This is a genomic window from Ensifer sp. KUDG1 (genome assembly GCF_050434285.1).
Classification (GTDB): Bacteria; Pseudomonadota; Alphaproteobacteria; order Rhizobiales; family Rhizobiaceae; genus Ensifer.
In genome coordinates, this window is record NZ_JBNDIG010000012.1 from 57672 (window position 1) to 114504 (window position 56833).

Genomic DNA, 56833 nt, shown 5'->3' on the forward strand with positions numbered 1-56833 from the left:
CGATCGGCACACTCTCATCGGTCGCCCTGAGGCCGGCCCGCGCGGCGTTCAGGTCAGGGTTGTTTGCGTAGGCTTTGGCCATTGCGCCGAAGATCGTCTCGGCCAGTACTGCTTGCGGTGCAAGCAGCAAGCTTGTCGAAACGGCGGCCATGAGGGCCGCTTTGCGGACAATCGACACCATTACTTCTCTCTCCGATCGGGGCGGCAAAGCCTGCCCTCTATTTCCGCGGCGCCGCTCTTTTTGCAAAAAGCGACCCCAACTAGACACGGCGATGAAGCGCTCACACCGCCCACTGGTGAGCAAATCACTACCACTGCACTCTTTGAAACCCGGAATCAGCATTCCGACAACTGGGCAGCCATACTCTGCGCAGCCATTTCAAAAAGAAACAAGTACCCCGTTGCGAATTGGCAACATTGTTATTTTAGCAGCGCATTTAATTGTTGATATCCCTCAATAAGTGGGACCTCAAAAAACAAATTCCTGTGCACGACGGAAGCCGGGGAGCGGCTTGACCGCGGTGTTGAAATCGGGGCGCTCGGACGTCTTTCCGTGCTCGTGCACATAGAGTTTAGCGCGAGAAGCATTGCCAAATCCTTCAACGACCACGAGCCGCCCGCCATCGCGCAGCTGCCCGAACAAAGCGGTCGGCAGGACTTCGACCGAGCCGTGAACGAAGATCACGTCGTAGGGTGCCTCGGCGGCGTATCCCTTCTCGAGTTCGCCGGTTACGACGGCGATGTTGTCGTAGCCGAGGCGGGACAGCGTTTCGGTCGCGGTGGCAGCGAGGCCTTCATCGCTTTCGAGCGCGACGACCGACCCTGCAACCTGCGACAGCAGTGCGGATGCATAGCCGGTGCCGCAGCCGATCTCCAGAACGACATCGGACTTGGCGATTTCAGCCAGCTGGAGAAGCTTGGCGAGCGGCGACGGCTCCATCAGGAAACGCGGCGCGTTGCCGTTGGCAACCTCGAGTGCGATATCCGTATCGATGTAGGCGAGCTCTTTCATCTTGGCAGGCACGAATTCCTCGCGCGGCACGCTCAGGAACGCGGACAGGATCGAGTGGGACGTGACATCCGTCGTGCGGATCTGGTTGTCCACCATCTTGGTGCGCGCTGCTTCGAAATTCATGGTAGTGCCCTCGTGGTCCGGATAGGCGCGGCGCCCGGTTTCGGGCAAGCACGCACGATCGTCTACTGGCTCCCGTCGGAAAGCCTTTGAGGTAAGCTCATAAATCGGCGACCGGCCGGTTTCAAGCGACAGCGGCAATTTGCGCCGGAAAAACGGGAGGGAATTGCACCGCGAACAGCGGAGGCGACACGATTGCCGGCCGGGATCAGCGTCCCGGCGCGCCTTCCAGCCCGACGAGGGCAATCTTGGTGTAGCCGGCGTTTTGGATGAGGTTCATCACCGTCATCAGTTCGCCGTAGTCGACAGCCTTGTCCGCCCGCAGCAGGACGCGTGTCTCGGTATTGCCTTCAGTCAGGCGCTTCAACTCGTCGGCAAAGCTCTCGCGTGCCGTTTCATCGTTGCCGATCGCCAGTGCCAGATCGGCCTTCAGCGTCACAAAGACCGGTTTGTCGTCCCGCGGGGCCGGCTTGGCGGCCGATTGCGGCAGGTCGACCTTCATGTCCACGGTGGCAAGCGGCGCCGCCACCATGAAGATGATCAGCAGCACCAGCATGACGTCGATGAAGGGGGTGACGTTGATCTCGGCGTTTTCGTCGAGATCGCCGCCGCCGTCGCTGATTTTTCCAGCCATGGGTCACCCGATCCTTGCGATGGTCGTCTCGGCGTGACCGAAGTCCTGGCGGCGCGGCTGCGCCTTGCGAGCCAGGCGATGGTCGAGGTCGCGGCTGACAAGCCGCTCAACGGCTGCAGCGGCATCGGCGAGAATCACCTTGTAGCCACCGACCGAGCGGGCAAAATAGTTGTAGATGACGACGGCCGGGATCGCCGCCACCAGCCCGATGGCGGTCGCCAGGAGCGCCTCCGCAATGCCCGGCGCCACGATCGCCAGATTGGTCGTCTGCGCCTTGCTGATGCCGATGAAGGAATTCATGATCCCCCAGACCGTGCCGAACAGACCGACGAACGGGCCGACGGAACCGATTGAGGCCAGGATGCCGGTGCCGCTTGTCATGCGCTTGCCGGCGCGAACCTCGATGCGGGTCAGAAGCGACGAAACACGCTCCTTAAGGCCGCCCGTCGGCGCGTGATCGATCACCGCCTCCGAGCGGGCCATCTCGTCGATCGCCGCGGCAACCATTTCGGGCGCCGGTCCCGACTTGCCGTCGAAGGCCCCCTTGACGTCTGCCAGGCCGTTGGCAGCCGACAGCAGGCGAACCGCGCGCGTCAGGCGCGCCTTGGCGCCAAAGAGTTCCAGCAGCTTGACCACAAAAATCGCCCAGGTGGCGACGGACGCCAACGCAAGACCAATCATCACGCTCTTCACCACCACGTCGGCGGCCATGAACATGCCGATTGGAGAAAGGTCGTGCGGCAGCACCGGGCTTGCTGCGCCCTCGCCTGTTGCAGGCGCGCTTTCAGCCGTCGTCGTGGCGCCTTCAACCGCGACCGGAGCCCCCTCGCCCGACGTGTCGGCTGGAGCTTGCAGCGTCGGCTGCGCCTGTGTCGCCGGGTCAACCGGCGGAACGGTTGCGGCCGTGCCCTGACCTTCCGCCACCGGCGCGGATGCGGACGGCGCGGTTGCGCCGCTCTGCGTGCCGTCAGCCGCGGGTGCGGACGTTGTCGCTTGTGCCAGGGCGGCCGTCGGAGAAGCTGCGGAGGACAGGACCAGCATTGCGGCTGCCAGCAAATTGATCGTCGATCGGGCTCGTCTCGGCATCTCGTTCCTCACGTACTGGTCCATTTCGTCGTGTCGGGGCGAAGGGTTTGCCGTCATCCGCCACTACCCTTGCGCGCTTCCGAGGCTGTTTACGCAAAGGAAAACCGAATGACAAGGATTTGTGGAGTTTATCAATCAAGAATAATTTCGCAACCGTCCATTGCCCAGGGTGGACCGACGTTTTCAGGGCATCGGCTGGTCTTCGACGAAGGCACCGCTGCGCCAATCATAGGTGCGATGCCGCTCCCAGGGACGGGCAAGCGTCGTGAAAGCCGGCCGGAATTGCATGACGGGTGAACTGAGCCCCTCCTGCTGTTCCGCCCGGATTTCGATTGCGCCGGAGCGGCGCAGCGTACCGACATCGACGATGCGGCCTCTGTGCCCTGCGCACGCTTCGGCATCGACCCGCGCAGCGACCACGATCAGGTCTGCCTGATCACACAGGGCGGGAAAGAGGCGTGGATTTTCGAGAGCGACCATCGTCCAGCCGACCGCGCTTCGCGCGGCGCACCATTGCTTGTCGCGGCAGACGAAACTGCCTGCCTTGCTTGCCGCGATCGCCGATGAAAAATCGGCACGGATCGCGGCAGCCTTCTCTCCCTCAATCGGCGGCGCTCTTCTGACCGCCTGTTCCATAGCCGGATAAAGACCGTCGGCCGCAGGCGGAAGCGTCGCCGGCCGCTCATGTTTCCCGACGATGAGCGCCCGTTGCCATTGCGAAAATATGAAATCCGGCGGGCGCGGCCGGTTCGTTGCGATGGCATCATCCGTGACCAAGCCGACGAGCCGGCCGTCCTCAGCGATCACAATATCGGGCCGGCTGCCGCCTTCGAATACCAGGCTGAGAAAGCCTGCGCAGATCAGCACGATGCCGGAGATTGCGAGCCAACTGCGCAGGACGCAAAGAAAGACACCGCCGATCGCGATCAGCACGAAGCCGATGGGGCCGATGCGGCCGGTCACGACCTCGCCATCGAGCGACGTCACGAACCGCGCGACGTCGAGCATCCGATCGAGACCCCACGCCATCGCCATCAAAGGCAGATGCTCGAGCCCGAACGGCATCAGCAGCATGGCGAACAGGCCGAACGGCATGATCACGATGCTGATCAGCGGCATGGTGAGAATGTTTGCGATGAGGCCATAGGCCGGCAGCCTATGGAAGTAGGCGATCGAATAGACCGACGTTGCCAGACCGCCGATGAGGGAGGTGATCAGGATGCCTGCGGCCACGCCGGTGATGAGGCGCCCCTTATTGCGACTGCCGGACGCTTCGGCCTTGCCGGCGCGCCGTTCGCGCCAGCGCCCGTAGCCGGCAACCAGCGCCAGTGTGGCGGCGAAGGACATCTGGAAGCCTGGCCCGGCCACGGCCGAGGGCATGAGCACGACGATGACGATTGCAGCGAGTGCAACGTTGCGCAGGCTGATTGACATGCGATCGAAGAACACCGCGACCAGCATGATCGAGATCATGATCCAGGCGCGCAGTGCCGATACGGCGCCGCCCGAGATGAGAATGTAGAAGCAGACCATTAGCAGCGCGCCGGCCGCTGCGACCTTCTTAATCGGCACGCGGTGCGCGAGCCCCGGCACCATGCTGAGAACGGTGCGCGCGCCGATCAGAAAGGTGCCGGCTGCCAGCGCCATGTTGAGGCCGGAGATCGCCAGCACGTGCGCCAACCCAGCCTGTCGCAGCACTTCGACGGTCTCCCGGCTGATTGCCCTTTCCTCTGCGGTGACCAGTGCCGCCGCAAGCGCGCCGGTATCGCCGCCGATCGACGAGCGGATCCTCTCGCCGACCGTTTCCCGCATCGCGGCCATCGTCTTTTTCGTCGCCGAAAGCAGCGCGGGCACAGTGCCGCCCTCTTCACTCGCGACCTTCTCGGATAGCTTCGGCGCGCCGTAGAAAAACCCGACGGCGCCGATTCCCTTGAAATAACTGTCGAAGGCGAAATCGTTCAGGCCGGGCAACGCCGGGCCTGAGGGCGGAGACAGGCGCGCCCTGCCCTCGATCAGAGCGCCGAGCGGAAACGGCTCTCCGGAGCCCCGCGTCACCAACGTCGCCTTCAACGGCTGACGGCGCAGCTTTGGCCGGCTCGTTTCCTCGATCTCCAGGCCGAAACGCCACCGGCCGCGATCATCCTGCTCGCGTGAGAAGACCGTGCCCCGCAGGTTCGTGGTGACCGGAGCGTCGAGAACAACCGTGTCGGTGCGCCATGTCTCGATCGCGACCAGCAGCATGCCAGCGATGAACAGCGTCACGGCAATGAGCGGAGGCCCCATGGGCGCCAGCTTCCACCGACAAGCCAGCGCTGCTATTCCGAAAATGCACAGCAGCACTGCAAGATTGGCAATCCGGATATCGAAGGGCAGCGCCAGCCAGGCGAGCACACCGAAGATCAAGAACACCGGGATCAACACAAAACCGTGACCGAATGCCCTTTCTTCTTCGATCGCTGCGAGGAACGCCGGCTTGACGGCAGCAGGCCGGAAACGGGCTGTACGGCCAGTAATTGCCCGCCACGACGGCCGGAGAGACAGGGGGAGCCGCCCTGTTGCAGGCACGGTCGCCGCGATTACGGCGGCGTCGGAACCGGGCAGCCCGAAGCTGCCGCGTTCGACGTCGAGCGGCGCTTGCCGCATTTCCGTTTCGCTCATTGCGCCCGCACTTTAGCCCCTGACTTCGCGGCCGATCATGCAACCAACGTCTCGCAACTGCAACCGAGGCGCTATCTGCCGAAAAAAGCGGCAAACCTATATAGAATGGTACCGCACCATCATCGGACGAGCTTATTGATCTCTTTGGACTTATTGCCGTAACATGCCATTATTGCGTCGCCATATGCACATTTTCGCATCGCACAATTTGCCTTTCGTACAGCTTGGCAGTCGAAAATAAATCATATAGCAAATTCGCAACGTTCATTGTCGTGGCACGTCTGTGTGCCACGTTGCCATAAGACGGAGGGTCCGATGACTGATAAAACCGCGGTTGTAACACTCGATGGAAAGTCGGCGGATCTTCCGGTGCGATCTGGGTCCATCGGCCCTGACGTCGTGGACATCGGCTCGCTCTACAAGCAGACGAAGATGTTCACCTACGACCCGGGCTTCACGTCGACGGCGTCGTGCGAATCCAAGATCACCTATATCGACGGCGACGAAGGCGTGCTTCTGCACCGCGGCTACCCGATCGAACAGCTTGCCGAGCACGGCGACTTCCTCGAAGTCTGCTACCTGCTGCTCTACGGCGAACTGCCGACGAAGGCGCAGAAGGCTGATTTCGACTACCGCGTCACGCACCACACCATGGTGCACGAGCAGATGTCGCGCTTCTTCACTGGCTTCCGCCGCGACGCACACCCGATGGCCGTCATGTGCGGCTGCGTCGGCGCGCTCTCGGCCTTCTACCACGACTCGACCGACATCACCGATCCGCACCAGCGCATGGTTGCCTCGCTGCGTATGATCGCCAAGATGCCGACGATCGCGGCCATGGCCTACAAGTATCACATCGGCCAGCCCTTCGTTTACCCGAAGAACGACCTCGACTACGCCTCGAACTTCCTGCGCATGTGCTTCGCCGTTCCGTGCGAAGAGTATGTCGTCAACCCGGTTCTGTCGCGCGCCATGGACCGTATCTTCATCCTGCACGCCGATCACGAACAGAACGCTTCGACCTCGACGGTTCGCCTTGCCGGTTCGTCGGGTGCCAACCCGTTCGCGTGCATCGCGGCCGGCATCGCCTGCCTCTGGGGCCCGGCGCACGGCGGCGCCAACGAAGCGGCGCTCAACATGCTTGCCGAAATCGGCACGGCTGACCGCATTCCGGAATTCATCGCCCGCGCCAAGGACAAGAACGACCCGTTCCGCCTGATGGGCTTCGGTCACCGCGTCTACAAGAACTACGACCCGCGCGCCAAGATCATGCAGAAAACCACGCATGAAGTGCTCGCCGAGCTCGGCCACAAGGACGATCCGCTCCTCGAAGTGGCGATGGAACTCGAGCGCATTGCGCTGACCGACGAGTACTTCATCGAGAAGAAGCTCTACCCGAACATCGACTTCTACTCGGGCATCACGCTGAAGGCGCTGGGCTTCCCCACCACCATGTTCACCGTTCTCTTCGCGCTCGCCCGCACCGTCGGCTGGATCGCCCAGTGGAACGAGATGATCGAAGATCCGGAACAGCGCATCGGCCGCCCGCGCCAGCTCTATGTCGGCGCTCCGCAGCGCGACTACGTGCCGGTCTCCAAGCGCTAAGACCGACAAAAGCACATGCAACAAAGGCCCGGTCAGCGATGACCGGGCCTTTGTTTTTGCAGCGCTGGACCGATGGCGACCGGTAGTGATCGGTCGCCATGAGCGGCAACGCAATACTACCCGAGCGCACGCTGCGCGCCAGGCATCGTCAGCAAAGCGTCGAGGAAAATTGCGCCTCAGGCAGCGGTAAATCTTACGACTTGCGCTTGTCGAGATAGCCAAGAACGATCCTGGCTGCCATCTCGCCCGGCGGATGGTCGGTCGCCATGCGCTGCTGCACAAGCGCGTAGCCGTCGAGCATCGAGGCCCGCTGCGCCGTTGCGCCCGAAAGCCGCTCCATCCAGCGCGTCAATGCACCGGGGCGGATCGATTCGCCGAAATATTCCGGGACGATCGGGAAATCCGCGATCAGGTTCGGCAGTGCGCCGCTCCAGATGCGGATCCGCTTGTGCAGGAACTTCACCAGGAAATCCGGCGCATAGGTGGAAACGACAGGCACGCCCGCCAAAGCGAGTTCTAGAATGACCGTACCCGAAGCTGCGATCGCCGCATCGGCCCGATCGAACGCCGCCCATTTGTCGGCTGCGCCGACGGAAATTTCCGGCTGGATGGTCCAGGATGCGGTAATTTCCCGAACCAGTTTCTCCTGGCGCGGCACCGTCGGAAGCACGAAGCGGACGCCCGGATGGCGGGCAGCGAGTTCCTCGACCGTCGCGCGAAAGATCGGCAGCAGGCGACCGACTTCGCTCGAGCGCGAGCCCGGCAGCAGAAGGCAGGTCGAAACACGCCCTTCCTTGGCGCCTGCAAGGCGCGGTTGGCGGCTTGCGCGAACGGCAAGCACATTGGCGTCGCTTGCAAGCCGATGGCCGACATAGGTGGTCGGGGGGCCTTGCAACCGCTCCATCGCCTCCGGCTCAAAGGGCAAGACGGCAAGCACGTGATCGACATATCCGCGCATGCGCGGCGCTCGCTCCGGCTTCCATGCCCAGACGCTCGGGCAGACGTAGTTGATGACGGGCAGATCCGGCAGGGCGGCACGGACTTTTCGCGCCACGCGGTGGGTGAAATCCGGGCTGTCAATGATCAGAAGCGCGTCGGGTCGGGCTGCTATGATGGCCTTTGCCGTCTGGCGGATGCGCATGATCAGCTTCGGCAGACGGGCGAGCACCTGCGTGAAACCCATGATCGACAGTTCGGAATAGTCGAACAGCGAGCGCAGGCCCTCGGCCTCCAGAGCCTCGCCGCCGACACCGACGAGTTCGACGTCGCAATGGCTTTGCGCCCGAAGCGCGCGAACGAGATCGGCGCCCAGAAGGTCGCCGGAAACTTCACCGGCGATCACAGCGAGCTTGTAACGTGGCGCGTTCATCGCCTGTTGCCTCCGGATGCGCGCTCCACTCCGGCGACGAACAGCCCCGCTTGATCGGCGACGCTGACCACATCGTTCCGTTCCAGTACCAGCGCCCGCCCGGCTTCGACGGCAACGCCAGCAAGACCAGCTCGCTCGGCAAGGGCGATGGTGGACGGGCCGATCGACGGCAGGTCGGCGCGCAGATCCTGTCCGGGCTTGCAAAGCTTGACGAGTACGCCGCGTCGGCGCGAAGAGACGCGCCCCTCCGCCTTCAACACGGCGACACGCTCCAGCATGGCGTCGGTCCCCTCGGCACCCTCGAGCGCGACGACACGCCCGCCGACCGCAACCGCCCCCTGCCCCACGTCGAGCGCGCCGAGCGCATTGGCGGCAGCAATACCCGCTTCTATGTCGCGTTGGTCGTCAGCGTCAGGGTTCACAGCACCGATGGGGCCTGAGTCGGCCAGGAGATTGGGAACCACCTCGTGCACGCCGATGACATGCGCGCCGCTTGCCTCTATCAGCTGCATCGCCATGCGCAGGACCGCATCGTCCCCGCCCGAGACCAGCGTCCTTAGAACTGAAGGTATCTTTGCGAGGGTCCGCAACGTCGGGCGGATATCGCGCCATTCCGGACGGCGCCGAACCCACCCGGACAGGACGACGCGGTCTATGCCCTCTTCCCTGAATGTCCGGCTGATATTGGCGAAATCGCCGATCGCCAGAACCGAGTGGTCGAAGTCGATCCAATCGGCTTCTTCGGCTTCACGCGTGAGTGCGATGATGTAGGGATCTTCGCCGCGCGCACGAACTGCTTCGGCGACATGGTGGGGCAGCGCGCCGCCACCAGCGATGATTGCGAGCCGGCCGCCAGTCGCCGCGCGGCTCGCAGCAGAAGACATCACGGTCAGGCCTTGCCGCGTTGCGGCGACGACAGTGCGCGGTCGCTCTCGGCACCGATGAAGTCGAGGATTTCCATGACCGGCGCGCAATCCATATAGTCTTCGCGAATCGCTGCTGCATTGGCGCGGATCGATTCCGGCCCTTCGAAAATCTGCTTGTAGGCGCGGCGAACCACATGGATCGTTGCACGATCGATGCCGGCCCGGCTCATGCCGACAACGTTCAGGCCGCTGAGCAGGCCAGGATTGCCGTTGAGCATGCCATACGGAATGACGTCGTAGCTGACAGCTGACAGACCGCCGACAAAGGCTTGGCGGCCGACGCGGGTGAACTGGTGCACTGCGCAGCCGCCGCCGAGAATGACGCGGTCCTCGACCGTGACATGGCCCGCCAACATCACATTGTTGGACAGGATAATGTTGTTGCCGAGGCGGCAATCATGCGCCACGTGCGAGTTGGCGAGAAAGAGATTGTTATCGCCAACAACCGTCTTGCCGCCATGTTCGACGGTCCCGGTGTTCATCGTCACGCCTTCGCGGATCGTGCAATTGGAACCGATCAGAAGTTCGGTATCCACAGCACTGTGATGAACGCTCTGGGAATCACCGCCGACCACGGCGTTCGGGAAAATCTTCGTTCCCTTGCCGACCGTCGTCCGGCCGATCACCACGGCATGGCTGAGAATCTCGATATCGTCGCCCAGAACGACTTTCGGCCCGATGTAGCAAAACGGGCCGATCTTGACGTTCTCGCCGATCACAGCCCCGCTCTCGACGACCGAGGACGGGTGGATCTTCGCAGATGCTGCAATCATGTTCAGGCGTCTTCCTTGCTGACGATCATCGCGCCGATATCAGCTTCTGCGACAAGTTGCCCGTCAACTTTTGCATCACAGTGAAATTTCCAGATATTGCCGCGCTGCTTCTGCTTCACGACATGGAATTCGACGCGATCGCCAGGCACAACCGGCTTGCGGAAACGGGCATTGTCGATGGTCATGAAATAGACCAGGTTCGTGCCGGTTCCGACCTTGCGGGCGCAGATCGCGCCAGCCGTCTGCGCCATGCCCTCGACGAGCAGGACGCCCGGCATGATCGGCTGCTCGGGGAAGTGACCGGTGAAATGCGGCTCGTTCGCCGAGACATTCTTGATACCGATCGCCGAATTGTCGCCGTCGATCTCGATGATGCGATCGACGAGCAGGAATGGGTAGCGATGGGGCAGCAGTTTCAGGATTTCCTGAATATCCGCCGTGCCGAGAACCGTTGCTGCTTCACTCATTCGCGCCGCCCTTCTTCTTTTTCTGTCTTTCCTCTGCCCGCATAGCCATTTCCGCGACGTCGCGCAGGAAATCGCGCATCGGGCGCGCCGGAATACCACCGTACCGTTCGCCGGCGGGAACATCGGCGGCCACGCCGCTCATAGCCGCGATCTGTACGCCGTCACCAACCGTGATGTGGCCATTGACGCCGCTGCCGCCGCCAATCATGACGCCATCGCCGATCTTCGTGCTGCCGGCAATGCCGACCCCACTGACGATGCCGCAATAACGACCGATGCGGACGTTGTGACCGATCTGAACGAGATTGTCGATCTTGGTGCCCTCGCCGATCACCGTGTCATCCATCGTGCCACGATCGATCGTCGTATTCGCGCCAATCTCGACGTGATCCTGGATGATCACCCGCCCGACCTGGACGATCTTGATCATCCCGCCTTTCGGACCCGGCGCATAGCCGAAGCCATCCTGACCGATGCGAGCACCCGGATGGATGATGACACTGTTGCCGACGAGCGCGCAGAGCACGCTGGCGCCCGCAGAAATCGTGCAATCGCGGCCGATGCGCACGCCCGGGCCGATCACCGCGCCGGCTGCAATGCGCGTGCCACAGCCGATTTCGGCGCCGGCGCCAACGACTGCCGTCGGTTCAACTTCGACATCGTCTTCAAGCCGCGCGGTCGGGTCCACGAACGCACCGGGCGCAATCCCGCTTAGGCTCGTATTGCGTGCCGGACGCATTGCAATCTCGTGCAACAACGTACCTGCAAGCGCAAAGGCCGTATGCGGCCGCGCTGTCAAAAGGACGGGAATATGGGCGGGGACGAGAGACGAAATCGTCTTGTCGCAAATGATCGCCGATGCCTCACAGGTCTCGAGTTCAGCGCGGCTCTTGCGAGACAACATATAGCAGACGTCACCGGGCTTTGCCCGATAGACCGGCGCTACGGAGCGGACAGCGCGGTCAGCGACCGCGACATCCACCAATTCCGCCCCAATTCGATCCGCCAGGTCGCCCAGGCGGATCCCATCGTGGGGCGGAAAAAACCAATTCTGTTCCATGTACACTCCAGAACGATCTTTTCTGGCAGTTCTGGACTGCTTCTTATCAGAACGACGAGGAAATGCCGAACTTCAGGTTCTGAACCTTGTCGAAATCTTCCTTGGCGATCGGCCATGCGTAGTCGACACGCAGCGGACCGAAGGGCGAAGCCCAGATCAGACCAACACCGACCGATGCACGCAGCGACGAGTTGTTGCCCTGCACGGTTTCGCCCGGGGCCATCTTGACCTGGTTGCTGTAAAGCGTGCCGGCATCAGCGAAGACTGCACCGCGGAAGCCGCTGTCACGCGGGATACCCGGAAGCGGGAACGTCGCCTCGGCCGAAGCCGTGAAGTAGGTCGTACCGCCGAGCGCATCGCCCGTTGCCTTGTCCCGCGGACCAATACCGTTGCGCTCGAAGCCACGGATGTCGCTGGTACCGAGCTGGAACTGGTCGAAGACCTGCAGATCGCTACCGGTCTCGAAGATATGGCCAGCGCTACCGCCGAGTGAAGCGATGATGTCGGCTTCGTCGTTGACAGTGTAGTACCACTTGGCCTTACCGGTCATCTTGTAGAAGTCGGAGTCGCCACCGAGGCCGGCGAATTCATGCGTGAAGGTCGCAAGAATACCGTCATGCGGCAGCTGCGCATCGTCGAGCGTATTGTAGGTGATCGACTGCGAAACCGACGAACGGACCCAGTTGCCACCCTCGACCGCACGAACGTAAGGCGACGACAGCTTCGCAACGTTACCGCTATAGTCGAACTGCGTGAAGTTGTAGCGCAGCGTCGTCGACAGGTTCTCGGTGATCGGCGCGGTCACGCGCAGGCTGAAGCCCTGATCTTCGTAGCTGTAGTTGTCGTCATCGAAGTCGTTTTCGTTCTTGAAGACGTCGAAGCCTGCGGCCAGACGATAGCCAAGGAAATACGGCTCCGTGAACGAAACGTTGTACGTGCGGCTTTCATCGCCACGACCAGCTGCAACGCGGATGTACTGGCCACGGCCGAGGAAGTTCTTTTCTTCGATCGAAGCTTCGACGAGGAAGCCACCACCGCTACCGGCAGAGTAACCTGCACCGATACCGAATGAACCGGTCGACTGATCCTGTACGTCGACGATGACGACAACACGGTCAGCGGCGCTGCCCGGAGCGGTCGAAACGTTGACGCTCGAGAAGTAGCCGAGAGCCTCAAGGCGACGCTTGGCGCGCGCAACCATTTCCTGGTTGAAGGCGTCGCCTTCACCCATGTCGAACTCGCGACGGATGACGTAGTCACGGGTACGGGTGTTGCCGCGGATTTCGATACGCTCGACATAGGCGCGCTCGCCCTGATCGACGAGGTAGTCGACCGAGATCGTGTGGTTGCCGAGATCGCGGTTGCCGCGCGGCGTGACGCGAGCGAACGGGTAACCGGCCGAAGCGACGCGCTTCGAGATTTCGGTCATCGTCGCCTGGACGTCCTTGGCCTTGTAGACCGACCCCTCACGGCTCACGACGAGCCCCTTCAGTTCTTCGGCATTGACACCCTCAACGGTCGATTCGACGTTAACCGAACCAAAGTCGTAGCGCGGACCTTCTTCGACGGTGATCGTCACCGTGTACTCGTTGGTCGCCTCATTCAGGGCCGCATCCGAGGAAACGACCTGGAAGTCGGCGTAGCCGCGGTTGTAGTAGAACTGACGCAGCAGCTCTTCGTCCGCACGCAGCTTGTCGGGATTGTAGACGTCCTTGCGCGTAATGAAGGAGAAAATGCCCGATTCCTTCGTCGCGATGACCGACTGCAGACGGCCGTCGCTGTAGGCTTCGTTGCCGACGAAGTTGATCTGGGAAATCTTGGTGCGCTCGCCTTCGTTGATGACGAACGCGAGGTTGACGCGACCTTCGGCGACAGGAACGACCTGCGTCGTCACCGTGATATCGCTTCGACCGATCGCCGCATAGGCGTCCTTGATCGACTGGATGTCCGTCTCGACCGTCGCTTCGCTGTAAGGACCGAGCGGCTGCGTGCGCACGACGCCCTGCAGCTTGTCGTCCTTGATCTTGCGGTTGCCGTTGAAGACGACCTGGTTGACGAGCTGATTCTCGCTGACGTTGACGACCAGCGTGCCGCCGGAAACGTTGATGCTGACGTCGGAGAAGTAGCCGGTCGCATACAGGCGCTTCACGGAAGCGTCGATATCGGTGTTGTTGAAGCTCTTGCCCGGGACGATCGTGATGTTCGCACGAACCGTCTCAGCGCTGACGCGCGTGGCGCCGCGAACTTCGACACGATTGATGACCGCAGCTTCTGCAACGGACGTGCCTGCGAGCAACCCAACACCAGCGCCGGAAACAACAATGCTTGTTGACAGCGCAGCCGCCGACACCGCGTTCAAAAACCTTGAACCAGCTTTCATGTTCAAATCTTACCTTTTCCAAACGTCGCGCGGCAGTTTCGTGCCGACTCCGGTCACGGTTGCCGTTTTAACCGCTTTTCCCATACAAGCAAGCCAGCTCGTTAATTTCTGTTTACTTCAATTCGAACCGTGGCTTAACGGCCACTACAGCCTCGATTTATCGTAAACAAAACCTTTCGTCGCAAGCCGTTGAAAACCAATCGTTCACAGTATCCGTCGAAATCCCCCTCGCCGTTTCCCCGGCCGAACGCTAGCCGAAGAACATCGATATGTCGTTCCAGGTGGCAAAGACCATGAGCATGAGCACCATGGCAAAGCCGATCCGATAGGCGACATCCTGCGCGGCCGGGCCCACCGGCCTTCCGCGCAAGGCCTCAACCGCATAGAACATCAAGTGGCCGCCATCAAGCACCGGAACGGGCATGAGGTTAAGCAATCCTATGGAAACAGACAGGATCGCGGCAATATTCAGCAAAAACGGAATTCCAAGGGTCGCCATCTGCCCCGAAACCTTGGCGACGCGGATCGGTCCACCGATCTGATCCGCCTTCATCCGCCCGGTCACGACATTGGAGAGATAGTCGAAGGTGCCGGTGACGACATGCCAGCTTTGCAGGACGCCCTGCCCGACGGCCTCGATCGGGCCGTAGCTGACGGTGCGGAAGTTACCGGCTTCCTGGTCGGTCAGGATACCGATGACGCCGATTTCCATCTTGTTGCCGAACTGGTCCGTGAGCTCGGTGCGCTGCGGCACCATGGACAGATCGAGCATCGCGCCGTTGCGTTCGATGCGAATCGAAATCGGCATTTCCGGACGGACGCTGACATAGCGGCGAACGTCGTCGAAGGTGACGACCGGCGTGCTGTCGATCGAAATCAGTCGGTCTCCGGGCACGACGCCGGCCTGGGCCGCCGCACTGTTCTCATTCACCCGCGCAACCACCGGATCGGCGACCTGGCGTCCGTAGACGGAAAACAGAACGGCAAAGATGGCGATGGCGAGAATGAAGTTTGCGATCGGTCCGGCAGCGACCGTTGCCGCGCGCTTCCACAATTTGGCGCCGAGGAAGGTCTGGCTGCGCTCTTCCGGCGCCAGCGCCTCCAGGCGCTTGTAGTCCGGCACGCTCGCCGCATCCTCGTCGCCGTAGAACTTGACGTAACCGCCAAGGGGAATCGCCGCCAGTTTCCACCGCGTCCCGTGCCGGTCGGTCCAACCGACGAGCTCCGGGCCAAAGCCGATCGAAAAAGCGAGGATGCGGATACCCGACCAGCGGCCGACGAGGTAGTGGCCCATCTCGTGTACGAAGACCAGCAGCGTCAGCACCAAAAGAAATGGGATGACGTAGCCGGTCAGAATCTGAAGGGCATCAAACAGATATGTCATGAACGTTCCTCAAGCACCCATGGGCCTAAGCTCAAAGGCTATACAGGACTGATCCGAAAGCGATCTGGCGCCCATCGCTGACGAAATACTGAACCATGACCAGAATCAACGCCGCGACGCACGCGAAAATCAATCCATCGACCCGATCCATAACGCCGCCATGCCCCGGAATGAGACGGCTGGAATCCTTCACCCCAAAACGGCGCTTGATGAAGGATTCGAACAAGTCTCCCACTTGGCTGGCGACAGAAAGCACCAGCGCAATGATCGGAATCCGGAGATCTTGCAGCGAAAAATAAGCCATAAAGACGGCAACGCCGGCGAGGATGCCGCAAATTGTGCCACCGATGGCGCCCGACCACGTCTTGCCGGGCGATATGCGCGGGGCGAGCTTCGGTCCTCCGATCGCGCGGCCGGTAAAATAGGCGAAGATATCGGTCGCCCAGACGACGGCAAAGACGAACAGCGTCGCCATCAGGCCGAGATCGTCGGCGCCGCGAAGCGCGGCAAGCGAAATGCCGGTCAGCCCGGCATAGGCGATGCCACCCGGCAGCCACCAACTGGTCTTCTGCAAGGATACCCAAAGGACGGTGAGCACAACAAAGGCGGCCAGGACCGGAAGGCTGTAGCCGATGTATCCGGTCACGATCAGGCCGGCGATGATGACAATGGCCAGCCAACCAACGGCGTTGCCCTGGAAATCCCCTTCCTGGAGGCCAGTGATCGTCGACCACTCGTAATACACCAGCAGCGCAATCAGCGCCGAGAGAAGCTGGAATGCCAGGCCGCCGAACCAGGTCGCCGCCAGTGTCACCGCCGCGAGGACCACGCCCGAAGCGATACGAAGCTTGAGTTCAGTCTGCATCAGGAACCAACCGCCAGCGTGGGCTCGGTGACGCCGCCGAAGCGGCGCTCGCGGCAGGCGTATTTTTCAAGAGCCGCCAGGAACGTCTCGCGGGTAAAGTCCGGCCACAGCTCCGGAACGAAGATCAATTCCGAGTAGGCGCCCTGCCAAAGAAGGAAATTCGAGAGACGCTCTTCGCCGCTGGTGCGGATGATCAGGTCCGGATCCGGGATGTCCGATGTGTCGAGCGTCGCCGAGATACGTTCAGCGGTGATGTCCTCGGGCCGCAACCGTCCTTCCGCGACTTCCGTCGCCAGGCGCCGCATGGCCCGTGTCATCTCGTCCCGGGCGCCGTAGTTGAAGGCGATGACGAGCGTGATGCCGGTATTTGTCCGCGTCGTCTCCTCCGCCTCCACCAGCAACGGTAGAATGTCGCCCCGGAGGTTGGAGCGGTCGCCGATGACGCGGATGCGGACATTCTCGCGGTGCAGGTCGGCAAGATCCCGGCGGATGAAGGTCTTGAGCAACCCCATGAGATCGCTGACTTCCGCCGCCGGCCTGCTCCAGTTTTCCGAGGAAAAGGCAAAGAGCGTGAGGTAGCGAATGCCCAGCTCGCCCGCCGTCTTGACGGCGGCGCGAACGGTCTCGACGCCCTTGCGGTGCCCCATCGTGCGCGGAAGCCCACGCGCGTTCGCCCAACGCCCGTTGCCATCCATGATGATGGCAACATGTTCCGGAACGGTCGTGGAAGTGAGGTTTTGCATAAGGCGTCCGCGAAAGGAGACTCAGATCACGAGCAGATCAGACCTGCATGATTTCCTTTTCCTTCTCGACGAGCAAGCGGTCGATATCGGAAATCGTTTCGTCGGTCATCTTTTGCACGCGCTCGGACTGAGAACGGCTGATATCCTGGCCGATGTCGCCATCCTTTTCGGCTTTTTTCAGGTCGTCCATGCCGTCGCGACGAACGTGACGCACGGCGACCTTCGCCTTTTCGGCGTAGTCATGTGCCACTTTGACGAGCGACTTGCGGCGCTCTTCGTTGAGCTCCGGCAGCGGAATGCGCAGGTTCTGGCCGTCGATGATCGGATTGAGGCCGAGGTTCGATTCGCGAATGCCGCGATCGACGGCGCCGACCATCTGCTTGTCCCAGACCGAGACGGACAGCATGCGCGGCTCGGGAACCGTGATGTTCGCCACCTGGTTGAGGGGCACGCGCGAGCCATAGGCTTCGACGGTCACCGGATCGAGAACGTTCGCCGACGCGCGGCCGGTACGGAGCGACGCGATATCGCTCTTGAATGCGGAAATGGCGCCATCCATGCGACGCTTCAGTTCCTTCAGGTCAACACCTTCACTCATGGTCGAAACTCCCGTTCTATCATGCGCCGGCCGCAAGGCCGTTCTGCAGCTTCTTAGTTGTCTGTGACGATGGTCGCGCGACCGCCGCCGGTCAATATTTCCGCAAAGCCACCCTTCTCATGAATGGAGAAGACAACGATCGGAATGGCATTTTCGCGTGCGAGCGCGACGGCGGCAACATCCATGACGGCAAGGCCCTTCTCGAGGACTTCGCTGTGCGTCAGGCGGTCGAAGCGGGTCGCAGTCGGATCCTTCTTCGGGTCGGCGGAATAGATGCCATCGACCTGCGTGCCCTTGAAGATCGCCTGCGCGCCCATTTCGGCGGCGCGAAGGGCGGCGGCAGAATCGGTCGTGAAGAAGGGGTTGCCGGTGCCGCCGGCAAAGATCACGACGCGGCCGACGGAAAGATGGTAGAGCGTTGCACGCTGCGAGAAGCTCTCGCAGATCTCCGGCATCGCGATTGCCGAGAGCACCACCGTGTCGATGTCGAGCTTGCGCAGCGACGTTGCGAGCGCCAGCGCGTTGATCACGGTTGCCAGCATGCCCATGTGGTCGCCGGTCACCCGGTCGCCACCCTTGGAAGCGACGGCCACGCCGCGGAAGATGTTGCCGCCACCGACAACCACGCCCACTTCGACGCCCATGGCACGGGCCTCAGCGATATCTGCGGCGATCCGGTCGGCGACCGCGACATCGATGCCGAAGCCCTGGCTGCCCATCAGGGCTTCGCCGGAGGCTTTGAGTAGAACGCGTTTGTAGAGTGGCTCGGCCGGCATCATCGCTCCTGAACAGATCGGCGCGCGTGCGCACGAAGGCGGCGCACAGCGCATAAGGACACATTGCGCTCCATGGTTTCAACCGCAACGGCGTATTTTCCGGCGGGTCCAGCGCATTGACGAAGCCGGATACACGAAGGGCACCGCGTTGTCACGCGATGCCCCAAGGTTTTCCCAATATGGGTGAAGAAATCAGCCCTTGGCGACGGCTGCAACTTCTGCAGCGAAGTCGGACTCTTCCTTCTCGACGCCTTCGCCGAGCAGCAGGCGAGCCATACCGGTGACTTCGATCGGTGCGCCAGCGAGCTTTTCAGCGTCCTTGACGGCCTGACCGACGGTGATTTCCGGGTTCATGACGAAGGCCTGCGACAGCAGAGCGACTTCTTCGAAGAACTTGCGCATGCGGCCTTCAACCATCTTTTCGATGATGTTGTCCGGCTTGCCCGAGGCGCGCGACTGTTCGATGAAGACGTTGCGCTCGCGCTCGGCGACAGCGGCGTCGACTTCGTCGGCGCGGATCGCGAGCGGGTTGGTCGCAGCGATGTGCATGGCGACCTGACGGCCGACCGAGTACAGCACTTCCTTGTCGCCGACCGACTTCAGCGCGACGAGAACGCCGAGCTTGCCGATGCCGTCGCCAGCAGCGTTGTGGATGTAGGTTGCAACAACGCCGTCTTCGACCTTGAGCAGAGCTGCGCGGCGCAGCGTCATGTTCTCGCCGATGGTGGCAATCGCATCCTTGATGGTCTCATCGACCGACTTGCCGGTTGCCGGGTAGTTTGCAGCCGCAATGGCTTCAACCGAGCCGTCGGTGGTCAGCGCTACATTGGCAACGCCGCGGACGAGTTCCTGGAACGCTTCGTTGCGGGCAACGAAGTCGGTTTCGGAGTTGATTTCGACGACGACGGCCTTGACGCCACCGCTGACAATACCGATGAGGCCTTCAGCAGCCGTGCGGCCCGACTTCTTGTCGGCCTTGGCGATGCCCTTGGCGCGCAGCCAGTCGATCGCAGCTTCCATGTCGCCGTTGGTTTCGGCGAGCGCCTTCTTGCAGTCCATCATGCCTGCGCCGGTCTTTTCGCGCAATTCCTTCACCATTGCTGCAGTTACACTCATCTTATTGCCTCTTTGTCTGTTGGTTGGCGCGCTGCCCTTGAGGGCGCGGTACCAGGAGGTGTGGCAGGGAATGGCTTTTCATTGTGACACCGTGATGACTGCATCATCGCGGGCATTGTCCGGATCCAAGGATCCGAACGGATCGGCGCCACCCCTGGCTGAAAAGAACAAGGCCGTTTTGACTTTCATCACAAACGGCCTTGTCCCGACATTTCATTGGGGGCGGCAGAATTTATCTGCCGCCAAGGCCCGATCAGGCGTCGGAGGCCTCGTCGAGCGCCGGCTCAACCGGAGCTTCGGCGGATGCGCCGAGGTCACGGCCCGATGCGCCCTGCTGGCGTGCGATGCCGTCGATGGCAGCGCGTGCGATGAGGTCACAGTAGAGAGCGATGGCGCGCGAAGCGTCGTCGTTGCCCGGGATCGGATAGTCGATCTGGTCCGGATCGCAGTTCGAGTCGATGACTGCGACAACCGGGATGCCGAGGCGCTTGGCTTCGTCGATCGCGATCGATTCCTTGTTGGTGTCGATGATGAACATCAGGTCCGGTGTGCCGCCCATGTCGCGGATACCGCCGAGAGCGCGGTTCAGCTTTTCGCGTTCGCGCTCGAGGTTCAGGCGTTCCTTCTTGGTGAAGCCCGAAGCTTCCGAAGCGAGGATTTCGTCGAGCTTGCGCAGGCGCTGGATCGAGTTCGAAATCGTCTTCCAGTTGGTCATCATGCCGCCGAGCCAGCGAGCGTTGACGTAGTACTGGGCCGAACGCTTGGCAGCGTCAGCGATGATTTCGGACGCCTGGCGCTTGGTGCCGACGAACAGAACGCGGCCGCCGTTGGCAACGGTGTCGCTGACGATCTGCAGGGCGCGCGACAGCATCGGCACGGTCTGTGCGAGGTCGATGATGTGAACGTTGTTGCGATCGCCGAAAATGTACGGCTTCATCTTCGGGTTCCAGCGGTGCGTCTGGTGGCCGAAGTGAACGCCAGCTTCCAGAAGCTGACGCATGCTAAAATCAGGCAATGCCATGCCTTTTCTCCTTTTCCGGTTTAACCTCCGCGAAGCGTCGAGCATGTCTTTCGACCGGCCCACCGGCGGAACGATCCGGATTTCTCCCGGAACATCCCAAGCTTCACGTGTGGAATGGGCAGCCCCTTAACGGCAACCGCCCGATAAATCAAGCCGCAAACGCCGCTTTTTACCGCAATCGGCTATTTGCAGTCCTCGGATTTGAACACTTCGAGGTCCGCAAGCTTGCCGCTCAGGACGAAATCGCCGTAGTCCATCGTCAGATCGCGGGTAATCCCGTTCTCGTAGAGTTTGAACGACATGCGGTAGATCGGCAGCGCGTCGCCGCTCTTGTCGTCGTTGAAGTAGGAGATGGTCACCGGCCAGTAATTGTCGCCGCTGAGCTTGCCCGCCTTGCCGGCATCCGGTTCGTCCGCCGAGGGCTTGCGCGACTTGCCGACGAAGGTCGAGGTGATCAGGGTCTTGTCGCCCGAATCGGAGCCGTCGAAGATGCGCGCCTCAAAGAGGCTCTCGCCCTTCTTCGCCCGCGAGATCACTTCCATCATGTGCGCGGTCGGAAACCGGCTCGCCGCGAGTTCTATTTCGCGCTTGTCGGGCGCGGTCAGTTCGACCTTGACACCCGCCTTATCCTCATGCGCCGTCCCGCGCACTTCCTTGTCCAACTTCTCGTCGGTGAAGGAGCGAGTCAGGAAGCGGAAGTTGCCATTCTTCAGGTCCTCGTAGGTGGTCGTCTGCTGGTCGGTCAGACGCACTTCCTCGCCGGTATCGACCTGGGTGACGAAACGGAAGCTGACGGTATAGCCCGCGCAGGCCGAGCCATTGAACTCGTAGACCATGCGACCATACATGCCGGCGATACCGGAACGATCCGACGCATCCTTGAGTTCGAGATCATAGACGGCACGGTGCGGCACAAGGGCGTTTGCGTACGCCGCCGTGGCGCCCGATAGTGTCATGACGGCGAAACAGGCGCTGCCCAAAGTGACGAGACCGAAGCCTTTATGAAACATCCGTTTCCTCCTGTTGGACTCGCCGGCAATGCTATAAACAAGCGTTCGGCAGAAGCGAGGCGGCGTTCGCAGGAAAAAGCCGGCGCCCGCCGCGATCCGGCCTGAATGCAGGATTTTAACACAAAAGACAACAATGGAGCTTTCCATGTCGGCAGAGATCGAAGCGCGCCTCAAGGACCTCGGAGTGACCCTTCCCCAGGCTGCGACCCCGGTTGCAAACTACGTGCCCTACGTCATCAGCGGCTCGATGCTCTACATCTCCGGACAGCTTCCGATGGAAGACGGCAAGGTCGCCGTGACCGGCATCGTCGGCAAGGATGTGGACGTTGCCCGCGCACAGCGCGCCGCCGAACTCTGCTCGATCAACATCCTCGCTCAGGCCAAGGCTGCACTCGGCGGCGATCTCGGGCGCATCCGCCGCCTGGTGAAGATCAATGGCTTCGTCGCCTCGACCCCGGAATTCGTCGAGCAGCACCTCGTCATCAACGGCGCGTCCAACCTGCTCGCCACCGTGCTCGGTGAGGCCGGCAAGCATGCGCGCGCCGCCGTCGGCATGGCTTCCCTGCCCTTCAACGCCGCCGTCGAGATCGACGCCGTCATCGAAATCGCCTGACAGAGTGCCCGACATGGCTGACATTTCCTGGCTGAAAGCCCAACCGATTGCCCATCGCGGCTATCACGACATGAACAAACAGGTGTGGGAGAACACACTTTCGGCTTTCTCCCGCGCCGTCGACGCCGGCTTCGCGATCGAATGCGACCTGCAATATACCGCAGACAGCATTCCGGTCGTCTTCCACGATGACGACACGCAGCGCCTTTGCGGCATCAAGGGCGACGTGCGCGCCCGCACCGCCGGCGAACTCGGTCTGATGGCGATCGGCGGCACGAAGGACAAGGTGCCGACGCTGACGCAAATGCTGCGCCTGGTTGCCGGCAAAGTACCGCTCGTCATCGAGCTCAAGGGCCGCAAGGGGGATGACGAGGGCTTTGCCGCCGCCGTGCTCGAAACGCTCGAAGGCTACAAGGGTCACGTTGCGCTGATGAGCTTCGACCACTGGCTGCTCAAGGATCTGAAGGCGCTCGACGCGCCCTACCCGCTGGGCCTCACCGCGGAAGGCGCCAATCCGGAGACTTTCTTTGTGCATGAGGAGGCGATGCAGCTCGGGCTCGACTTCATCTCCTACCACTACGGCCACCTGCCGAACTCGTTCATCACCAAGGAACGGACGCTCGGCAAGACGATCATCACCTGGACCGTGCGCGACCGGCAGGCCGAAGCCTACACGTTCGCCCATGCGGATCAGATGACCTTCGAGGGTTTCGACCCGCGGGAGGCCCTGGTTTCCTAACGTAATGTCAGACGCCGTCACCCTCCGCATCGCGCAATCCTTCACCGATATACCGGCGGCACGCTGGAACGTGCTGTCCGGTGCATCGAAGGCGTTTCCCGGCGGCGTCTACAATCCCTTCCTCTCGCATGCCTATCTTTCGGCGCTCGAGGAGTCCGGGTCGGCGACGGCCAAGACCGGTTGGCTCGGCCAGCATCTGTTGCTTGAAGGCGGCGACGGCCAATTGCGCGGCGGCCTTGTCTGCTACCTGAAGAGCCACAGCCAGGGCGAATACGTTTTCGACCATGGCTGGGCAGACGCCTTCGAGCGCGCCGGCGGCCGCTACTATCCGAAACTGCAAAGTTCCATCCCCTTCACGCCTGCGACCGGACCACGGCTGCTCTCGGCGCCGAATGAAAACACGAGCGCCGTTCAGGATGCGCTTGCCGCGGGCCTGAAAGAGCTTGCCCGCAGACACGATGTCTCGTCCGCACACGTGACTTTCGTGCCCGAAGCCGAGATCCCTGCGCTTGAGCGCGCCGGGTTCCTGCACCGCACGGACCAGCAATTCCACTTCACCAATGAAGGCTATGGCTCCCACGCCGATTTTCTGGAGACCCTTGCCTCACGCAAGCGCAAGGCGCTGAAGAAGGAGCGCAGGGCTGCGCTCGAAAACGGCATTTCGATCGACTGGCTGACCGGCAGCGACCTGACGGAAGCGATCTGGGACGAGTTCTTCGCCTTCTACATGGACACCGGCGGGCGCAAGTGGGGCCGCCCCTATCTGACGCGCGCGTTCTATTCGCTGATCGGCGAACGCATGGCCGACGATATCCTGCTGGTGATGGCGCGCCGCAACGGCCGCTACATCGCAGGCGCGATCAACTTCATCGGCGGCGATGCGCTCTACGGTCGCCACTGGGGCTGCATCGAGGATCACCCGTTCCTGCATTTCGAAGTCTGCTATCACCAGGCGATCGATTTCGCGATTGCCAAGGGGCTGAAGCGCGTTGAGGCCGGCGCCCAGGGCGAACACAAGCTTGCGCGCGGCTACATGCCCGTCACCACCCATTCCGCCCATTTCATCACACATCCGGGACTTGCCCGCGCCGTCGGGGACTATCTTCAGCGCGAGCGCAGGGATGTGGAGGAAACCGGCGAAATTCTTGCAGAGCATGGACCTTTCCGCAAAGGTGACCGGCAGGACGACTAAACCGCTTTTCGTGAAGCCGGTTTCATTAGACGAGGAAGAACAATGAGCTACGACGACAACAACATCTTCGCCAAGATCCTGCGCGGCGAAATTCCCTCGCATCGCGTCTATGAAGACGACGCGACGATCGCCTTCATGGATGTCATGCCGCAGGCCGAAGGCCATCTCCTCGTGGTGCCGAAATCCCCCTCGCGCAACCTGCTCGACGCCGATGCCGCAACGCTTCCGGCGCTGATTGCTACCGTGCAGAAACTGGCCGTTGCCGCCAAGGAAGCTTTCGACGCCGATGGCGTTACGATCATGCAGTTCAACGAAGCGCCGGCCGGACAGTCGGTCTTCCATCTGCATTTCCACGTCATTCCGCGGCAAGCAGGCGTGCCGCTGAAGCCGCATTCCGGCACGATGGAAGACGGCGCCATCCTCGCGGCCAATGCCGAAAAGGTAAGGCAGGCGCTCTAATCGCGCTCATATCATCCACTCGGGGAACCAGGAGCCGGCGAAGCCGGCTCTTTAACAGACGGTCAGTTGAAAGACCTCGCCTCGGCCTAAAAGCCCAACCACCACAGGCCCAGCGCCAATGCGGCAATCGCTGAGGCGATCCCGGTTGCCGGCTTTCGTCCAAACAGGAAGAAGGCGGCAGCCCCAAATGCGACGGCGCCGGCGCGCAGCCATAGCGGGGATTGTTCGAGTACGCCCGTGGGATAGAGAATGAGCTTTGCGATGACCGCTGCGACCAGCGCGGTAGCCACTGCCCTCACCCAGTTCAGTGCCTCGGAATCATCGCGCAGCTTGTTGCCGGTGATGACACCAAGCCAGCGCCAGATGTCGGTCGCCAGCCAGCCGGCAATCGCGATGAAGACATAGGCCCACCACCCATCCTGCCAGGTCATGCTCCCACCTCCTTGCGTTGGCGCCAGAGGCGTTCGACCAGCCAGGCAAGCGTGCCGCCGACAAGGCCGGCCAGCAGAATGTCGAACTCCGGAAACAGCCAGTAGAACAGCGGCCCGCCGGCAAGACCGAAGAGCAACGCCACGTAGACGACGGGGTGGCGCGCCGAATGCCAGATCGAGGCGAGGAAGTAGACCGGCGTCAGGAAGAAGAGGCAGCCGGCGACGATTGGTGGGAAATCGGCGACGAAGTGGTAGACGACGGCGACAAGCAACATGTTTGCCGCCACCAGAGTGATACCGAAGCCCGCGAAAAAGGCGACGCGCCGCTCTCGCGGCACCTGCGGCACCTTCTCCATTGCGAACACCCAGGCGGTGATCGCGACGAAATGCGAGAGGAAGAGCAGAAGCCAAGTCGGCGTGCGCGACCCGCGCAATTCCGGTATCAGCGCGGCGACCATCGGCATCAGCCGGACGGACGACAGCGAGACCGCGAGGAAGGCGGTCGCAAGTCCCGCGCCACTCATCATCGAGCTCACGAGAATGACCTTGGCCGGGAGCGCCCAGACCATGCCGACCATGAAGACCACTTGCTCGACGGGGATGCCGGCCTGGGCCGTCAGCGAACAGAAGCCGACAAAGGACAGCATCAGAATGAAGGCCGGCAGGCTGAAGATGCCGCGCATGCCTTTCCCGAACCAGGCGAGCGAAGATTGCTCGTCTTCTTCTCTCTTCATCGGCGATTCCGGATTGTTTCCAACTCGACCACGACGACCCCGGATCGAATCGTCCGGGATCAGCAAGGCCGAATATAGGCTATCGGACCGGCCCGCGGGCGAAAAACCGCGCTGGGGTTTCTATTTCGTCCTCAAAGAAAAACGGCGCCGGATGGTTTGCATCCGGCGCCGTCGAACGTGTCTTGCGGGGTTACTTCTTGCGCGGCACCTTCGGCACCGTGCGGCCCTTTCTGGGAGCCGCGTCGCCTCCCCCGGCTTCGTCATCCGTTGACGCCTTGGCGGCAGCCTTCTTCGGCTTGGACTTCGGCGCGGGCTCGGCGCCCACCTCTTCCTTGTCTTCGGCCTTCTTCGGCTTCGTCGCCTTCATTGCCGGGCGGGATACTTCCGCCTTCGGCTTGATCGGCGTTGTCTCCGGAACTGCATCGAGCAGCAGGCCCTTGGTGCCATCGGCCTTGGTACCGATCGTCACCTTGACGACGCCGCCCTTCTTCAGCTTGCCGAAGAGGATTTCATCGGCGAGCGGCTTCTTGATATTTTCCTGGATGACGCGGGCGAGCGGCCGCGCGCCCATCTTCTCGTCGTAGCCCTTCTCGGCCAGCCAGGCGATCGCCTCCGGCGCGAGGTCGAAGGTGACGTTGCGCTCGGCGAGCTGGGTTTCCAGCTGCATGACGAACTTCTGCACCACCTGGTGGATGACCGGGGTCGGCAGCGAAGCAAACGGAATGACCGCGTCCAGACGGTTGCGGAATTCCGGCGTGAACAGGCGGTTCAGCGCCTCTTCATCTTCGCCCGTACGCTTGGAAGAACCGAAACCGATCGCGGCCCGGGCCATTTCCGATGCGCCGGCATTGGTCGTCATGATCAGGATGACGTTGCGGAAGTCGATCTTCTTGCCGTTGTGATCCGTCAGCGAACCATGGTCCATGACCTGCAACAGGATGTTGAACAGGTCCGGATGCGCCTTCTCGATCTCGTCGAGCAGAAGCACGCAATGCGGATGCTGGTCGACGCCATCGGTCAGGAGGCCGCCCTGGTCGAAGCCGACATAGCCGGGAGGTGCGCCGAGCAGACGCGAAACCGTGTGCCGCTCCATGTACTCCGACATGTCGAAGCGCAGGAGCTCTACCCCAAGCGAGGTCGCAAGCTGCTTGGCGACTTCCGTCTTGCCGACGCCGGTCGGGCCGGAAAAGACGTAGCAGCCGATCGGCTTGTTCGGTTCGCGCAGGCCGGCACGGGCCAGCTTGATCGACGAGGCGAGCGCCTCGATCGCCAGGTCCTGGCCGTAGACGACCGAGCGCAATTCGCGCTCGAGGTTGGCAAGCACAGCTTCGTCGTCCTTGGAGACCGTCTTCGGCGGAATGCGCGCCATCGTCGCGATCGTCGCCTCGATCTCCTTCTCGGTGATCAGCTTGCGGCGCTTGCTGGCGGGAAGCAGCATCTGTGCGGCACCGGATTCGTCGATCACGTCGATCGCCTTGTCCGGCAGCTTGCGGTCGTTGATGTAGCGGGCCGACAGCTCGACGGCCGCCTTGATCGCCTCGTTCGAGTATTTCAGGTGGTGATACTCTTCGAAGTAAGGCTTCAGGCCCTTCATGATTTCGATCGCGTCGGCAATCGTCGGCTCGTTCACATCGATCTTCTGGAAGCGGCGGACAAGCGCCCGGTCCTTCTCGAAGAACTGACGATATTCCTTGTAGGTCGTCGAACCGATGCAGCGGATCGCACCGGAAGACAGTGCCGGCTTCAACAGGTTCGACGCATCCATGGCGCCGCCGGAGGTGGCACCGGCGCCGATCACCGTATGGATCTCGTCGATGAACAGCACGGCGCCCGGATAGTCCTCGAGCTCCTTGACCACCTGCTTCAGGCGCTCTTCGAAATCACCACGATAGCGCGTACCGGCAAGCAGCGTGCCCATGTCGAGCGAGAAGATCGTCGCATCCTGCAACGCTTCCGGCACCTTCTTTTCAATGATGCGCTTGGCAAGGCCTTCGGCGATCGCCGTCTTGCCGACGCCGGGGTCACCGACATAGAGCGGATTGTTCTTCGATCGGCGGCACAGCACCTGGATGGTGCGGTTCACCTCGGCGTGACGGCCGATCAGCGGATCGATCTTGCCGGACTTCGCCTTCTCATTGAGGTTGACGCAATAGGCGGTCAGCGCGTCCTGCTGCTTCTTGGCGCTTGCCTCTTCGTTGTCGCGCGCGGGCTTCTGCTCGCTCTCGTGATCGTCGGAGCCGCGCACCGGGCGGGCTTCGGAGCTGCCGGGCCGCTTGCCGATGCCGTGCGAGATGAAGTTGACCGCGTCGTAACGGGTCATCTCCTGCTCCTGCAGGAAATAGGCAGCGTGGCTTTCGCGCTCGGCGAAGATCGCGACCAGCACGTTGGCGCCGGTCACTTCCTCGCGGCCGGACGATTGGACGTGAATGACCGCCCGCTGGATCACGCGCTGGAACCCGGCCGTCGGCTTGGAATCTTCGTCGTAGCCGGTCACCAGGTTCGAAAGTTCGTTATCGACGTAATCGGTTACGGTCTTGCGCAGCGTCTCAAGATTGACATTGCAGGCGCCCATCACGGCCGCCGCGTCGGCATCGTCGATCAATGCCAGAAGCAGATGCTCGAGCGTAGCGTATTCGTGGTGGCGCTCGTTGGCAAAAGTCAGTGCCTGGTGCAGCGCCTTTTCGAGGCTGGGCGAAAATGTTGGCACGTTAGTTCCTCATTTCTTTTCCATGACGCATTGCAACGGATGCTGATGCTGCCGGGCGAAATCCATCACTTGCGTCACCTTGGTTTCGGCGACCTCATAGGTGAAGACGCCGCACTCTCCCACGCCGTGATTGTGGACGTGAAGCATGATGCGGGTCGCCTCTTCCGGGTTCTTTTGAAAGAAGCGCTCCAGAATATGGATGACAAATTCCATCGGCGTGTAATCGTCATTCAAAAGCAGAACACGATACAAACTCGGCTTTTTGGTCTTCGGCTTGGTACGCGTGATGACGGACGTGCTGCGGTTGTTGCCGTTCCCCTCATCATCGCTACCTTGCTGCATCCGGACCGGCATGGCGATCATTCTTGTCAGTTCCTTGTCCAGCAGCGACCCATCGAACTCGGCCGCAGCCTGCTTGCCCTTTATCTAATGGTTCGTTTTCAGATTTTAAGACCGAACCAACACACTGCAATCATAATCGCACGTTGACCGGCAAGATTGATCAACTTTCTTTGGGCTGCGCACAGCTTATGCGAAAAACAAAAAGGCCGGTCGCAGCGCTGCGACCGGCCTTTTTATTGGGAAATTGTTCTAGCCGGTGATCAGGCTGCTGCAGCGGCTGCCTTGACTGCTGCCGTAGCCTTGGCAACCGGCGCTTCGTAGGGCTTGTAGGCGTCCTTGGCGAGGTCGGCATACATTTCACCGATCTTCGTTGCTTCGGCGACGAAGCCTTCGTAGCTCGACTTCACGAAGTTGGTCTGCAGTTCGAACGCAGCCTCGACGCTTTTGACGCTGGTCAGCTTTTCGACATGCGCGACGCTGTCCTCGAACGACTTCTTCGAAAAGTCAGCGGCTTCGGTCGCGATAGCCTGAAGACCCTTGGTCCAGGCGGAATAGCTCTTCACAGCCACGTCAATGGCTTCCTTGCTCTTCTTGTTTGCATCGTCGAAGTTGAACATCCGGTGTCTCCTTGGTGACGGCCTGATCTGGAGGCTTCAGTTTATGTGCACTGCACAAAAAGTCAAGACGAGTGTGCGATGCAATAAAATACAACAGATGCAACAACTTGATGAAATATCGCGGTCCGGCATGAAATTTCTTGCCGCATTCACTAAAGCCCCAAGGTGAGCAATGGCGAGCAATTGCCCAGCGAGACATCAACCTCCCGCACAAAACAATAAACCCCAAAAATCCCAGGGATTTTCGGGGTTTATACTGAAAGCGTCCGACGTTGGACCTTAGAGGTCGATGTCGAGGATCGCCATGGAGAAGTTGTAGGAAAGCTCGCCGTCTTCCTCGTCGCGGAAGACCACACCGAGGAACTCGTCACCGAGATAGACTTCAGCGGACTCGTCCTTCTTCGGGCGAGCCTTGACGACCATCTGCTGATTGAAGGTGCGCTTGAAATAGGCTTCAAGCTTGCGGATTTCTTCGGGCTTCAAAACACGTCTCCGTAGCCGTTTAAACTGTGCGGCGCTTCTCGCACGCTGCATCGGCGGGTGTAAACCCCTCGAAAGAGGCTACGCACCGGTTCCCGCATGTCAGATATCGAAGCTGGCAAGGATCTGGTCCATTTGGCGCGACGGTTCGGAACAACCGGCCTCGCCCACGACCTTTGCCGGCACGCCGGCCACGGTCGATTTCGGCGGCACCGGTTTCAGCACGACCGAACCGGCAGCAACGCGCGAGCAGTGCCCGATATGGATATTGCCGAGGATTTTCGCTCCGGCGCCGATCAGGACGCCATCTGCGATCTTCGGATGGCGATCGCTGCCCTCCTTGCCCGTGCCGCCAAGCGTCACGCCGTGCAGGATCGAGACATTGTCGCCGATGACGGCCGTCTCGCCGACAACGAGGCCCGTCGCATGATCAAGGAAGATGCCGCGGCCGATGCGGGCGGCGGGGTTGATGTCCGTCTGAAAGACGCTGGACGCGCGGCTCTGCAGGTAGAAGGCGAAATCCTTGCGGCCGCGCTTCAACAGCCAATGGGCCAGGCGATGCGTCTGTATCGCGTGGAAGCCTTTGAAATAGAGCACCGGCTCGAGGAATCGGGTGCAGGCGGGGTCGCGGTCGTAGACGGCCTGGATATCGACACGCAGGATGGTGCCCCATTCCGGCCAGTCCTCGAGCATTTCAGAAAAGGTCTGGCGCAAAAGGTTCGCTTGCAGATCCGGGTGATCCAGCCTTTCGCAGATGCGGTAGATCACGCTTTCTTCGAGGGAATGCTGGTTGACCACGGTGGAATAGAGGAAGGCCGCGAGCATGGGGTCGTGCTCGGCGGCGACCCGGGCTTCTTCGCGCAGGCTATTCCAGATCGGGTCCATAACTTTCAGCGCTTCTGCCTGGCGAAGTTCGGTCTTGGCGACCATCGTCGCTCTCCTTCCTTGTCCGTGCCTGCCATCACTATAGGGGAAATCAGGCGTGACTTAAATGGCGTCTGGCGGCGACAACGATACGCTAGGCGCGATCGATCTCCGCCAGAAATTCGAGCACCGCTTTCTTGAAAACCCGGTCGCCGACGGCGAGCATATGGTCGCGGCCGGGAATGTCGAGCGCCCGCGCATGCGGCATCAACGCGGCAAGTTCTTCGGCCGATCCGGCGATATCATCGGTCGTCCCGACGCCGATCAGCGTCGGCTGCTCGATGCGCGCCATGTCCTGCGGCGTCAGCAGATCCCGCGAGGTCGAGATACATGCCGCAAGCGCCTGCCGGTCGCTCTTGGTCTGGTCGGCAAAGGCGCGGAACATGCGCCCGCGCGCATGGGTCACGTCGTCGAGCGACGGCGCCACCAAAGCGTCGGCAATCGGATCCCAATCCCCTACCCCCGACACCATGCCGATGCCGAGGCCGCCGAAGACCAGCGAGCGCACGCGGTCGGGATGCGCGAGCGCCAGGAAGGCCGAAATGCGCGCCCCCATCGAATAGCCCATGACATGGGCCTCGGCGATCCCGAGATGCCCGAGCAATGCAGCGGCGTCACCCGCCATCTGCTGCGGGCGATAGAGTTCCGGGTCATAGGGCTTGCTGCTCTTGCCGTGGCCGCGATTGTCGAGCGCGATGACGCGGTATCCGGCATCGCCCAGCGTCTTCAACCAGCCCGGAAACACCCAGTTGACGTTGGCGCTTGAGGCAAAGCCATGGATGAGCAGAATGGGCGCGCCGGACGGGTCGCCTTCATCGAAGAAGGCGATCTCCAGACCGTCATGATTGAAACGGGAAAACGGCGGCGGGGTGAGATCCATCTATTCATCCTCGGGCATATCGATCCGGCGCAACCTAGTTCGTCGCTTTGGCGGGCGAAACCCCGCACCGGCAAAAACCACAACTGCGGCAGCTTTGCCGCTACACATTTCCGGCAAAGCTGACTATGGTGCCGCCAAATTTGACCTTCAGACTTGCATTCATCGGAGCATGACATGGCCGGCCACAGCATCCCGCATTTCCAGAATGACGGCGGACATCAGGCAATCGAAATCGGCGTCAAGGAATTCATGTGCACCGGCGCATCCGTTCCCTACGATCACCCGCACATCTTCATCGACATGGGTGACGACAGCGAGAAGGTCTGCTCCTACTGCTCCACGCTCTACCGCTACAATCCGAAACTGAAGGCGACCGAAACCAATCCCCCCGGCTGCCTCTTCGCCCATAAAGCCGCCTGATAAGCGGCGATGTCGCGCCCCGTCGCGATCATCGGCGCCGGCATCGGCGGCCTCACGGCTGCCCTGTGCCTCGCCCGGCGCGGCTTCGAAGTCGACATCATCGAGCGGGCAACGGCGCTGACCGAAGTCGGCGCCGGCCTGCAGCTCTCGCCGAACGCCTCCCGTATCCTCATCGAACTCGGCCTGCTTGCGCAGCTTGAGAGCGTATGGACGGAGCCCGAACGCATCGGGCTCGTTGATGGCCGCTCCTTGCGCGCGCTTGCCAACGTATCGGCCGGAACCTTCGCGCGCCGCCGCTGGCATGCGCCCTATGGCGTTCTTCACCGCGCCAGCCTTCAGAAAATCCTGCTGCAGGCCGTTCAATCCGAACCGCGCTGCCGGCTCCACCTCGGGTGCCAGATCGACAAGCCCGGGGAACAGGCGATCGCGGACGTGACCGGGCGCAAGCCGGACGTCGTCATCGGCGCCGACGGCATCTGGTCGCGGCTGCGCGAGAGCGTGCCCGGCGCCGGCCGCGTCCGGTTTTCCGGCAATGTCGCCTGGCGAATGACGCTTGCAGCCGACATCGCCGCGGGCGTGCTGAAGCGCGACGACGTCACCGCCTTCCTCGGCCCGCACGCCCATCTCGTCGCCTACCCCCTGCGGGAAGTCGGCGGCTTCAACCTCGTCGCCATCATCGAGGGCAAGGAGACCGACGCGGTCTGGGTCGGCAAGGATTCGGACGAGCGGCGCCAGGATTGCCTGAACGCCTTTTCCGGCTGGAACCCAGGCATCCGCTCTCTTCTCGAGAAGGCGGTTGCGCCCACCTACTGGCCACTCTGCACCGTCGACGACGGCGCCTGGCAGGATGGGCAAAGGACTGTGCTGATCGGCGATGCGGCCCATGCAATGACGCCCTTTGCGGCCCAAGGTGCGGCCATGGCCATCGAGGACGCATTCGCGCTTGCGGCCTGCCTGTCTGAAGACCTCAGCGTCTCGGATTCCTTGCGGAAATTCGAAGCCCTTCGCCGGCCGCGCATCGCGCGTGTCCGCCGCCGCGCGGCCTTCAATCATTTCGCCTATCACGCCCGCGGCCCGGTGCGCATCGGCCGCGACATGGTGCTGAAGCTCAAGGGCGCCGACGCGCTCGCAGCCGACCTCGACTGGCTCTACGGCTACGGCGCGCCAGAACGCTAGAAAGCCGCAGCTCGCTGCAATTTGGCCCGGCTCACCCGGCGAACCTCACCCAGAAAAGCAGAACGCCGCGGATAACCGCGGCGCCCGTTCCTTCCTTGTCAGACTGCGTTTGCCGCAGCCAGGCCCGCTTCGATGTCGCGGCGGATATCCGGCACGTCCTCAAGGCCGATCTGCAGGCGGAGAACCGGTCCTTCCGTCGGCGCCAACGCCACCTTGCGATCGCCGAGACCGACGTGGACTGCGAGGCTTTCGAAGCCGCCCCAGGAATAGCCAAGCCCGAAGAGCCTGAGCGCATCGAGGAAGGCGTGCGCCTTGGCCTTGAAACGATCCGGGCTCTCCGCCTTCAGGACGAAGGAGAAGATGCCGCTTGCGCCGGTGAAGTCGCGCTTCCAGAGCTCATGACCGGGGAAGCTCGGCAGCGCCGGATGCAGCACGCGAGCCACTTCGTCGCGTGTTTCCAGCCACTTCGCCAGCGTCAGGGCGCTTTCCTGGTGCCGCTCCAGGCGGATGCCCATGGTGCGCAGGCCACGCAGGATCTGGTAGCTGTCATCGGGCGATACGCAGACGCCGAGTGTCACCATCGCCTCCGTCAGGGCCGGCCAGTGCTCGGCATTGGCCGAGACTGTGCCGAAGAGCACGTCCGAATGGCCGGACGGATACTTGGTCGCCGCATGGATCGACACGTCGACGCCATGGTCGAGCGGCTTGAAGTAGACCGGCGTCGCCCAGGTGTTGTCCATGGTGACGATGCAGCCATGGCGATGGGCGGCATCGGCGATGGCGCGGATGTCCTGCATTTCAAAGGTGTTCGAGCCCGGCGCTTCGGTGTGCACCAGGCGCGTGTTCGGGCGAATCAGGCTTTCGATCGCCGCCCCGATCATCGGATCGTAGTATTCGACCGTGACGCCGAGGCGCTTCAGCATCGTGTCGCAGAAGTGGCGCGTCGGGAAGTAGACCGAGTCGACGATCAGGGCATGGTCTCCGGCCGAGAGATAGGCGAGGAACGGCACCGTGACCGCCGCCAGCCCCGAGGGCACGAGGATCGTTCCGGCGGAACCTTCGAGTTCGTTGATCGCGTCGCAGAGCGCGTCGGTGGTCGGCGTTCCGCGGGTGCCGTAGGTGTACTTCTGCGCCCGCGTCTCCATGGTCTTGGCGTTCGGGAACAGCACCGTGGAGGCGTGCACCACCGGCGGATTGACGAAGCCGAAGTAATCGGAGGGGTTGTTGCCGCTGTGGGCGAGACGCGTGTTGATGCCTGCCTTGCCGTTCACATTGCCACTGTCTGCCATTGCTCATTCCGCTTCTTGATTTCGAATGCAAAACTCTTCGAACGAGCCACAATCGCGGTCAAGTGTCAAAAATCACGGAGTGTCGTTTTGACCGTTGCATGGCCACTTTTGGCGATTTTTCCGCCAGAGCGTGCTTCGCACCCCCAAGATCTGCCTAACTTTCTGGCTTGTTTCGAGTTTTTCACATGCAAAACCAGAAAATCGGCGGCCTCTCTTGACCCTCATGGAATTTGAGCATGAGATAGCCGACACTCGCGCCAGGAGGGTGGCGGAGGCTCACCGCGCTAGGAGACGCGACGGTGCAGACTGGAACTAACGACAACAGAAAAAGGTTCTAAAAATGGCAAAAAGAATTCTGACAGCTCTCGTTGGCGCTGCTGTCATGGGGATTGGCACACAGGCGGCTTCGGGCGCTACTCTTGATGACGTCAAGGCCAAGGGCTTTGTCCAGTGCGGCGTGAACACCGGCCTCGCCGGCTTCGCAGCGCCGGACGCTTCGGGCAACTGGAGCGGCTTCGACGTAGACTACTGCAAGGCAATCGCCGCCGCGATCTTCGCGGATGGCAGCAAGGTCAAGTACACCCCGACGTCCGCCAAGGAACGCTTCCCGGCGCTGCAGTCGGGCGAAGTGGACGTCCTTGCCCGTAACACCACCTGGACGATCAACCGCGACACCGCGCTCGGCTTCAACTTCCGCCCGGTCAACTACTATGACGGCCAGGGCTTCATGGTTCGCAAGAGCCTGAACGTCAAGTCGGCGCTGGAACTCTCGGGCGCTGCCGTCTGCGTGCAGACGGGCACCACCACCGAACTCAACCTTGCCGACTACTTCAAGGCGAACAACCTGCAGTACAACCCGGTCGTCTTCGAAAAGCTTGAAGAGGTCAACGCCGCCTATGACGCCGGCCGTTGCGACGTTTACACGACCGACCAGTCCGGCCTCTATTCGCTGCGTCTGACGCTGTCGAAGCCGGACGATCACATGATCCTGCCGGAAATCATCTCGAAGGAGCCGCTCGGCCCGGCCGTGCGCCAGGGTGACGACCAGTGGTTCGATATCGTCAGCTGGACCCATTACGCATTGATCCAGGCTGAAGAGTTCGGCATCACCCAGGCCAACGTCGAAGAAATGAAGAAGTCCACCAACCCGGACGTTCAGCGCTTCCTCGGCGTCGAGGCTGACACCAAGATCGGTACCGACCTCGGTCTCACCAACGAATGGGCCGTGAACATCATCAAGGCCGTCGGCAATTACGGCGAAGTCTTCGACCGCAACATCGGCGCCGGCAGCCCGCTCAAGATCGAGCGCGGCCTCAACGCGCTGTGGAACAAGGGCGGCATCCAGTACGCTCCGCCGGTCCGCTAAGGCGAACCGATAATAAGGGGGAAGCGGACAACCGCTTCCCCATCCCAACGATAAAAACACCCAAAAGGGTGAAAAGGGGAAAAGAGGCATTGCATGGCGATTGGCGTCACAACTACGCCTGAGAAATCGAAAGCGTCGGGGTCGTTCATCAACGACCCTCAGGTCCGCGGCATCTTCTATCAGGTCATCACTGTCGTCCTAGTCGGGGCCTTCGTCTATTGGGTGGCCGACAACACGATCGAAAACCTCAAACGGGCGAATATTGCTTCCGGCTATGACTTCCTCAGGGGGCGCGCCGGCTTCGACGTCGGGCAGTCACTGATCGCCTATACCAGTGATTCGACCTATCAGCGCGCACTGGTCGTCGGCCTGCTCAACACGCTGCTGGTCGCGGTCTGCGGTATTTTCACGGCGACCATCATCGGTTTTGCAGTCGGCATCGGCCGTCTGTCGCACAACTGGCTGATCGCAAAACTGTCGCTCGCCTATGTCGAGGTGTTCCGCAACATTCCGCCGCTGCTCGTGATCTTCTTCTGGTACAGCGGCGTTCTGGCGATCCTGCCGCAGCCGCGTGAATCGGCAGCGCTACCGCTGAACATGTTCCTCAACAACCGCGGCCTTGCCTTTCCGAAGCCGGTGCTCGGTGACGGCTGGCAGTACACGTTCTTCGCCTTCGTCATCGCGATCATCCTAAGCTTCGCCGTGGCGCATTACGCCCGCAAGAAGCAGGAGGCCACGGGACAACGTTTCCCGCTGCTCTGGGCGGTTCTCGGGCTCATCATCGGCCTGCCGCTCCTGACGTTCTTCGCCACGGGATCGCCGATCACCTTCGACATTCCGGTTGCCGGCAAGTTCAATCTGACGGGCGGCTCGGTCATCGGGCCGGAGTTCCTCTCCCTGTTCCTGGCGCTGTCGTTCTACACCGCGGCCTTCATCGCCGAAATCGTGCGCGCCGGCATTCGCGGCGTGTCCAAGGGACAGACGGAAGCCGCCCACGCGCTCGGCATCCGGCCAGGCCTGACCACGCGCCTCGTCGTCGTTCCGCAGGCGCTGCGCATCATCATTCCGCCGCTCACCAGCCAGTATCTGAACCTCACCAAGAACTCGTCGCTCGCCGTCGCCATCGGCTATGCCGATCTCGTGGCCGTGGGTGGAACGATCCTCAACCAGACGGGACAGTCGATCGAGGTCGTGACGATCTGGATCATCGTCTACCTGTCGCTGAGCCTCACGACATCGCTGTTCATGAACTGGTTCAATGCCCGCATGGCCCTGGTGGAGAGATAAGATCATGAACACACACCAGGGAACTTTTGTTCGCGCCTCGATGATCGAGGGTTCCGCCCCGCCGGCAGCGGAGGGGGGCGTCGTCCGTTGGTTGCGCAACAACCTCTTCGCCACGCCGAAGGATACGGTGCTGACCATCATCAGCCTGCTGTTGCTCGCATGGCTGGTGCCACCGGCCATCCAATGGCTCTTCGTCGATGCGGCATGGACAGGCGGTGGCCGCGGCGTCTGCGCAACGGTTGCGCAAGGCGGCAGCCAGCCGGAAGGCTGGAGCGGCGCCTGCTGGTCGTTCGTCAACGCCAAGATCGATCAGTTCGCCTATGGTCGTTACCCGCTCGACGAGCGCTGGCGGCCGACCTTGGTCGGCGTTCTCTTTGTGCTCTTCCTTGTACCGATGGCAATGCCGAAGGTCCCGTACAAGGGTATCAACGCCATCCTGCTCTTTGCCGTCCTGCCGATCATCGCGTTCATCATGCTTCCGGGCGGCTGGTTCGGCCTGACCTATGTCGAGACACCGCTCTGGGGCGGCCTGATGGTGACGTTGATCCTGTCTTACGTCGGCATCACCGTGTCTCTGCCGCTCGGCATTCTGCTGGCGCTCGGGCGGCGGTCGCATATGCCCGTGATCAAGATGCTCTGCACCGCCTTCATCGAGCTTGTGCGCGGCATTCCGCTGATCGCAGTTCTGTTCATGGCCAGCGTCATGCTGCCCTTGTTCCTGCCGCAGGGCGTGACCTTCGACAAGCTCCTGCGGGCGTTGATCGGCGTGTCGCTCTTCGCTTCGGCCTATATGGCGGAAGTGGTGCGCGGCGGCCTGCAGGCGATCCCGAAGGGGCAGTACGAGGGCGCGGATTCGCTCGGCCTCAGCTACTGGCAGAAGACGAACCTGATCGTCCTGCCGCAGGCGCTGAAGCTGGTGATCCCCGGCATCGTCAACACCTTCATCGGCCTTTTCAAGGACACGTCGCTGGTGTCGATCATCGGCATGTTCGATCTGCTCGGCATCGTTCGCTTCAACTTCACGGACGCCAACTGGGCTTCTTCGGTCACGCCGATCTCAGGGCTAATTTTCGCTGGCTTCATATTCTGGCTTTTCTGCTTCGGTATGTCGCGCTATTCAGGTTTCATGGAACGCGTGCTCGACACGGCCCATAAACGATAAAATGAGGGGAGGATCGCATGGCAAACACAGCCACTGCTTCCAAAATGACCGTATCTGCGACTGACGTCGCGATCGAAATCACCGGAATGAACAAGTGGTACGGGGACTTTCACGTCCTTCGTGACATCAACCTGAAGGTCATGCGCGGCGAGCGCATCGTCATTGCCGGCCCGTCGGGCTCGGGCAAGTCGACGATGATCCGCTGCATCAACCGGCTGGAAGAGCACCAGAAGGGCAAGATCGTCGTCGACGGCATCGAGCTCACCAACGATCTCAAGAAGATCGACGAAGTGCGCCGTGAAGTCGGCATGGTATTCCAGCACTTCAACCTCTTCCCGCACCTGACGATCCTCGAAAACTGCACGCTTGCTCCGATCTGGGTCCGCAAGATGCCGAAGAAGCAGGCCGAAGAAATCGCGATGCACTTCCTGAAGCGCGTCAAGATCCCGGAACAGGCACACAAGTATCCGGGCCAGCTCTCCGGCGGCCAGCAGCAGCGCGTGGCGATCGCCCGCTCGCTGTGCATGAAGCCGAAGATCCTGCTGTTCGATGAGCCGACCTCGGCGCTCGACCCGGAAATGGTCAAGGAAGTGCTCGACACCATGGTGTCGCTCGCCGAAGAAGGCATGACCATGCTGTGCGTGACCCACGAAATGGGCTTCGCGCGCCAGGTGGCCAACCGCGTGATCTTCATGGACCAGGGCCAGATCGTCGAGCAGAACTCGCCGGCCGAGTTCTTCGACAATCCGCAGCACGAGCGCACCAAGCTTTTCCTCAGCCAGATCCTGCACTAGGATCGGCCGAGACGACACGAAAAAAGCCCGCCTCATCGAGGCGGGTTTTTTCGTTCTACCGTTCTTGATCCTACTCGACGCGATAGCGCAGGGTGCCAACCGACCAGTGGATGCCGCGCGTGTCTAGATCCTCGGTCCAGTTCTTCTGCAACCGCGCGACGATCTCGCTCAAGGTCTCGCGCGCATCGACCTCCACCTTGAGGCTCCGCGCTGTCGGCGCAAGATCGCTCAGGTCGACCGCATCGCTGACGACAAGCGCGACGAAAATGCCGTCCCCCTCGCCCGATGCCTCGAAATCGAAGCCGTAATATTCATCCGGCAAGGTCAGCGGCACGCCCGGCGCCAGCGTCGTGATCTTTTGAGCAAACTCGTTGGGAAATATCTGAGTTGCCTTGCCCTGGCTGTTGACGTCGAAAAGCAGGAGATTGCCGGCCGTGCGGCTGTTGACCGTCAGCTTGAAGACTTCGCCGGCCTTCATGGTGGTCGGCCTATCGATAGAGAGCATGACATCGTCGGCTTCGCTCTTTCCGATGATATCGCCGACGGCATCGATGGCACTGGCCGCCTGATAGGTCGGCACCGCTGCGTTCGGAGCAATGGTATACGCGCCCTGCCCGTTGCCATCCGCATCGCGCTTTTCCGGCACCATCGCGCTGTCGCCGAGCGCCTCGGGCTTGCCTTCCAGTTGCGGGTCGAGATTGCCGCATTGTTCCTGCGAGGCGCAGTAGGACGCAGATTGCGACTTTACATACTCGAGAAGCTCGGCGTTGCTCGTCAATCCGTTGCCATTGGCATCGGCAGCGTCGCCGGTCTGGCCGGCGACGAAGGCTGCGGTGAAGACACCGTGCCGATCCGCGGTCGGAAGCCGGACATCGTCCCATGCGACCTGATAGGGCGCCGCCGCGCTCCAGGCGGTCACCCCGGCTTCCACGAGCTTCGGCTTGTCGACAAGGGCAAGATCGATCCGAAGGCCGCGGGTCAGAGCTTGCTCGACCGGCTTGGCATCGGGACGCGGGAGAAAGCGGGCGCCTTCGATAGGCTTCGCGATGTCCTCGGACAGCGACCGGGAGATCGTGCCGGAGTGACAGGCATCGATCACAACCGTCACCGCGCGCCCCTTCAGGCGCTCCAGCACCACATCTATCTCATCGTCAAGGACAGCGCCTTGCCAATCCGTCTCGCCGGCAGCGATGTCGGCAGGCGCAATCGCTTCATCCAGCCCATCCGCCTCATCGCCATCCGCATCCTTCACCTGCAGACCGTGGCCTGAAAAATAGAGATAGACGCGATCACCGGGCTTGGTCGCGTCGACGAGCCAGCCGTTCATGGATGACAGGATTTCCGCCCTGGTCGCCTGCCCGTCCTTCAGCACGCGGATCGACGTACTGTCGAAGCCGAGCCGTTCCGTAAGCAGCTTTTGCATCGCGATGAGATCGTTCGCCGGTCCCGGTAGCGAAAACTCCGCCGGCAGGTTCTGATAGTTGCCGACCCCGATCAGCAAAGCCCGATCGCCGGCGACCGCAGGAGCGGCGAGCAGCGTGAAACACGCAAGGATATGGAAGAACGACGCCCGCGATCTGAGGCTCGCGCTCATTGGCCCTGACCTCTCGTGTAAAGCGGTTGAACGGCAATCGTACTTTCGCTCCCCTCCAGGCGCGTTTCGAGCAAGCGCAGCAACGCCGCGGCATCGAGGTTCGAATTGGCGAAGGCGGCCGCGATCGCATCGACAGGCGCATTGGTCGCGATGGCGACCAGATGGTCCGCGCCGAAGGGTTTGACCACTTCCAGGTCACGCAGCTTGAAGGCGTGGCTTTCGCTTCCGGCAATCTGCACGTCGAGCAGCTGCGCTTCACCTGTGTTGGCGAGGTTGAAGACCAGCATGTTGGCATAGCCGCCCTGCGGCGCCTCCACATTCAGGCGGTCGCCGGCAAAATAGATGTCCTTGACGGGTTTTAGCGAAACGGACCCCGGGCTCTGCGCCGCAAGCGCTTTCAGAAAATCCACCAGGATGAATTTGTCGACCACGCCCTGGAGCCTTTCGGGCGCGACATGTTCGGCGGCGACGTCCCCGTTCGGCGTGTAGAAGACCCCGGATGCCGCCTCCCACCGATAGGGCATGCCATTGCCGCCGATATTGGCAAGATCAGACATCTCACCGACGACGCGCAATGGCAGCGTACCCGTCCATCCGGTTTCGCGCGGCGACTTCAGCGTCTGCCTCGCGCCGCTCGCTGTTGGCGCCACGCCGACCTTGGCGCTGCGCGGCAGGGACAGCACGATCTCCTTGTCGGAGCGCGCCAGCTGCGGCGTGAAGTTCGGCACCTGCAGGGCTTCCGATTGCAGTTTGACGTTGGAAAACACGTAGTCTTCGAGTTCGACCCGCGAAATCCGTCCGTCGCCATCGCGATCGGCGGCGCCTTCCAATGCACGGGCAAAACTCCAGCTCAGGGCGCCGCGCGGCTCGCCGCCAATCACCACCTCCGGCGTCGGCTGGCTTTCGAGCGATGCGGCGAGGATCGTCACCTGCGACAGCTCCACATCCCTCACCTTGGCGCCGGACAGCGCCTCCTTCGACGGTGGCGGCACCTTGGCGCGCACCATCGGCGCCAGCCGCGTCTTGCCGGAGATCGAGCGGTTCATGCCGCCGGAATAACAGCTGTCGGAAACGAAGAGCACGTGAATGCCCTTGGCTTCTGCCTCCGCGAACCAGGCGCTGAGTTCGTTGTCGACGATGATTTCGCTCGCCGTCTCCTCGGCACGTGCCCGGTCGAAGCCCGGCAATTCCAGAAATTCGTCGAGCCCGTCCTCCTCGCTGCCGGCGACCAGTTCCGGCATCTGCGCACCGTGCCCGGCATAGGTGAAGACGATCGTATCGCCGCGCGTCGCACCCGCGACCAAATCGGTCCAGGCGGAGCGTATGGCCGCCTTCGTTGCCTGTTCATTGACGAACTGGCGGATCGGACCGACGTCAGCCGCCTTCAGCGCCTGCGCAACGTCGAGCGCATCCTTGACCGCGCCGTCGAGGCTCACTTCGTGCGGATAGACATCGACGCCGACAACAAGCGCCGAGGTCGCCGCGTTGGCGTATGTAGGCAAGGCGATCAAGCCTGTCGCCAACAGGATTTCGCGCAGCCCCTTCACTTGCCCACATCCACTTCCACCCGCCGGTCGAGCTGGTTCAGCATCATCTCGTCATAGGCACTTGGATCGTCCGGCTTGAACGGCTCCTCCTCGCCCTTGCCGACAACGGTCCAGGTGCCGGGATAGCCTGCATCGACAAGGTAATGCGCCAGGGCCTCGGCACGGGCGATCGACAAGACCATGTTCGCCTCGGGCGTGCCGACCGGGTCGGTGTGACCGATCAGGGTAATTGCGGGCGGCTTTGCCGACTTCAGGCACTCGAATAGATCCTTGGCCGACTCGAGACCTTCGGGCGTGAACTCGGCCGTGCCGAAGACATAGCGCACCGGCGTCGCCTTCTTCCGGATCGAGACACCGCGATAGGAGAACTTGCAGGCGCCGCGCGCGGCGAGCTTGACCGGCTTGGTTGCGGCGAGCCGCATTTCCGAGGCCAGGCGGTCCAGCCGCTCGATATAGGCCTTGTCCGGCGCCATCCAATCAGGCGTCAGTTCCTCGTTTGCCCCATCTTCCAGTGCCTGCTGATAGGCTGTCGCCGCGGCGTCGTAATCCTTGCGCTCGCGCTTGATATCGCCGAGCGCGTCGAGGATCTGCCAGGGGCCGCCGGCGTCGCGGCTCGCGGCCGTCAGTTCCGTTTCGAAGGTCTCAAGCTTGGCGCCCTGCCCCACCGCGGCTGCAATGCGGTTGAAGGTTGCGAGCGCCACGACGCGCCGGGTCAGCGCGATCTCGGTAGCCGAGCAGCCTTTCATGTTTATGGGATCGGCCGCCACCTTGGTGCCGGCCTCGTCGGCGCGGTTCAGCGCCTCCGAAGCCAGGCGAAGACCGTCACACGCCATGGCCGGCGCAGCGAAAACCGCCAAAGCGGCCGAAGCGAGGAGAAGTGCCCGTAGCTGAACCATGGCTCGCCCATCAATCCTTGATCTCAAACGTCACCATCTGAACACTGCTGGCACCGGCATCGCCCTGCGCCCGCTTGGCCAGGTTGATCGCCAGCCCCCGCGTCGGTGGCAACCGCGAGGTCGCGACATATTGGCGTGCCTTTTCCACCGTCAGCCTCTGGTCGCCGAGGCCGCCGGCGCGACAGAAGGCCAGCATCGTTTCGGCCGGCGCCGGCGTGTCGAAGGTGAGCGTGCCTGTGCCCGGCTGCGGGATCAGACGCCGCTCGCCCGGCTTAAGCGTGGTGTCGCCGATCATGACGTCGGGGATGACCTCGACATTGCCGTTCTCCTCGACATAGAGGATCTGAAGCTCGCAGGCCTGGTTTGCGGTGAGTTCGAAGGAAAGCTCGTCGCCGACCTTGGCCGTCGTCGACTTCACGTTCAGCGCCAGTTCGAGCTTGTGGTCAGCCCCCACATCGTCCTTGCGATAGTCCGGCACGGCGGCGGCGATCGACTGCGGCCTGGCGTCCGCCATCGGCTCGGAACCGGCAACGACGATCGCCGTCGTGTCGAGCGGACGGCGCTGGGTGAGCGGCGCCATCAGCAACGCATATTGCTGCTCGACCTCGTTGCGCGGAATGGTGCCGCCGGCTTCCAGCGTCGTCACCCAGTCAAGCCCGAGGCGCAGGACATCGGTGTTCGTCACCCGCTTGATCGCCTCGGAGAATTGCTTGGGCGTCATGTCGAACTCGGCCGCCAGGGCATCGAAATCGAGCTCGTCCTCGTACTTGTCGGCGAAGTAGGTGATGATCTCGGCCTCGCCCGGCGCGTGCTTGCTCTGGAGGCCGCCGTCGGGCGTCGGCTCGGTGACGCCGAGCACCTTCAGCGCGTTGACGAAGCGCTCGCGGTCCTTGCGATAGGTTTCGTCCAGTTCCTCCTGCTTCACATACATCGCCAGCAGTACGTCCTGCTGGTCCTTGCTGAAGAGCGTCGATGTCTCGATCTGCTCGCGCAACTGATCACGCTTCGAAAGGATACCGTCGGCGTGGCAATCGACGCAGGACCGCGCATTGATAATCTCGACACCCTTGCCGATCGGTCGCTTACGGAACGACACGATCGTCGTCGGCCCAACGTCGAGCTGCTTTCCGGCAGAGGTCGAGAGGTAGTAGCCCTGCAGGCCGTTCGGCAACGAGAAGATCATCTCGCCACCATCATGCTCAAACGGCACGAGACCCGCGTCGAGCGGCGCCAGCTCTCGCGGCCCGTGCGGGAAGCGCTTCAGCACCTGCTTGCCGACGTCGCCGCCAAAATCATAGGACTTCCAGTAGTAGCCGCCGAACGGCATGTCGTGCCGTTCGAGCATGCGGTTGTGGTCGGAGACCCCCGACGATCCGTCGGCAAACCCGGCCCTCAGCACGTCGCGCCTGCGAATGTTGCCGGCGACGTCGATCTTGAAGCGCTTCTCGAGTTCGGCGATCTGGGTCGGCAACTTCATCAGACGGTTGTAGATCTCCGGCCGCGCGCCGTTGCTCATGAACCAGTCGACCCGCATGATCGGCAGTTGCGTCGCCGTTTCCTTCGAGAGCGCCGAAAGCGACGCGTCGCTGTCGGGATCGACCCCATAGAAGTAGCGCTTGATCAGGAAGTCATAGTCCGCCGTATCCCATTGCAGTTCGCGCAGATCGACGCGCACCAGCAAGCCGTTGGTGCCATCGACCTCTGTCGGAAGCACCAGTTTCGGCCCGTAGGAAAGCGAATTCAGAAGCTTCTTGAAGCCGCCGGCAAGCACGTCCATCCGTTTCATGAATGTCTGGTCGTCCTCGCAGCCCATCATGCCGTTGTACTGGTCGCGATAGGAGAAGTAGCGCATGTAAGGGCGGTCGAGGGCGCTGACCGTCTCAATGTCCTTCAGCGCCGCGTCAACGAACTGGCCATAACCCAACATGGGGCGGGCGCGCGCCGGTTTCTCGGCGACCGTCTGCGGCAGGCTCTTTTCGTTCAGGGCGTTGATCCAGTCCTCCAAGACCTTGATCTCCTCGGCAGAGGGCCGCTTGCCGAGCGGCATGCGGCCGCTGACGACAGTCGCGTAGAGCCGCGACTTAGCGGCGTCACCGGGGGTCACGAAGTTTGCGTCGGCGGCAATCGAAGCGAGGTCGCCTGCCGGGTAGCTGCCTTGCGAACTCTCGCCCGGTCCGTGGCAATTGCGGCAATATCTGCCGATGAAGGCATCGGCCTGTTGCGCCAGCGCCGCATCGCCGCCGCCGAGCGCTTCGGTCGCCGTGCTCTCCTTGCAGACGGCCGTGACCGATTGCGCCACCGGCGCCGGCGCCTTTACCTCGCGATCGGCAAGGAAGGCATAGATCGCACGGCGATCGTCGTCCGAAAGAACGTTCAGCCCCTTGGCGATACGCCGCATCACCGGATCGCTGATCGGCGCGCCCGAGAGCTTCTTGCCTTCCTCGATCAAGCCCTTGGTGAAAACGTCGGGCGAGGCAAGACCGGCCATTTTCGCCTTGCTGATGTCGGGCGCGACCGCGCCGCTCAGATCCTTTTCCCCCTCATAGGCGCGCTCCAGGTCGAGCCCGTAGGTCGTGGTGCGCGGCGTGTGGCAATCGCCGCAGCCGCCGACATTCTCGACCAGATAGCGACCGCGCTCGGCTTGCGTCTCTTCGCGCGGCTGGTAGGCCGGCACCGTGAAGTGGCTGCGCTTCCACAGCGTGATCGTCGTCTGGCGACTGAATGGGAAGGCGATCTCATGCTCTTTCGACGCCGCGTCCGCCTGGGGCAACGTCTCGATATAGGCCTTGATGTCGAGCGCATCCTCCGGCTTCATCCCGCCATAGGAGGTGTAGGGCATGACCGGATAGAGGTTGTTGCCCTCCCGGTCGAGACCGACCAGCACGGCGTTCAAAAACTGCGCATTGCTCCAACCGCCGATGCCATTGGCGTGCGGCGATATGTTCGGCGCATAGAAGGTGCCGATCGCCGTCTTCATCTCCATACCACCGGAGAGCAGTTCGGTGTTGTCGCCGGAGCCGTGGCAAGCGCCGCAGCCTGCAGCGTTGAACATGTACTTGCCGTTGTCGACATTGGCCTTGTAGGTGGAGAAGGCATCTTCCGCGAAGGCATCGCGCGCCGAGGCGCCAGCGGGACAGAGCGAGACGGCGACCAGCGCCGCGAATGAAGCGGCCAAAGATCCGCGGCCAAAACCGGACAAGAACGAGGTGCCTTCTCGCTTTCTCTGCAGACCGCGCATGAAACCCACTCCCTAAAAATAGAGTCGCTACTGAAATCTGCTGCACTATCGAAACTGAAATTGCTCGAACTCAACCCGATTCGGCCGCTTGCCGAGATCTTTCAGGCCCTTGACGATCGCCTCCCTGAGAGGTGGCGGGCCGCAAAACCAGAGATCGGCGTCCGCCGGATCGATCGCGCTGCCGCTCGCAAGCTTGGCCGCGTCCAGACGACCGTCCACGGAGCTGTCGTGCAGGACAAACGTGAAGTTGCCGAGCTTTCCGGCCTGCCCCTCGAAGGTTTCCAGGCCGATCGCCTCGCGCCGGTCGCGCACGCAATAGACCATGTGGATGTCCTGCCCCTCGTCGCCCTTGAGATGCCGCGCCATCGCCAGGAACGGAGTGACGCCGATGCCGCCGGCGAGCCAGATCTGCTTCTTTCCGCCACGGCGGTGGTTGAAGCGGCCATAACCGCCCTCGAGCTTCAGCCGGTCACCGACAGCGATGCCGTCGCGCAGGGCCTGGGTGTAATCGCCAAGCGGCTTGATCGCGAAGCGCACGATGCCGTCAGGTTCGATGCCGGCAATCGTGAACGGATGCGGCTCACGCAGCCCCGGCTTCAGCACCCGCAGAAAACCGAACTGCCCGGGCTTGGCGCGCAGGGCACGCAGCAGCGGCCGCGCCGCAATCACCGTCGCCCCGTCCTCCCGGGCGACATCGAAGACTTCGTAGCCGCGGGTTCGCAGCCACGGCAGCAGCTGGGTATAGGCATAGCTGAGGATGCCAAGTGCTGCGAACATGTTGAGATAGACAGCCAGAAGCGCGGTGCCGTCATAGGGACGCTTGATGAACATCTGGTGGAAAGCGACCATCACGAAGAGCAGGCCGATGAAGCGGTGCGTGTAGCGCCAGAGATGGTAGGGGATCTCGATCTTCGTCCGCGGAATGGTCTTGACGATGCTGAGAACGAGCAGAACGACGAAACCGTAAAACGCGTACTCTCCGGCGGATGCGGCAAGCTGGTTCAGCCCGCTCGTCAGCGCCAGGCCCTTGAAGTCGGGTTTCAGGAAATAGTGCACGAGGATGAGACAGAGCACCGAAATGCCTATCCTGCGGTGAAAGTGATAGACGCGGTCGAGGCCACCAAAGAGTGCTTCGACGAACGGCGGGCGTGCAGCCATGAACTGGGCGACCGCCATGCCGACGAAGGCGGCAGAGGAGGCCATCAGCGAAAACGTCGTCAATGCATTGGTGTGACTGACTGCGGGTACGGCCAGCAGCGCCGCAAATGCCATCAAGGACCAGACCAGAAACGCGCCCACTTGCATCTTGCGCCCCTCAACGCCGATGGCTGACGGTTGTTGCCCAACCTTGTTCCTGTTGGCTTCGATCGCCAACGACCAAGGAAACATGCAACCAGGTTCTTGCCGCAACGGCCCTCACACCTCTTTCGTGTGCGGGCCCTGTTGGGAGAGTGGCAAGCACCTTTCGGTTCGTCAACACGATTCCGATTGGAAACGTCCTATGAGGTTCGTTTATTCATGCCTTTGAAATTCGTATTTTTTAAGCATTCGCTTATTTGATTGCGCACCCCGGAAAACCACGGCTCGTGACCGGCGCAAATCCGGACAATCTGGGCGCTTGCCTGGCTGCACGAAATCGTGCAAGCTGCTGATATATCAGAACCAAAGGAACGGCATGTCACCGCAATCCCAGGCTCACCTCGCCTACCTCGCGCTCGAACGCCTGATCGTCACGTTGAAGCTCGAGCCCGGCGCCCTGGTCACCGAGAGACAGCTGATCGAACTTGCCGGACTTGGGCGAACACCGGTCCGCGAGGCGATCCAGAAGCTGGCCTGGCAGGGTCTCATGGATATCCGTCCCCGCGTCGGCTTGCAAATCACCACGATCCGGCCGGACGATCAGGTGCACGTCATGCAGACGCGCCAGAAGCTGGAGCCGCTTGCGGCCGCTCTGGTCGCAGCGCACGCAAGCGCCGAAGACAGAAGCGCGATGAAAGCCTGCGGTGCGGAGATGGCCGCCTGCCTCGAGGCAGGCGATATGGAGGGCTTTCTCGTCGCCGACAAAGTGTTCGACGAACTGATGGAAGAAGCCTGCCCGAACCGGTTCCTGACTGCAGCCCTTGCGCCGCTGCAGACACATGCCCGCCGCATCTGGTTTGCTTCGTCCTCGCCTGAAAAGATGGCCGGCTCGGTCCGCCGCCACGTCACGGTGATCGATGCGATCGAGCGGGCCGATGCGGAAGGCGCATCGGCCGCGATGGCTGAGCTGATGAGCTACCTGTCAGACGCCTGAAGAAGCATTGTCTCCACCAGAAGAAACCACGGCAAGCGATTGCTTTCGCACTGGTTTCGTCAAAACGCGTCAGGCCACCGGCATCATGCTGCCGGTCTTCAGCCGACGTACATGCCAGTCGAAAGCCTCTTCCAGAATGTGCGGCGTTTGTCCGCCACGGGTAGAAACGGCACGGCCGAAATAATCCGACAAGAGCGCCCGATAGGCCGGGTGGCAGCAGTTCTCGATGATAACCGGTGCGCGCTCGCGCGGCGCCAGGCCGCGCAGATCCGCAAGGCCGTGTTCGGTCACCAGGATATCGACGTCGTGCTCCGTGTGGTCGACATGGGAGACCATCGGCACGACAGATGAAATCGCCCCGCCCTTGGCAACCGACTTGGCGACGAAGATCGACAGGAAGGCGTTGCGGGCGAAATCGCCGGAGCCGCCGATACCGTTCATCATGTCGGTGCCGCCGACATGGGTCGAGTTGACGTTGCCGTAGATATCGAATTCGAGCGCCGTGTTGATGCCGATGACGCCCAGGCGACGGATAATCTCCGGGTGGTTGCTCACCTCCTGCGGACGGAGCACCAATTTGTCCTTGTAGGCGCCGATATTGCGAAACACCCGATCGGCCCAGGCGCTGGAGAGCGTCATCGACGAGGCCGAGGCAAAGCTCAGCTTGCCCGCTTCGAAAAGCTCGAAGGTGCTGTCCTGCAGCACCTCGCTATACATCCGCAGGTCATGGAACGGGCTGTCGACGAGGCCGCTCAGCACCGAATTGGCGATGACGCCGATGCCGGCCTGCAGCGGATTGAGCGTCATGTCGAGCCGCCCCTTGCGCACCTCCTCCTCCAGGAAGCCGATCAGATGGCCGGCGATCGCCGTCGTCTCGGCATCCGGCGGCGAAATCCGCGCGGCGCTGTCCTCCTTCTCGGTGACGACGATGGCAACGATCTTCTCGGGATCGACGGGGATATAGGGTGAACCGGCGCGGCTGTCGCAGGCGACGACCGGGATCGGCGTGCGGCTCGGGCGCTTCGCCGGAATGAAGATATCGTGCAGGCCTTCGAGTTCGGGACTATGGCTGAGATTGAGTTCGACGATCACCTTCTTCGCCAGGATCGCGAAGCTTGCGGAATTGCCGACCGATGTCGACGGAACGATGCCGCCGTCTTCGGTGATCGCCACCGCCTCGACCACCGCATAGTCGATCGGGCTGATCTGGCCGGAGCGCAACTGCTCCACGGTCTCCGACAGATGCTGGTCGATGAACATCACCTCGCCGCGGTTGATCGCAGCGCGCAGAACCGGATCCGACTGGAACGGCAGGCGCCGGGCAAGAACTCCCGCCTCCGTCAGCGTCTTGTCGATGTCATGACCGAGCGAGGCGCCGGTCATCAGCGTGATGCGAAACTTCTCCCGTGCGGCCCGTTCGGCCATGGCAAGCGGCACGGCCTTAGCGTCGCCGGCCTTGGTGAAGCCGCTCATGCCGATGGTCATGCCGTCCTTGATCAGCGCAGCCGCTTCTTCCGGCGTGGCGATGCGATCACGCAGCGGCTTGCATCGGATCCTGGCTTCCAGGTCGGTTGGCGGAACATGGCTCATCGGGCACTCCCAGAAATGGCCCACGAGGCTCATATCAGGACGGCGCGGGCTTGGTTCGTCGTGCGCCTATTTTCGCATGTCTGCGTGCGCACGCTATGAAGATTTGCAGGAGCACGATAGCCGTTGGGACCGCAGGGCGGTACGCAGAATGGGAAAGGCGGAACTACCGCCGACGCATAGCTCGATGGCATTTCGCCTTAAACGACGAGGGGCGCACCCTTGGCGCGCCCCTCGAACGATAAATTGCACAAAAAAGGGTCAGCCGACGAAGGCGCGTTCGATCACGAATTCTGCCGGCTTGTTGTTGGCACCTTCGGTGAGACCTGCGGCCTCGAGGATTTCCTTGGTGTCCTTCAGCATCGCGGTCGAGCCGCAGATCATGCCGCGATCGACAGCCGGATCGAGCGGCGGCAGGCCGAGGTCGGAGAAGAACTTGCCGTTCACCATCAGGTCGGTGATGCGGCCCTTGAACGGGAACTCCTCGCGGGTCACGGTCGCATAGTGGCGCAGCTTGTCGCCGACGATCTCGTTCAGGAATTCGTGGTTGCGGATTTCCTCGACCAGATCGAAGCCGTATTTCAACTCGGCGACGTCGCGGCAGGTATGGGTGAGGATGACTTCCTCGAACTTTTCATAGGTCTCGGGATCACGGATCAGGCTTGCGAAGGGTGCAATGCCGGTGCCGGTCGAGAACATGTAGAGACGGCGGCCGGGAACCAGCGCATCAAGCACCAGCGTACCAGTCGGCTTCTTGCGCATCAGCACCTTGTCGCCCGGCTTGATCCCCTGCAGGTGCGAGGTCAGCGGGCCATCCGGCACCTTGATCGAGAAGAATTCGAGTTCTTCGTCCCAGGCGGGGCTGGCGATCGAATAGGCGCGATAGACCGGCTTGTCGCCGACCATCAGGCCGATCATCGCGAATTCGCCCGAGCGGAAGCGGAATTCGGCAGGGCGGGTCATGCGGAAGCGGAAGAGCCGATCCGTGTAGTGTTCAACGCTGGTCACCGTCTCGACGTAGACGCCCGCCGGTGCCTGGATCGCGAAATCTTCCGTTTTTGCCGGAGCATTCATCTTAGCTACAAGTCCTGTAAATGATGACCCTGTCTATCAACAATAAGCCGATATTCCAAGCTACGCCTTGTTGAAAGGAAATCTCTTCCAAATATAGTCGTTTTTGGGAATTTCGGCGTGCTTCACACTGTCGCGGCCAACCCTACCCTATGATACCCGCCGCCAGCTATAGGATTTAGCGTCGGCGGAGGGTTTGGCGGTCGGCTGGTAGTGCACGGCAATGCCCGGCAGGCGTCCTTCGGACAAGCGCTTCAGAGCCGTAGCATTGCTGACAGCGAAGCTTTCGACGCCACAACGCAGCATCAGCGGGATCTGGTCGATCAGCACGTCGCCGACCGCCCTCACCTCGCCGCTAAAGCCGAGACGCGCGCGCAGCAGCGACGCATGGCTGAAGGCGCGGCCATCATTGAACGCCGGGAACGCGACCGCCACCAACGCCAGGCGATCGAGGTGTGGTGCAAGCTTCGTCACGTCGTCGGCCGGCGCGATGACCACGCCGAGGCCGGTTTCGTCGCTGTCTGCAACCTTGGCGAGGAACGCGTCGAGACCGACGATCGCCTTCTCGTTCGAGCCTGCCTTGGTTTCTTCCGTCTCGATGATCCAGGGATCATCGCCCACGAAACCGGTTTCCTTCCAGATTTTCGTCATGTCTGTTCCTCGGAGCCTCAGGCAGCTTCCTGCGCGCTGCCGTAGAGCGCATCCTTGAAGGGTTGTGGGCCGACGCGGCGATAGGCTTCGAGGAAGGTCTCCTCCCTGTCGCGGCGCAGTCCCAGATAGGTGTCGACGATCGTCTCGACGGCGTCCGTCACCTTTTCGGGCTCGAAGCCGCGGCCGATGATCTCGCCGATCGAGGTGTTCTCGTCGCCGGAGCCGCCAAGCGTGATCTGATAGAGTTCCGCACCCTTCTTTTCAACGCCAAGCAGGCCGATATGGCCGACATGGTGATGACCGCAGGCATTGATGCAGCCGGAGATCTTGATCTTCAGCTCGCCGATCTCGGCCTGACGCTCCGGCGAACCGAAGCGGGTGGAAATCTCCTGCGCGACCGGGATGGAGCGCGCATTGGCAAGCGCGCAGTAGTCCAGCCCAGGACAGGCGATAATGTCGGTGATCAGGCCGGCATTGGCAGTGGCAAGACCGGAGGCGACCAGGGCGCGGTAAACCGGCTCGAGATCGGCCAGCGCCACATGCGGCAGGATCAGGTTCTGTTCGTGGCTGACGCGGATTTCGTCGAAGGCGTATTCCTCGGCGATATCGGCAACGGCATCCATCTGCGCGTCACTGGCATCGCCCGGAATGCCGCCGATCGGCTTCAGCGAAATCGTCACCATGCCGTAGTCCGGGTGCTTGTGCGGCTGCACGTTCTGCTGCACCCAGCGGGAAAATTCCGGATCGGTCTTCTTCCAGCGTGCCAGGCTCTCCCAGCCTTCGGCGCGGTTTTCGAGGGCCGGCGGCGCGAAATACGTCGATATCGCCTGGATGTCCGTCTCCGGCAGCTTCAGCTCAGTGTCCTTCAGCGCCGCGAATTCGACCTCGACCTGACGCGACAGTTCTTCGGCGCCAGTCTCGTGCACGAGGATCTTGATGCGGGCCTTGTACTTGTTGTCGCGGCGGCCGTGCAGGTTGTACACGCGCATGATAGCTGTCGTGTAGGAGAGCAGATCCTCTTCCGGCAGGAAGTCGCGGATCTTCTTGGCGATCATCGGCGTGCGGCCCTGGCCACCGCCGACATAGACGGCAAAGCCGATGCGGCCGTTTTCGTCCTTCTTCAGGTGCAGGCCGATGTCGTGAACCTGGATCGCGGCGCGGTCGCGCTCGGCACCCGTGACGGCGATCTTGAACTTGCGCGGCAGGAACGAGAATTCCGGGTGCACGCTCGACCACTGTCTCAAGATCTCGGCGTAAGGCCTTGGGTCTGCGACCTCATCGGCGGCCGCGCCGGCGAAGTGATCGGCGGTGACGTTGCGAATGCAGTTGCCCGAGGTCTGGAGCGCATGCATCTCGACGCTTGCCAGTTCCTGCAGGATATCCGGCGTGTCCGACAGACGCGGCCAGTTATACTGGATGTTCTGGCGCGTGGTGAAGTGACCGTAGCCGCGGTCATACTTGCGCGCGATATGGGCGAGCATGCGCATCTGGCGGCTCGACAGCGTGCCATAGGGAATGGCGACGCGCAGCATGTAGGCGTGAAGCTGCAGGTAGACGCCGTTCATCAGGCGCAGCGGCTTGAAGGCGTCCTCGGCAAGCTCACCGCTCAGGCGGCGCTCGACCTGATCGCGGAACTGTTCGACGCGGGAGGAAACGAAGGCGTGGTCGAATTCATCATAACGGTACATCGGGTATCGGTTCCTCAGGCAGCGTGTTTCGGGCCGGACAGGCCATTGTAGCCGGCAGCATACGGGATCGACGGGCCTTCGGCGCGGATACGCTCGCGCATGCGCAGCGGACGAAGCGTGCCGTTGATCTCTTCGACATCGACGACATTGGCATCAACAACCTTGTTGTCGTCGAACGCCTGCTTGCCGGTGGCTTCGAGCGCCGTCACGGCCTCGGCATGGCGGGCGATGAAGGCATCCTGAAGCTGCTCGACCCAGTTGCCCGCGGCATCCAGCCAGACGGAGATGCCGTCCGAAAGTCGATTTGCCGTCAAAACCTTGCTCACCATGACCTCTTCCTCAATTCAATATCTGTTCGTTGCGCCCGAAGGCGGCTTCAACGTTTTTCTTCTCGCCGCGCACCTTGCCTGCGACCAGCGGTTCGGACCGCTCGAAGTTGGCGCCGGCGACCGCATCGCCGATGATGACCATGACCGGACCCGCAAGCTCGCTGCGGTTTTCAAGATCCGCAAGATCCTTCAGCGTGCCGTGCAGCAGACGACGATCGGCGCGGCTGGCATTCTCTATGACGGCAACCGTCGTTTCCGGCGGAAGGCCTGCCTGCATCAGACGACCGGCGACCGACGCCGCAACAGTCCGCCCCATGTAGACGGCGATCGTCGCTCCGGAGACCGCCAGCCGCGCCCAATCGGGCAGGACTTCGCCAGTCAGGTCATGGCCGGTCGTGAAGACCAGTGAAGAGGCAACACCGCGCAGCGTCAACGGCAATTCGAAATCGGCAGCCGCGGCGAAGGCCGAGGTGATACCCGGAACGATCTCGTAGCTGATGCCGGCTTCGCGCAATGCCGCCATCTCTTCGCCGGCGCGGCCGTAAACCAGCGGATCGCCGGACTTCAGCCGGACGACGCGCTTGCCTTCGGCAGCCAGCGTCACCAGCAGCTGGTTGATCTCGTCTTGGGACTTGGAGTGGCAGCCCTTGCGCTTGCCGACGGACAGTCGCTCGGCATCGCGACGGCCCATATCGACGATCGCCTGCGGCACCAGGGCATCGTAAACGATCGCGTCGGCTTCCATCATCACGCGCTGGGCGCGGAGCGTCAGCAGGTCTTCAGCGCCCGGACCGGCGCCGACAAGCCAGACGTGGCCTTTCGCCTTCTCAGGCACATCGAGAAGACGCGACGCCTCACGGCGGGCGGCAGCCAGATCGCCGCCGGCGATCTTGTCGGCGACCGGGCCCTGGAAAAACCGGCGCCAGAAAATACGCCGGGCGACGCCGCGCGGCACCAGGCGATCGACCGTCTCGCGATAGCTTGCGGCAAGCGACGCGACGACGCCGAGCGAGGGTGAAAGCAGCTGATCGATCTGGGCGCGGATCATCTGCGCCAGAACCGGCCCCGCCCCTTCGGTACCGATGGCAACGGCAACCGGAGCACGATTGACGAGCGCCGGCGTGAAGAAATCGCAGAAATCGGGTTGATCGACGGCATTGGCCGGGATCTTGCGTTCGCGCGCTGCGATGACGATGCGCTGGTCATCGGCGGCATTGCCGGTCGCGGCAAAAACGAGGATGGCGCCGTCCAACTGCTCGGGCGCAAAGGCCGCGGCGATATGTTCGATGGCGCGTTCACGAAGGTATTGCGCGAACTCCGCTTCCGGCGCGTCGGCGAAGACCACGATCGACGCTTCCGTGTTCAGCAGCAACCGCACCTTGGCGAAGGCTTCGTCGCCATTGCCGAAAACCGCCACGCGCTTTTGCGCGACGCGAAAGAATGCGGGGAAAACGGCGAGCTGCTGCGGCATGGTTAGACGGTCGTTCCTTCTACAGGCTGCGGCGAATATCCCTTATGGCGCACGACAATTGAAGGAACAGAAATTTCAATGCCTTTCCAGGCACGTATTGTTTTGCTCGGCGCTGCACCATTTTGAGCAAATATCTCCGAGCCTGTTCAATCGCCGACCTTGGCGCGGCCATTGCGCCGCATGGGCAACGTCCGTTAAATGCGGTCAACGACCTGCCGGAGACCTGCGACATGACAAAACCAGAACTCGCCGAACGGCTTTTGACCGTCATCGAAGAGGATATCCTGCCGCTCACCGAAAAGGGTGTCGCCGCCGGCAACAAGGTCTTCGGCGCGGCGATCCTGCGCAAGTCCGATCTGTCTCTGGTGCTGGCCGAAACCAACAACGAGACGGAAAATCCGCTTTGGCATGGCGAAGTCCATACGTTGAAGCGCTTCTACGAGATGGCGGAAAAGCCGGATACGCGTGATCTCATCTTCCTGTCGACGCACGAGCCCTGCTCCATGTGCCTTTCGGCCATCACCTGGGCCGGCTTCGACAATTTCTATTACTTCTTCAGCCACGAGGATTCGCGCGACGCCTTTGCGATCCCGCACGACCTGAAGATCCTGAAGGAAGTCTTCCGACTAGAACCGGGTGGCTACGCGAAGGACAACGCCTTCTGGCATTCCGCCTCGATCGCTGCCCTTTCGGGGGATGCCGACGCTGAAACCCGCGATCGGCTCGCCGCCCAGGATGCCCGCATCCGCGCCCGATACCAGAGCCTGTCCGACAGCTACCAGTCGGGCAAGGACGAAAACGCCATTCCGCTGAATTGAGATCCATGGAACCTTCACGCGACATAAAGGGCCTGCTCGACATCATGGCGGCGCTCCGCCAACCCGAGACCGGTTGCCCCTGGGACATCGTCCAGACCTTCGAGACCATCAAGCCCTATACGATCGAAGAGGCCTATGAGGTCGCCGACGCCATCGAGCGCGGCGATATGCATGACCTCTGCGACGAGCTCGGCGACCTGCTGCTGCAGGTGGTCTTCCATGCCCGCATGGCGGAGGAAGCCGGCGACTTCGCCTTTGGCGACGTCGTCGAAGCGGTCACCGCCAAGATGATCCGCCGCCATCCGCATGTCTTTGCCCGCTCCGACGCCGATACGCCCGAGGCGGTGAAGCTGCAATGGGATGAAATCAAACAGGCCGAGAAGGTCGAACGGCAGGAAAAGCGCGCCAAGCGTGGCCTCGCGCCTGATGCAGCCG

54 protein-coding genes (2 of these 54 only partly in view) are annotated in these 56833 nt (G+C 62.0%); 15 read left to right on the forward strand and 39 right to left on the reverse strand.

Annotated elements, in window-relative coordinates; all coding sequences use genetic code 11:
• The 5 genes from M2267_RS25585 to M2267_RS25605 form a co-directional block, all read right to left on the reverse strand.
• Positions 1-181, reverse strand: partial view of a TolC family outer membrane protein gene (locus M2267_RS25585; protein ID WP_043611553.1) — the 5' portion only. 1193 nt of this gene lie to the left of the window's left edge; the window shows 181 of its 1374 coding nt (coding positions 1-181); its start codon is at positions 179-181; the stop codon falls past the left edge of the window.
• Positions 182-469: 288 nt separating this feature from the next.
• On the reverse strand, positions 470-1135 hold the full coding sequence (locus M2267_RS25590) for a protein-L-isoaspartate O-methyltransferase family protein (protein WP_043611551.1): 666 nt from the start codon (positions 1133-1135) through the stop codon (positions 470-472).
• 205 nt (positions 1136-1340) lie between these two features.
• Positions 1341-1766 carry a TonB system transport protein ExbD gene (gene exbD, locus M2267_RS25595; protein WP_034796684.1) on the reverse strand — a complete coding sequence of 142 codons (426 nt, stop codon included), beginning with the start codon at positions 1764-1766 and terminating at the stop codon, positions 1341-1343.
• Positions 1767-1769: 3 nt separating this feature from the next.
• Positions 1770-2852 carry a tonB-system energizer ExbB gene (gene exbB, locus M2267_RS25600; RefSeq protein WP_429118408.1) on the reverse strand — a complete coding sequence of 361 codons (1083 nt, stop codon included), beginning with the start codon at positions 2850-2852 and terminating at the stop codon, positions 1770-1772.
• 183 nt (positions 2853-3035) lie between these two features.
• On the reverse strand, positions 3036-5510 hold the full coding sequence (locus tag M2267_RS25605; protein WP_429118410.1) for a ComEC/Rec2 family competence protein: 2475 nt from the start codon (positions 5508-5510) through the stop codon (positions 3036-3038).
• Between the two features lie 315 nt (positions 5511-5825).
• Here M2267_RS25605 and gltA point away from each other — a divergent pair, with 315 nt between their 5' ends.
• Positions 5826-7115, forward strand: coding sequence for a citrate synthase (gene gltA / locus M2267_RS25610; protein ID WP_034796688.1), 1290 nt, complete (start codon positions 5826-5828; stop codon positions 7113-7115).
• Positions 7116-7308: 193 nt separating this feature from the next.
• Here the strand turns inward: gltA and lpxB are convergent, their stop codons facing one another.
• Genes lpxB through bamA form a run of 6 tightly spaced genes read right to left on the reverse strand, consistent with a single transcriptional unit; the run spans position 7309 to position 14090 of the window.
• Entirely contained in the window at positions 7309-8484 is a 1176-nt protein-coding gene (gene lpxB / locus M2267_RS25615) for a lipid-A-disaccharide synthase (protein WP_429118413.1), read from the reverse strand.
• On the reverse strand, positions 8481-9368 hold the full coding sequence (locus M2267_RS25620; protein ID WP_429118416.1) for an LpxI family protein: 888 nt from the start codon (positions 9366-9368) through the stop codon (positions 8481-8483). The genes lpxB and M2267_RS25620 overlap by 4 nt, the downstream gene beginning before the upstream one ends.
• Positions 9369-9373: 5 nt before the next feature.
• On the reverse strand, positions 9374-10189 hold the full coding sequence (gene lpxA, locus M2267_RS25625; protein ID WP_043622187.1) for an acyl-ACP--UDP-N-acetylglucosamine O-acyltransferase: 816 nt from the start codon (positions 10187-10189) through the stop codon (positions 9374-9376).
• Positions 10186-10650, reverse strand: a complete 465-nt coding sequence (fabZ, locus tag M2267_RS25630; RefSeq protein WP_034796695.1) for a 3-hydroxyacyl-ACP dehydratase FabZ — start codon at positions 10648-10650, stop codon at positions 10186-10188. The genes lpxA and fabZ overlap by 4 nt, the downstream gene beginning before the upstream one ends.
• Positions 10643-11710 (reverse strand): UDP-3-O-(3-hydroxymyristoyl)glucosamine N-acyltransferase, encoded by a 1068-nt coding sequence (gene lpxD, locus M2267_RS25635; protein WP_429118419.1) that lies wholly within the window; start codon positions 11708-11710, stop codon positions 10643-10645. Before lpxD ends, fabZ begins: the two co-directional genes overlap by 8 nt.
• A gap of 46 nt (positions 11711-11756) precedes the next feature.
• Positions 11757-14090 carry an outer membrane protein assembly factor BamA gene (bamA, locus tag M2267_RS25640; RefSeq protein WP_429118422.1) on the reverse strand — a complete coding sequence of 778 codons (2334 nt, stop codon included), beginning with the start codon at positions 14088-14090 and terminating at the stop codon, positions 11757-11759.
• On the opposite strand from bamA, the gene M2267_RS25645 reads away from it, so the two are divergent.
• Positions 14032-14256: a hypothetical protein gene (locus tag M2267_RS25645; protein ID WP_192447221.1), complete on the forward strand. Its 225-nt coding sequence runs from the start codon at positions 14032-14034 to the stop codon at positions 14254-14256. The genes bamA and M2267_RS25645 overlap by 59 nt on opposite strands.
• 84 nt (positions 14257-14340) lie before the next feature.
• On the opposite strand, the gene rseP is transcribed toward M2267_RS25645, so the two are convergent.
• The 8 genes from rseP to M2267_RS25685 all read right to left on the reverse strand — a co-directional run bounded on the left by rseP (position 14341) and on the right by M2267_RS25685 (position 21603).
• Positions 14341-15474 carry an RIP metalloprotease RseP gene (gene rseP, locus M2267_RS25650; RefSeq protein WP_205239023.1) on the reverse strand — a complete coding sequence of 378 codons (1134 nt, stop codon included), beginning with the start codon at positions 15472-15474 and terminating at the stop codon, positions 14341-14343.
• A 31-nt stretch (positions 15475-15505) separates the two neighbouring features.
• Positions 15506-16339 (reverse strand): phosphatidate cytidylyltransferase, encoded by an 834-nt coding sequence (locus M2267_RS25655; RefSeq protein WP_043622178.1) that lies wholly within the window; start codon positions 16337-16339, stop codon positions 15506-15508.
• Positions 16339-17082 (reverse strand): isoprenyl transferase, encoded by a 744-nt coding sequence (locus M2267_RS25660; protein WP_429118426.1) that lies wholly within the window; start codon positions 17080-17082, stop codon positions 16339-16341. Before M2267_RS25660 ends, M2267_RS25655 begins: the two co-directional genes overlap by 1 nt.
• A 37-nt stretch (positions 17083-17119) precedes the next feature.
• Positions 17120-17680, reverse strand: a complete 561-nt coding sequence (frr, locus tag M2267_RS25665; RefSeq protein ID WP_034796704.1) for a ribosome recycling factor — start codon at positions 17678-17680, stop codon at positions 17120-17122.
• 53 nt (positions 17681-17733) lie between these two features.
• Positions 17734-18456: a UMP kinase gene (pyrH, locus tag M2267_RS25670; protein WP_429118429.1), complete on the reverse strand. Its 723-nt coding sequence runs from the start codon at positions 18454-18456 to the stop codon at positions 17734-17736.
• Between the two features lie 192 nt (positions 18457-18648).
• Positions 18649-19572, reverse strand: a complete 924-nt coding sequence (tsf, locus tag M2267_RS25675; protein ID WP_043622170.1) for a translation elongation factor Ts — start codon at positions 19570-19572, stop codon at positions 18649-18651.
• A 253-nt stretch (positions 19573-19825) separates the two neighbouring features.
• A complete protein-coding gene (gene rpsB, locus M2267_RS25680; protein ID WP_043622167.1) occupies positions 19826-20593 on the reverse strand; it encodes a 30S ribosomal protein S2 in 768 nt (255 codons plus the stop codon).
• Positions 20594-20775: 182 nt separating this feature from the next.
• Positions 20776-21603, reverse strand: a complete 828-nt coding sequence (locus M2267_RS25685) for a cell envelope integrity EipB family protein (RefSeq protein ID WP_192446038.1) — start codon at positions 21601-21603, stop codon at positions 20776-20778.
• Between the two features lie 145 nt (positions 21604-21748).
• Here M2267_RS25685 and M2267_RS25690 point away from each other — a divergent pair, with 145 nt between their 5' ends.
• From M2267_RS25690 to M2267_RS25705, 4 genes are read left to right on the forward strand one after another with little or no spacing between them, the layout of a single operon-like run.
• The gene (locus M2267_RS25690) at positions 21749-22216 is read left to right on the forward strand and encodes a RidA family protein (protein WP_043622203.1); all 468 of its coding nucleotides are present in this window, start codon (positions 21749-21751) and stop codon (positions 22214-22216) included.
• Between the two features lie 13 nt (positions 22217-22229).
• Positions 22230-22955 carry a glycerophosphodiester phosphodiesterase gene (locus tag M2267_RS25695; RefSeq protein WP_060516956.1) on the forward strand — a complete coding sequence of 242 codons (726 nt, stop codon included), beginning with the start codon at positions 22230-22232 and terminating at the stop codon, positions 22953-22955.
• A 4-nt stretch (positions 22956-22959) separates the two neighbouring features.
• Positions 22960-24147 carry a GNAT family N-acetyltransferase gene (locus M2267_RS25700; protein WP_429118432.1) on the forward strand — a complete coding sequence of 396 codons (1188 nt, stop codon included), beginning with the start codon at positions 22960-22962 and terminating at the stop codon, positions 24145-24147.
• 42 nt (positions 24148-24189) lie between these two features.
• Positions 24190-24606 (forward strand): HIT family protein, encoded by a 417-nt coding sequence (locus M2267_RS25705; RefSeq protein ID WP_043622157.1) that lies wholly within the window; start codon positions 24190-24192, stop codon positions 24604-24606.
• Positions 24607-24692: 86 nt separating this feature from the next.
• Here M2267_RS25705 and M2267_RS25710 read toward each other — a convergent pair whose 3' ends face one another.
• The 8 genes from M2267_RS25710 to M2267_RS25745 form a co-directional block, all read right to left on the reverse strand.
• Positions 24693-25037, reverse strand: coding sequence for an AzlD domain-containing protein (locus tag M2267_RS25710; protein ID WP_043622154.1), 345 nt, complete (start codon positions 25035-25037; stop codon positions 24693-24695).
• Entirely contained in the window at positions 25034-25771 is a 738-nt protein-coding gene (locus tag M2267_RS25715; protein WP_043622151.1) for an AzlC family ABC transporter permease, read from the reverse strand. The genes M2267_RS25710 and M2267_RS25715 overlap by 4 nt, the downstream gene beginning before the upstream one ends.
• Positions 25772-25961: 190 nt before the next feature.
• Positions 25962-28478, reverse strand: coding sequence for an ATP-dependent Clp protease ATP-binding subunit ClpA (gene clpA, locus M2267_RS25720; protein WP_429118437.1), 2517 nt, complete (start codon positions 28476-28478; stop codon positions 25962-25964).
• 9 nt (positions 28479-28487) lie between these two features.
• The gene (gene clpS / locus M2267_RS25725; RefSeq protein WP_043622145.1) at positions 28488-28841 is read right to left on the reverse strand and encodes an ATP-dependent Clp protease adapter ClpS; all 354 of its coding nucleotides are present in this window, start codon (positions 28839-28841) and stop codon (positions 28488-28490) included.
• Positions 28842-29080: 239 nt separating this feature from the next.
• Positions 29081-29437, reverse strand: a complete 357-nt coding sequence (locus M2267_RS25730; protein WP_034796735.1) for a phasin family protein — start codon at positions 29435-29437, stop codon at positions 29081-29083.
• A gap of 279 nt (positions 29438-29716) precedes the next feature.
• A complete protein-coding gene (locus M2267_RS25735) occupies positions 29717-29920 on the reverse strand; it encodes a DUF3126 family protein (protein ID WP_034796738.1) in 204 nt (67 codons plus the stop codon).
• Positions 29921-30019: 99 nt separating this feature from the next.
• Positions 30020-30847: a serine O-acetyltransferase gene (gene cysE / locus M2267_RS25740; protein WP_043622142.1), complete on the reverse strand. Its 828-nt coding sequence runs from the start codon at positions 30845-30847 to the stop codon at positions 30020-30022.
• A gap of 88 nt (positions 30848-30935) precedes the next feature.
• A complete protein-coding gene (locus M2267_RS25745; protein ID WP_043622138.1) occupies positions 30936-31721 on the reverse strand; it encodes an alpha/beta fold hydrolase in 786 nt (261 codons plus the stop codon).
• A gap of 174 nt (positions 31722-31895) precedes the next feature.
• Here M2267_RS25745 and M2267_RS25750 point away from each other — a divergent pair, with 174 nt between their 5' ends.
• Both M2267_RS25750 and M2267_RS25755 read left to right on the forward strand, forming a co-directional pair.
• Entirely contained in the window at positions 31896-32141 is a 246-nt protein-coding gene (locus M2267_RS25750) for a zinc-finger domain-containing protein (RefSeq protein WP_043622135.1), read from the forward strand.
• Positions 32142-32150: 9 nt separating this feature from the next.
• Positions 32151-33317, forward strand: coding sequence for an FAD-dependent monooxygenase (locus tag M2267_RS25755; protein ID WP_043622132.1), 1167 nt, complete (start codon positions 32151-32153; stop codon positions 33315-33317).
• A gap of 98 nt (positions 33318-33415) precedes the next feature.
• Here M2267_RS25755 and M2267_RS25760 read toward each other — a convergent pair whose 3' ends face one another.
• Positions 33416-34606, reverse strand: coding sequence for a cystathionine beta-lyase (locus M2267_RS25760; protein ID WP_043622129.1), 1191 nt, complete (start codon positions 34604-34606; stop codon positions 33416-33418).
• A gap of 340 nt (positions 34607-34946) precedes the next feature.
• Between M2267_RS25760 and M2267_RS25765 the strand changes: the two genes are divergently transcribed.
• From M2267_RS25765 to M2267_RS25780, 4 genes are all read left to right on the forward strand, one after another.
• Positions 34947-35972 carry an amino acid ABC transporter substrate-binding protein gene (locus M2267_RS25765; protein WP_402316972.1) on the forward strand — a complete coding sequence of 342 codons (1026 nt, stop codon included), beginning with the start codon at positions 34947-34949 and terminating at the stop codon, positions 35970-35972.
• 93 nt (positions 35973-36065) lie between these two features.
• A complete protein-coding gene (locus M2267_RS25770) occupies positions 36066-37259 on the forward strand; it encodes an amino acid ABC transporter permease (protein WP_429118442.1) in 1194 nt (397 codons plus the stop codon).
• A 4-nt stretch (positions 37260-37263) separates the two neighbouring features.
• Positions 37264-38421 (forward strand): amino acid ABC transporter permease, encoded by a 1158-nt coding sequence (locus M2267_RS25775; RefSeq protein ID WP_429118444.1) that lies wholly within the window; start codon positions 37264-37266, stop codon positions 38419-38421.
• A gap of 17 nt (positions 38422-38438) precedes the next feature.
• On the forward strand, positions 38439-39215 hold the full coding sequence (locus M2267_RS25780) for an amino acid ABC transporter ATP-binding protein (RefSeq protein WP_429118446.1): 777 nt from the start codon (positions 38439-38441) through the stop codon (positions 39213-39215).
• A 70-nt stretch (positions 39216-39285) separates the two neighbouring features.
• On the opposite strand, the gene M2267_RS25785 is transcribed toward M2267_RS25780, so the two are convergent.
• From M2267_RS25785 to M2267_RS25805, 5 genes are all read right to left on the reverse strand, one after another.
• Positions 39286-40809 (reverse strand): caspase family protein, encoded by a 1524-nt coding sequence (locus tag M2267_RS25785; protein ID WP_429118448.1) that lies wholly within the window; start codon positions 40807-40809, stop codon positions 39286-39288.
• Positions 40806-42356 (reverse strand): caspase family protein, encoded by a 1551-nt coding sequence (locus tag M2267_RS25790; RefSeq protein ID WP_429118450.1) that lies wholly within the window; start codon positions 42354-42356, stop codon positions 40806-40808. Before M2267_RS25790 ends, M2267_RS25785 begins: the two co-directional genes overlap by 4 nt.
• A complete protein-coding gene (locus M2267_RS25795) occupies positions 42353-43252 on the reverse strand; it encodes an OmpA family protein (RefSeq protein WP_429118452.1) in 900 nt (299 codons plus the stop codon). The genes M2267_RS25790 and M2267_RS25795 overlap by 4 nt, the downstream gene beginning before the upstream one ends.
• A 10-nt stretch (positions 43253-43262) precedes the next feature.
• Positions 43263-46427, reverse strand: coding sequence for a c-type cytochrome (locus M2267_RS25800; RefSeq protein WP_429118455.1), 3165 nt, complete (start codon positions 46425-46427; stop codon positions 43263-43265).
• A gap of 108 nt (positions 46428-46535) precedes the next feature.
• Positions 46536-47795: a ferredoxin reductase family protein gene (locus M2267_RS25805; protein WP_429118458.1), complete on the reverse strand. Its 1260-nt coding sequence runs from the start codon at positions 47793-47795 to the stop codon at positions 46536-46538.
• A 370-nt stretch (positions 47796-48165) separates the two neighbouring features.
• Here M2267_RS25805 and M2267_RS25810 point away from each other — a divergent pair, with 370 nt between their 5' ends.
• Positions 48166-48783, forward strand: a complete 618-nt coding sequence (locus M2267_RS25810) for a GntR family transcriptional regulator (RefSeq protein ID WP_402316951.1) — start codon at positions 48166-48168, stop codon at positions 48781-48783.
• 69 nt (positions 48784-48852) lie between these two features.
• On the opposite strand, the gene M2267_RS25815 is transcribed toward M2267_RS25810, so the two are convergent.
• The 6 genes from M2267_RS25815 to cysG all read right to left on the reverse strand — a co-directional run bounded on the left by M2267_RS25815 (position 48853) and on the right by cysG (position 55580).
• Positions 48853-50373 carry an acetyl-CoA hydrolase/transferase family protein gene (locus tag M2267_RS25815; protein WP_429118461.1) on the reverse strand — a complete coding sequence of 507 codons (1521 nt, stop codon included), beginning with the start codon at positions 50371-50373 and terminating at the stop codon, positions 48853-48855.
• Positions 50374-50631: 258 nt separating this feature from the next.
• Positions 50632-51444 carry a ferredoxin--NADP reductase gene (locus M2267_RS25820; RefSeq protein WP_043622101.1) on the reverse strand — a complete coding sequence of 271 codons (813 nt, stop codon included), beginning with the start codon at positions 51442-51444 and terminating at the stop codon, positions 50632-50634.
• A 147-nt stretch (positions 51445-51591) separates the two neighbouring features.
• Positions 51592-52092, reverse strand: a complete 501-nt coding sequence (locus M2267_RS25825; RefSeq protein WP_043622098.1) for a DUF934 domain-containing protein — start codon at positions 52090-52092, stop codon at positions 51592-51594.
• Positions 52093-52109: 17 nt separating this feature from the next.
• On the reverse strand, positions 52110-53780 hold the full coding sequence (locus M2267_RS25830; RefSeq protein ID WP_429118466.1) for a nitrite/sulfite reductase: 1671 nt from the start codon (positions 53778-53780) through the stop codon (positions 52110-52112).
• A gap of 14 nt (positions 53781-53794) precedes the next feature.
• A complete protein-coding gene (locus M2267_RS25835; RefSeq protein ID WP_034795732.1) occupies positions 53795-54109 on the reverse strand; it encodes a DUF2849 domain-containing protein in 315 nt (104 codons plus the stop codon).
• A 10-nt stretch (positions 54110-54119) separates the two neighbouring features.
• Positions 54120-55580, reverse strand: coding sequence for a siroheme synthase CysG (gene cysG, locus M2267_RS25840; protein ID WP_429118468.1), 1461 nt, complete (start codon positions 55578-55580; stop codon positions 54120-54122).
• Positions 55581-55810: 230 nt separating this feature from the next.
• Between cysG and M2267_RS25845 the strand changes: the two genes are divergently transcribed.
• Both M2267_RS25845 and mazG read left to right on the forward strand, forming a co-directional pair.
• Positions 55811-56398: a deaminase gene (locus M2267_RS25845; protein WP_429118471.1), complete on the forward strand. Its 588-nt coding sequence runs from the start codon at positions 55811-55813 to the stop codon at positions 56396-56398.
• 5 nt (positions 56399-56403) lie between these two features.
• Positions 56404-56833 carry the 5' portion of a nucleoside triphosphate pyrophosphohydrolase gene (gene mazG / locus M2267_RS25850; protein WP_429118472.1) on the forward strand. It continues 404 nt past the right edge of the window, so 430 of the gene's 834 nt are visible here — the first part of the coding sequence; it begins with the start codon at positions 56404-56406; the stop codon falls past the right edge of the window.

Coding starts and splice junctions, on each gene's coding strand:
- M2267_RS25660 (WP_429118426.1), bottom strand. CDS start 17,082: ATGCAAAACCTCACTTCCACGACCGTTCCGGAACATGTTGCCATCATC.
- cysE (WP_043622142.1), bottom strand. CDS start 30,847: ATGGTCGCCAAGACCGAACTTCGCCAGGCAGAAGCGCTGAAAGTTATG.
- exbD (WP_034796684.1), bottom strand. CDS start 1,766: ATGGCTGGAAAAATCAGCGACGGCGGCGGCGATCTCGACGAAAACGCC.
- M2267_RS25655 (WP_043622178.1), bottom strand. CDS start 16,339: ATGCAGACTGAACTCAAGCTTCGTATCGCTTCGGGCGTGGTCCTCGCG.
- M2267_RS25750 (WP_043622135.1), top strand. CDS start 31,896: ATGGCCGGCCACAGCATCCCGCATTTCCAGAATGACGGCGGACATCAG.
- M2267_RS25700 (WP_429118432.1), top strand. CDS start 22,960: ATGTCAGACGCCGTCACCCTCCGCATCGCGCAATCCTTCACCGATATA.
- frr (WP_034796704.1), bottom strand. CDS start 17,680: ATGAGTGAAGGTGTTGACCTGAAGGAACTGAAGCGTCGCATGGATGGC.
- M2267_RS25785 (WP_429118448.1), bottom strand. CDS start 40,809: ATGAGCGCGAGCCTCAGATCGCGGGCGTCGTTCTTCCATATCCTTGCG.
- tsf (WP_043622170.1), bottom strand. CDS start 19,572: ATGAGTGTAACTGCAGCAATGGTGAAGGAATTGCGCGAAAAGACCGGC.
- M2267_RS25590 (WP_043611551.1), bottom strand. CDS start 1,135: ATGAATTTCGAAGCAGCGCGCACCAAGATGGTGGACAACCAGATCCGC.
- cysG (WP_429118468.1), bottom strand. CDS start 55,580: ATGCCGCAGCAGCTCGCCGTTTTCCCCGCATTCTTTCGCGTCGCGCAA.
- M2267_RS25835 (WP_034795732.1), bottom strand. CDS start 54,109: ATGGTGAGCAAGGTTTTGACGGCAAATCGACTTTCGGACGGCATCTCC.
- clpS (WP_043622145.1), bottom strand. CDS start 28,841: ATGATCGCCATGCCGGTCCGGATGCAGCAAGGTAGCGATGATGAGGGG.
- M2267_RS25685 (WP_192446038.1), bottom strand. CDS start 21,603: ATGTTTCATAAAGGCTTCGGTCTCGTCACTTTGGGCAGCGCCTGTTTC.
- M2267_RS25710 (WP_043622154.1), bottom strand. CDS start 25,037: ATGACCTGGCAGGATGGGTGGTGGGCCTATGTCTTCATCGCGATTGCC.
- M2267_RS25755 (WP_043622132.1), top strand. CDS start 32,151: ATGTCGCGCCCCGTCGCGATCATCGGCGCCGGCATCGGCGGCCTCACG.
- rseP (WP_205239023.1), bottom strand. CDS start 15,474: ATGACATATCTGTTTGATGCCCTTCAGATTCTGACCGGCTACGTCATC.
- M2267_RS25620 (WP_429118416.1), bottom strand. CDS start 9,368: ATGTCTTCTGCTGCGAGCCGCGCGGCGACTGGCGGCCGGCTCGCAATC.
- M2267_RS25830 (WP_429118466.1), bottom strand. CDS start 53,780: ATGTACCGTTATGATGAATTCGACCACGCCTTCGTTTCCTCCCGCGTC.
- M2267_RS25715 (WP_043622151.1), bottom strand. CDS start 25,771: ATGAAGAGAGAAGAAGACGAGCAATCTTCGCTCGCCTGGTTCGGGAAA.
- M2267_RS25815 (WP_429118461.1), bottom strand. CDS start 50,373: ATGAGCCATGTTCCGCCAACCGACCTGGAAGCCAGGATCCGATGCAAG.
- M2267_RS25795 (WP_429118452.1), bottom strand. CDS start 43,252: ATGGTTCAGCTACGGGCACTTCTCCTCGCTTCGGCCGCTTTGGCGGTT.
- M2267_RS25780 (WP_429118446.1), top strand. CDS start 38,439: ATGGCAAACACAGCCACTGCTTCCAAAATGACCGTATCTGCGACTGAC.
- M2267_RS25810 (WP_402316951.1), top strand. CDS start 48,166: ATGTCACCGCAATCCCAGGCTCACCTCGCCTACCTCGCGCTCGAACGC.
- lpxB (WP_429118413.1), bottom strand. CDS start 8,484: ATGAACGCGCCACGTTACAAGCTCGCTGTGATCGCCGGTGAAGTTTCC.
- M2267_RS25760 (WP_043622129.1), bottom strand. CDS start 34,606: ATGGCAGACAGTGGCAATGTGAACGGCAAGGCAGGCATCAACACGCGT.
- M2267_RS25845 (WP_429118471.1), top strand. CDS start 55,811: ATGACAAAACCAGAACTCGCCGAACGGCTTTTGACCGTCATCGAAGAG.
- rpsB (WP_043622167.1), bottom strand. CDS start 20,593: ATGGCATTGCCTGATTTTAGCATGCGTCAGCTTCTGGAAGCTGGCGTT.
- M2267_RS25745 (WP_043622138.1), bottom strand. CDS start 31,721: ATGGATCTCACCCCGCCGCCGTTTTCCCGTTTCAATCATGACGGTCTG.
- fabZ (WP_034796695.1), bottom strand. CDS start 10,650: ATGAGTGAAGCAGCAACGGTTCTCGGCACGGCGGATATTCAGGAAATC.
- M2267_RS25605 (WP_429118410.1), bottom strand. CDS start 5,510: ATGAGCGAAACGGAAATGCGGCAAGCGCCGCTCGACGTCGAACGCGGC.
- M2267_RS25805 (WP_429118458.1), bottom strand. CDS start 47,795: ATGCAAGTGGGCGCGTTTCTGGTCTGGTCCTTGATGGCATTTGCGGCG.
- M2267_RS25705 (WP_043622157.1), top strand. CDS start 24,190: ATGAGCTACGACGACAACAACATCTTCGCCAAGATCCTGCGCGGCGAA.
- M2267_RS25645 (WP_192447221.1), top strand. CDS start 14,032: ATGCTTGTTGACAGCGCAGCCGCCGACACCGCGTTCAAAAACCTTGAA.
- bamA (WP_429118422.1), bottom strand. CDS start 14,090: ATGAAAGCTGGTTCAAGGTTTTTGAACGCGGTGTCGGCGGCTGCGCTG.
- pyrH (WP_429118429.1), bottom strand. CDS start 18,456: ATGCCGGCCGAGCCACTCTACAAACGCGTTCTACTCAAAGCCTCCGGC.
- lpxD (WP_429118419.1), bottom strand. CDS start 11,710: ATGGAACAGAATTGGTTTTTTCCGCCCCACGATGGGATCCGCCTGGGC.
- M2267_RS25765 (WP_402316972.1), top strand. CDS start 34,947: ATGGCAAAAAGAATTCTGACAGCTCTCGTTGGCGCTGCTGTCATGGGG.
- M2267_RS25775 (WP_429118444.1), top strand. CDS start 37,264: ATGAACACACACCAGGGAACTTTTGTTCGCGCCTCGATGATCGAGGGT.
- M2267_RS25730 (WP_034796735.1), bottom strand. CDS start 29,437: ATGTTCAACTTCGACGATGCAAACAAGAAGAGCAAGGAAGCCATTGAC.
- M2267_RS25695 (WP_060516956.1), top strand. CDS start 22,230: ATGGCTGACATTTCCTGGCTGAAAGCCCAACCGATTGCCCATCGCGGC.
- M2267_RS25825 (WP_043622098.1), bottom strand. CDS start 52,092: ATGACGAAAATCTGGAAGGAAACCGGTTTCGTGGGCGATGATCCCTGG.
- gltA (WP_034796688.1), top strand. CDS start 5,826: ATGACTGATAAAACCGCGGTTGTAACACTCGATGGAAAGTCGGCGGAT.
- M2267_RS25690 (WP_043622203.1), top strand. CDS start 21,749: ATGTCGGCAGAGATCGAAGCGCGCCTCAAGGACCTCGGAGTGACCCTT.
- exbB (WP_429118408.1), bottom strand. CDS start 2,852: ATGCCGAGACGAGCCCGATCGACGATCAATTTGCTGGCAGCCGCAATG.
- M2267_RS25820 (WP_043622101.1), bottom strand. CDS start 51,444: ATGAATGCTCCGGCAAAAACGGAAGATTTCGCGATCCAGGCACCGGCG.
- M2267_RS25770 (WP_429118442.1), top strand. CDS start 36,066: ATGGCGATTGGCGTCACAACTACGCCTGAGAAATCGAAAGCGTCGGGG.